Here is a 50,969-nt window from a genome sequence, read left to right as displayed (position 1 = left end):
TCCTTTGTACTCACCCGAGATTCCCTCTCGCGGCTTTCCTCCGGGCGCTTCCCTTCGGTCTTGCGTTTCCGACTCTATCAGATCTTTTCTCGACCTGATCCCCAGTCAGCGGGGTTTGCCTTCCCGGCCGTTGGGCCGTTCCGACGAGTGAGACTTTAGCGGATTCCGTGCTCCCGAGCTAATCGGGGGCTGCGTCCTTTCGAACGCGGATTCCTCATTCCGAAAATATGCATACCAGTGACACGACAGCAGGTCGACGGATCGACTGCTCGTCGGGAGTGGTTGATACTCGCGGAATCGCTGTCCGGGGACCGACCGAGGTCGGCGCTCACGTCGGACAACTCGGAGAACACTACGTACTGGCCCGGGACGTGTCAACTCGCGTGCCCGGCCGCACCCCGCAGGCGTACTCTGAGGACATGACTACGCGTACGTGCACCAAGTTCTGGTGGGCCGCCTGACGGCGGCCCTGCGCACGTATGCATTCAACGGCCGCCGCCTCGGCGGCCGTTGGTGTTTCTCCCTCCGAGAGGGTCGGCCGGCCGGGTGCGGCGGTCTCGACCAGGAGGTGGAGAGATGACGCGGGTCTTCAGCGGGGTCAAGCCGACCGGGCATCTGACGCTGGGCAACTACCTCGGGGCCATGCGGCGGTGGGCAGAGGTGGACCAGCACCGGTCGGACGCCCTGTTCTGCATCGTCGATCTGCATGCGCTGACCGTGGAGCACGATCCGGCGAGGGTGCGCAGGCTGACTCGGCAGGCGGCGACGTTGTTGCTTGCGTCGGGGCTGGATCCGGAGCGGTGCACCGTCTTCGTCCAGAGCCATGTCGACGAGCACGCGCGGCTGTCGTACCTGCTGGAGTGCGTCGCGACCGACGGTGAGATGCGGCGGATGATCCAGTACAAGGAGAAGATGGCAAGGGAGCGGACTCGGGGTGGGGGCGTGCGGCTTTCGCTGCTGACGTATCCCGTGCTCATGGCGGCGGACATCCTGGCATACGGGACGGATGAGGTGCCTGTAGGGGATGACCAGACGCAGCACGTGGAGCTGACGCGGGATCTGGCGGTGCGGTTCAACCAGCGATACGGGCATACGTTCGTGGTGCCGCGTGCCACGCATCCGACGGTGGCCGCGCGGGTGATGAATCTGCAGCAGCCGGCGTCGAAGATGGGGAAGAGCGACGACACCGGGCCGGGCATCGTCTGTCTGCTCGATGAGCCGGACGTGGTGCGCAGCAAGATCATGCGGGCGGTCACCGACAGCGGGCGGGACGTCGTGTACGACCGGCAGGGGCGGCCCGGGGTCGCGAACCTGCTGGAGATTCTGGCGGCGTGCACGGGTGGGAACCCGTCGGGCCTGAGCGGTGGGTACGAGTCGTACGGCGCGTTGAAGCAGGACACCGCACAGGCCGTGGTCGAGCTCCTCGGGCCCGTACAGCAGAGACACAAGGCGTTGTGTGCGGACCCCGGCTATGTGGAGGGGGTGCTGCGGGATGGTGCGGAGAGGGCGCGGGCGATGGCCCGGCCGACCGTGGATGCCGCTTATCGCGCGATCGGGTTGCTGCCGGCTTCTTCCGGTACGGGGGTCGCGGGTTCCGGTGGCGGGAGCGGCGCGGACACCGGGGTGGGGGCTGTGCTGAACGTGGCCCGGTAGGCAGTGGGAGGAGGTGCGGCTTCGCGCGGGTGGCGTAGACGGAAGGAGGTCGTGGCCGCGGCGAAGTGACCGCTCCCGGCGGGCGGTGTCAGTTGTTGCCGGAGGCGAGCTCGCGGCTGCGGTCGCGGGCGGCTTCCAGGGCGGCGATGAGGGCGGCTCGCACGCCGTGGTTCTCCAGTTCGCGAATGGCGTTGATGGTGGTGCCGGCGGGGGACGTCACGTTCTCTCGGAGCTTGACGGGGTGTTCGCCGCTGTCGCGGAGCATGGTGGCCGCGCCGATCGCCGACTGGACGATGAGGTCGTGGGCCTTGTCGCGGGGCAGGCCGAGCAGGATGCCGGCATCGGTCATGGCTTCGACCAGGTAGAAGAAGTACGCCGGGCCGGAGCCGGAGAGGGCGGTGCAGGCGTCCTGCTGGGTCTCGGGGACACGGAGCGTCTTGCCGACGGCGCCGAAGATGCCTTCGGCGTGCGCGAGGTGAGCTTCGCCGGCGTGGCTGCCGGCGGAGATGACGGACATGGCCTCGTCGACGAGGGCCGGGGTGTTCGTCATGACACGGACCACCGGGGTGCCGGCGGCGAGGCGCGCTTCGAGGGATGCCGTCGTGATGCCCGCCATGCCGCTGATGACAAGGCGGTCGGCGGGGACGTGGGGGGCCAGTTCGTCGAGGAGGGTGCCCATGTCCTGGGGTTTGACCGTGAGGATCAGGGTGTCGGCGGTCTTCGCGGCTTCCGCGTTGGTGACCGGGGTGACTCCGTGGCGGGTACGGAGTTCCTCGGCCCGCTCCGGGCGGCGGGCGGTGACCAGGAGATCGGCGGGGGTCCAGCCTGCGCGGATCATTCCGCTGAGCAGGGCTTCGCCGATCTTGCCGGTGCCGAGGACTGCGACTTTCTGGGTCATGGTGCGGGGCCCTCCGGGGGTTGCGTCGTCCGGGTTCATCCTCGCACCGGGTGTGGGGAGCGGGCTCGCTTGTCCGGTGGGCGGGACGTGGCTCGCCCTGTGGGTCAGGTGGTCCGGCGCCGGAGGGTCGCCGCGCCGAGGGTGAGGACCAGGAGGGCGCAGCCCGCGACGATCAGGGCGTCGCGGACGAAGTCGGCCGTCATGTCGGTGTGCCTGAGGACTTCGTTCATGCCGTCGACGGCGTACGACATGGGGAGGACGTTGGAGATCGCTTCGAGGACGGGGTGCATCTTGTCGCGGGGGGTGAACAGTCCGCAGAGGAGGAGCTGAGGGAAGATCACCGCCGGCATGAACTGGACCGCCTGGAATTCCGAGGCCGCGAAGGCCGAGACGAACAGGCCGAGGGCTGTGCCGAGGAGCGCGTCGAGCAGGGCCACCAGCAGGAGCAGCCAGGGGGAGCCGGTGACGTCCAGGCCGAGGACCCACAGAGCGAGGCCCGTGGCGAGGGCGGACTGGATGATCGCGAGGGTGCCGAAGGCGAGGGCGTAGCCGGCGATGACGTCGCCCTTGCCGAGGGGCATGGCGAGGAGGCGTTCGAGGGTGCCCGAGGTGCGTTCGCGCAGGGTGGCGATGGACGTCACCAGGAACATCGTGATCAGCGGGAAGATGCCCAGCAGGGACGCGCCGATGTTGTCGAAGGTGCGCGGGCTGCCGTCGAACACGTACCGCAGCAGGATCAGCATCAGGCACGGGACGAGGATCATCAGCGCGATGGTGCGCGGGTCGTGGCGGAGCTGGCGCAGGACCCGGGCGGCGGTCGCGGCGGTGCGGGAGGCGTTCAGGGCGCCGGTGGGCGCGGAGGTGGTCGCCGTGGTGGTCATCGGGTCGTCTCCTTGTCACGGGCGTCGGCGCTCGCCGCGTCCACGAGGTGCAGGAACGCGGCTTCGACCGTCTCGGTGCCGGTGCGGGCGCGCAGGGCGTCCGGTGTGTCGTCGGCGAGGATCTCGCCCTCGCGCATGAGCAGGAGGCGGTGGCAGCGCTCGGCCTCGTCCATGACGTGGGAGGAGATGAGGAGGGTGGCGTCGCGGTCGGCGGCGATGGCGTGGAAGAGGTTCCACAGGTCGCGGCGCAGGACGGGGTCGAGGCCGACGGTGGGTTCGTCGAGAACCAGGACCTCTGGGGTGCCGAGGAGGGCGACGGCGAGGGAGACGCGACTGCGCTGGCCGCCGGAGAGGTTGCCGGCGAGGGCGTCGGCGTGGCTGGTGAGGTCGACGTCGGTGAGGGCTCGGTCGACGTCCTGGCGGCGGTCGGCACTCGCGCGGCCGGGGTCGAGTATCGCGGCGAAGTAGTCGAGGTTCTGGCGGACGGTGAGGTCGTCGTAGACGGAGGGGGCCTGGGTGACGTAGCCGATGCGGGTGCGCAGGGTGCGGTGGCCGGCGGGGCGGCCCAGGACGTCGAGAGTGCCGGTGACCTTGGCCTGGGTGCCGACGATGGCGCGCATCAGGGTCGACTTGCCGCAGCCCGAGGGGCCGAGGAGGCCGGTGATCTGGCCGCGCGGCACGGTGAAGTCCAGGGCGCGCAGGACGGTGCGCGGGCCACGGGAGACGGTGAGTCCCTCCGCGCGGATGGCGGGGGGCCGGGTGGCCCCGGGTGCGGGTTGACCATCCGTGCCGGGTGGGCCGTCGACATAATTCATCATGCGATGAATAATGCTCACGGGGGTGGATGGCGTCAAGTGCAGATACTGGGGGGCGCGGGGAAAGCGGCCGGCTCGCGGTGCGGCGGGTCAGGAGGTACGGGCGACGAGGAGCTCCGCCTGGGCGGCGGCCCAGGTGACGCCGGGCGCGTCGCGGTTCCACCACAGGGCCGGCGCGCCGCCCGGCCGAAGGACGCGGAAGGCCTCGGGCAGCGCGAGGCGGGGTCGGTCCAGTGCCAGGCCCGGGCGTAGGTGACGAAGTCCGCGCAGGCGTCGGCGAGGAGGAGGGCGTCGCCGTCGGCGCGGACGATCGGGATGCCGGGGCGGGTGCTGCGGAAGTGCGCGGACATGCCGTCCCCCGGCTCCACGGCCACCACGTCGGCGCCCCGGTCGTGCAGCAGGGCGGTCGCTGTGCCCGTGCCGGCACCGACGTCCACCACACGCGAGCCGGCGCCCCGCGAGTTCCTCGAGCGCGTCGAAGAGGGCGGGTGGGTAGGAGGGGCGGTTCGCCGCGTACTGGGCCGCGGCAGCGTTGAAGGAGTGGGCGCGGGAGGGATGGGAGGGGCGGGGGCGTCGTGGACGTGGCCATGGGGCCATGGGGCCGCCCGGCGGGGTGGGAGCGACAGGGGTCAGCCCGGGGGAGCGAGCGGCGGTTCGGGGCCTGCGTCACCCGGTCCGGCGCTCCCTGTCACCCGTGCCCTCAGGCGCGGCGGCGTCTCTTCGCGGGGTTGCCGGTGCGGCGGGACGTGCGCTTCGCGTGGTGCTGGAGGGCTGCCTCGTACTCCTCGCGGTGCAGCTTCTCGCCGGGGGCCTCGGTGAGGGAGCGGACGAAGTAGGCGAGGAGGGAGCCGATGAAACCGATGGTCAGAAGGCCGCGGAGGGTGGACTGGCGGTCGGGGTCGTGGCGCTTGGTGAAGCCTTCCCAGGTGTGCCGGAAGGCGAGCGAGCTGCAGACCGCGAACATGACGACGACCAGCAGCGGAACGAAGCTGCCCGTGTCGGCGAGCTGGATGCCCTCGTAGGCGAAGCGGAGCACCAGGCAGGCGGCCACGGCCGTGGCGAGGGAGCCGACGGACACGGCGATCCGACGGGCGGTATAGCCGTCGTCGTGGCCGACCCAGGTCGTGCCGAAGAAGCGCAGGGGCTCGGGGCGGGGCCCACCGTCCGTGGGCCGGTCCGGTGTTCCGTTCTGGTCGTCGTTCACGCGTCGATTATGGGCCCGGCGGGTGACGGGCCCCAGGGTGGCTCTGCCCACGGGCCACTCACGACGAGGGCGCGGGCCGTGGCGGGGTGGCGGCGGCGCCGGCGGGGCGCGGTGGGCCGGGCACGTCAGGTCAGGCGCAGCGTGGTGCGACGTAGCCGTCGCTGCCGGTCCTGACGTAGGCGTCGGAGACGTACTGCGAGTTGGCGATGCAGTCCCAGATGCTGGAGGTGCCGTAGGGGCCGGTGACGCTGTCGCCGGGGCGCTGGCAGTAGATGGGGACGGTGGTGCCCTCGGGGAGCACGCGGACGATGCGGTAGTCGGTGCCGGGGCCGCTGCGGACGTTGAGCCGGACGCCTGGGGCGACCGGATAGGCGCGCACCCGTGCCGTCGCCGTCTCGGCCGAGGACTCCGGCTCCGTGAGTGCCGTCGGTGCCGTCTCCTGCTCGCCCGCACCCGATATCTCGATGTTCTCCGTGGCCATGTCGGCCTCCCCCGTTTGGACGCTTGTGAACGGTTCACGCCAAAATCGCGTGGCGCACCGAGGCTAGCAACCCACGGAGGCTTCGCACGCACCATCGACTAGGCTCAGCGCGTCGCGCATGCGGACGGACATCCGGGGGTGAGAGATGACGCCGGGCCGCAGCACCGGTACGGATGCGGAAGCGGAATCTCCGCAGTACGCCGGGCAGTATCTGCTGGAGGCGCAGCTGGGGTCCGGCGGCATGGGCGTGGTCCATCTCGCACGGTCGGCCTCGGGGTTGCGGCTGGCCGTGAAGGTCGTGCACGCGGAGTTCGCGCAGGATCCTGAGTTCAGGGGCCGGTTCCGGCAGGAGGTCGGGGCGGCCCGGCGGGTCAGCGGTGCGTTCACCGCGCCCGTCGTCGACGCCGACCCGGATGCCGTGCGGCCGTGGATGGCGACGCTGTTCATCCCGGGGCCGACCCTCTCCGAGTATGTGAAACGGAACGGCGCGCTGCCCGTCGCCCGGCTGCGGCGGTTGATGGCGGGACTGGCGGAGGCGTTGCGGGACATCCATCGGGCAGGAGTCGTCCACCGCGACCTCAAGCCCAGCAATGTGCTGCTCGCCGAGGACGGGCCGAAAGTCATCGACTTCGGCATCTCGCGGCCCGCGGACAGCGAACTGCGCACCGAGACCGGCAAGCTGATCGGGACGCCGCCGTTCATGGCGCCGGAGCAGTTCCGCAGGCCGCGGGATGTCGGGCCGGCCGCCGATGTGTTCGCGCTCGGGTCGGTCATCGTGCACGCGGCGACGGGCAGCGGGCCCTTCGACTCCGACAGCCCTTACCTGGTGGCGTATCAGGTCGTCCACGAAGAGGCGGACTTGACGGGTGTGCCGCGGGAACTCGCGCCTCTCGTCGCCCGTTGTCTGGCCAAGGAACCGGAGGACCGCCCCACCCCGGACGAGCTGATGGCGGAGCTGCGCTCGCTGTCGGCGTCGTACGACACCCAGGCCTTCATACCTGAACAGCGCACGCCCGAGCAGCCGTCCGAACCCGCCAGGGACGAGCTGCCCACCCACCGGCGCCCCGGGCCCGCCACCCCGGACTCCGCGGGCCTGGACTCCCCGGCCTCGGACACCCGCCCGAAGAAGCCACGGAAGCAGGGAAAGCCGAAGTCCCGGACCGCGTGGCGGCGATGGGCGACGGCCGTCGGTGCCGGAGCCGTCGTGCTCGCGCTCGGGGCCGGGGCCGTCCTGCTGGCGGGGACGGGTGAGACCGAGGCGTCCGCCGGACAGGAGCGGGCCCAGCGGTTCCGCGCCTGGGACGTCGAGCTGAGCGCGCGGGGCGCCGAGGCGAGCGGGATGCCCCAGTGCGCGTACGCGGGCGGGACGTTGTACTGCACGCGTCCCGGAGTCCTGGCCGCCGCCGTCGATCCCCTCGACGGTGCCGTGAGGTGGGCACGTCCGGGTACGGGCGGGCGGGCCGGCGGGGACGTGCAGCCGCCCGTGCTCGCGGGCGGCTTGCTGCACGTCGTCTCCGAGGGCAGCCGGCGTCTCACCGCGCTGGACCCGAAGACCGGCAGGACGGTGTGGAGCCAGGACGTCGCACGCTACGACGGCCGCGTCGCGCACGTCGGCGGGGTCGTCCTGCTCACCGGCCCCGACCCGACGGTCACCGCGCTGGACGCGGCGACCGGTGAGCGCAGGTGGCGGCACCGGGTGGCCGGGCTCGGCCGGCCGGTCTTCCAGTCCTACGGGGAGCGCGTGGCATACGCCGTGGACGCGGACGGGGCCGGGACGCGGGTGACCGCCGTCGACCCGGAGAGCGGCGACGTGCGATGGCAGCGACGGCTGGCGGGGGCGCTGAGCCTGGTGGGCGCCCGGGAGGGCGTGCTGTGGTTCACGTCGACCTCGGCGTCGTACGCGGACACGGACGCCGTGGTGCGCTACGACGCCACGCGTGACGCCCAGAGCCGGATCGCCCTGCGCTTTCCCGTGGCGGGGGCGCAGGCGGCCGTGGCGCGGGACACCGTGTATCTGCTGGGAGCGGACGGCGCGCTCACGGCAGTGGACACCGGTACGGCGGAGCAGCGCTGGCGGCTGGAGACGTCCGTCAGTTTCCCGTCGGCGCCGGTCGTGGCCGGCAAGCGCCTGTACTTCAGCGCCGGGGACGGGCGGCTGGTCGCCGTCGACGCGGTCGAGGGGGCGTTGGTGGGGCACACCGAGGCCCGGCCCGGGGCGGCGCGGGATGCCGTGGTGTCGGCGTTGCCGCTCCCGGTGGCGGCGGACGGGAAGGTGTTCGCGGGGGCGCCGGACGGAACGCTGTTCGCGGAGGACGGGGGCGCGGCGGCGCGGTGGTGAGGCAGGCGCCCGCGACGGCGTGGACACGCCGCGCGCAGCCGACGCGTACCGGAACGCCGTAGGGGCCGCACCGTCAGGCGCTGTTGGTCCAACAGCGCCCCGTCAGGGGCGGCCCCGGTCACCACGTCTCCCGGTCACTCGGCTCGGTCGGCTCGGTCGCACGGGGCGCTGAGCGCCGTCCCGGGCCTCAGCCCAGCTTGCTGACATCCCGGACCGCGCCCTTGTCCGCGCTCGTCGCCATCGCGGCGTAGGCACGCAGCGCGGCGGAGACCTTGCGCTCGCGGTTCCTGGGGGCGTACGCGCCGTTCAGCGCCTCGGTGCGACGCGTCAGTTCCGCCTCGTCGACGAGCAGCTCGATCGAGCGGTTGGGGATGTCGATGCGGATGCGGTCGCCGTCCTCGACGAGGGCGATGGTGCCGCCGGAGGCCGCCTCGGGGGACGCGTGGCCGATGGAGAGGCCCGAGGTGCCGCCGGAGAAGCGGCCGTCCGTGATCAGTGCGCAGGTCTTGCCGAGGCCGCGGCCCTTGAGGAACGACGTCGGGTAGAGCATCTCCTGCATGCCGGGGCCGCCCTTGGGACCCTCGTAACGGATGACGACGACGTCGCCGTCCGTCACCTGCTTGTTGAGGATCTTCTCGACGGCCTCCTCCTGCGACTCGCAGACGACCGCCGGGCCCTCGAAGGTCCAGATCGACTCGTCGACACCGGCCGTCTTCACCACGCAGCCGTCGACGGCGAGGTTGCCCCTGAGGACCGCCAGGCCGCCGTCCTTGCTGTACGCGTGCTCGGCGGAGCGGATGCAGCCGCCCTCGGCGTCCTCGTCGAGTGCCGCCCAGCGCTCGGACTGCGAGAAGGCCTCGGCGGAGCGGACGCAGCCGGGGGCCGCGTGCCACAGCTCCACCGCCTCGGCGGAGGGGGAGCCGCCACGGACGTCCCAGGTCTTCAGCCAGTCGGCGAGCGACGGGCTGTGCACGGCGTGCACGTCCTCGTTGAGCAGGCCCGCGCGGTGCAGCTCGCCGAGCAGGGCGGGGATGCCGCCGGCCCGGTGCACGTCCTCCATGTAGTACGTGCGGTCCTTGGCGACGTTGGGCGCGACCTTCGCCAGGCACGGCACCCGGCGCGAGACGGCGTCGATCTGCTCCAGGCCGAAGGGCACCCCGGCCTCCTGGGCGGCGGCCAGCAGGTGCAGGATCGTGTTGGTGGAGCCGCCCATCGCGATGTCCAGGGCCATCGCGTTCTCGAAGGCGGCGAAGGTGGCGACGGAGCGGGGCAGGACCGTGTCGTCGTCCTGGTCGTAGTAGCGCCGGGTCAGGTCCATGACGGTGCGGGCGGCGTTCACGTAGAGCTGCTTGCGCGCGGTGTGGGTGGCGAGGACCGAGCCGTTGCCGGGGAGGGAGAGGCCGATGGCCTCGGTCAGGCAGTTCATCGAGTTGGCGGTGAACATGCCGGAGCAGGAGCCACACGTCGGACAGGCGTTCTCCTCGATACGGAGGATGTCCTCGTCCGAGATCTTGTCGTTCACGGCGTCGGAGATCGCGTCGACCAGGTCGAGGGTGCGGACCGTGCCGTCGACCAGCGTGGCACGGCCCGACTCCATGGGGCCGCCGGAGACGAAGACCGTGGGGATGTTGAGGCGGAGCGCCGCGTTCAGCATGCCCGGGGTGATCTTGTCGCAGTTGGAGATGCAGACCAGGGCGTCGGCGCAGTGCGCCTCGACCATGTACTCCACGCTGTCCGCGATCAGGTCGCGGGAAGGCAGGGAGTAGAGCATGCCGCCGTGACCCATCGCGATGCCGTCGTCGACGGCGATCGTGTTGAACTCACGCGGGATACCGCCGGCCTCCGTGATCGCCTCGCTGACGATCCGGCCGACCGGCGCCAGGTGGGTGTGGCCCGGCACGAACTCCGTGAAGCTGTTGGCGACCGCGATGATCGGCTTTCGGCCGATGTCCGCACCGGGTACACCGGAGGCGCGCATAAGGGCGCGGGCGCCCGCCATGTTGCGGCCGTGGGTGACTGTGCGGGACCTCAGCTCGGGCATCGTCGCTCGCTCCTTCGGAGAAATCTGACTTCTACGAGCGTACGCCGGTGCTCCAAGGGATGGACACTGTGTCCGGAATGCGGGATGCGTGTCTCAGGGTGGTCCGGTTCCCGCTCGTCAGAGGCGGTCTCCTCGCTCGTCGGGGGGAACCCGCTCGTCAGGGGCCGGTCAGATGCCCCTGCACGACCGGAGCGACGCGCTTGATGATCACCTCGAGGTCGGCCGAGGCCAGCGGCTCCAGCTTGATCACGTACCGCATGATGGCGACCCCGACCATCTGCGCGGCCGCGAGCTCCGCCCTCAGCTCCGCGTCGGGCAGGCCGAGCTGGGAGGCCACCTTGCGCAGCAGCTGCGCGGCGACCAGGCGGCGGAAGACGGCCGCCGCCACCTCGTTGGTCACGGCGGACCGCACGACCGCCAGCAGCGGGGTCCGGGTGACGGGGTTCTCCCAGATCCCGAACAGGAACCGGGCGAACCGCTCGCCGACGCCGTCGGCCGGTCCCTCGAAGATCACGTCGGGCGCCTTCAGGGCGGGCGCGAAGACCGCCTCCAGCGCCTCCTGGAAGACCTGCTCCTTCGTACCGAAGTAGTGATGCACCAGCGCCGAGTCCACGCCCGCCGCCTTGGCGATACCGCGCACGGACGTCTTCTCGTAACCCCGTTCGGAGAACTCCTCGCGGGCCACGGCGAGGATGCGGTCGCGGGTGTCGCCGGACTCCGCGCGAGGGGGCCTGCCGCGTCCGCGGGCGGGCGCGCCGGTCATCGCCGGGGCACCTTCACGGCGGAGGCCAGATGGAGCCGGGTGAAGGCCAGCGCCTCGGCGAGGTCGGCCTCACGCTCGGCGCCGGACATGGCACGGCGGGTGTTGACCTCGATCACGACATGGCCGTCGAAACCACTCAGGGCGAGGCGTTCCAGCAGTTCCGCGCAGGGCTGGTTGCCACGGCCGGGGACCAGGTGCTCGTCCTTGTTGGAGCCGCCGCCGTCGGCCAGGTGCACGTGCCCGAGACGGTCGCCCATGCGGTCGATCATGTGCAGGGCGTCGGTGCGGGCGGTCGCGGTGTGGCTGAGATCGATCGTGAAATGCCGGTAGTCGTCCTTGGTGACGTCCCAGTCGGGGGCGTACGCGAGCATCTCCCGGTCGCGGTAGCGCCAGGGATACATGTTCTCTACGGCGAAGCGCACATCCGTCTCGTCCGCCATCCGCCAGATGCCGACGACGAAGTCGCGCGCGTACTGGCGCTGCCAGCGGAACGGCGGATGGACGACCACGGTGCTCGCGCCGAGCTTCTCCGCGGCCGCCCGGGCTCTCTGGAGCTTGACCCAGGGGTCCGTGGACCACACGCGCTGTGTGATGAGCAGGCAGGGGGCGTGGACGGCGAGGATCGGGATCTGGTGGAAGTCGCTGAGCCTGCGGAGGGCTTCGATGTCCTGGCTGACCGGTTCGTTCCACACCATGACTTCGACGCCGTCGTACCCGAGGCGTGCGGCGATCTCGAAGGCCGTCGCCGTCGACTCCGGATAGACGGAGGCCGTCGAGAGGGCGACCTTCGCATCCGGGACGCGTACGACTGGTTCTGCCACGGAGACAGGGTAACGGCGCGCCGGGAGGTGCGGCGTTCGAGCCGGGGTCGGGGCCGGGGCGGCCGTCGGGATTCGGCCGGGGGCGGCGACGGGCGGGCCTGAGCGAGCCGAGCCGAGCCGGGGCGGGCCGGGCCGGGGCGGGCCGGGCCGGGGCGAGGCGGGGCGGGCCCGGGCCGGGGCGAGGCGGGCCGGGGCGAGGCGGGCCGGGGCGAGGCGGGGCGAGGCGAGGCGGGCCGGGGCGAGGCTGAGCGGGGCGCAGGGGCAGGAGCAGGGGTGGGGGCCGCGGTGGGGGCCGCGGTGGGGCATTCCGCGCAGGCGGGGCGGCCGGCGCTGACGGGGGTTCGCCGTCGGGCCTCGGCCAAGGGCGGGGGCCGCGGCAGACAGCACGCCACAGCCTCGCGGGGCGGATCGCCCCGCCCCGTACGGCACCTCCGGCCGGCGTCCGTCTCAGCCCGGTCCCATGTGATCCAGTCGGCGCAGGATGACGCCTTCCCGCAGCGCCCAGGGGCAGATCTCCAGCGTCTCGACGTGGAAGAGGTCCATCGCCGCCTCCGCCACCAGCGCGCCCGCGAGGAGCTGGCCGGCGCGGGCCTCCGAGACGCCGGGGAGTTCGGCGCGTTCGTCGGTGGTCATGGCGGACAGGCGGGGCACCCAGGACTCCAGGGTCTGCCGCTTGAGTTCACGCTGGACGTAGAGGCCCTCGGCGGAGCGGGCGGCGCCGCCGATGCGGGCGAGCTGCTTGAAGGTCTTGGACGTCGCGACCACGTGGTCGGGAGTGCCGAAGCGTGTGAACTCGCCCACCGTGCGGGCGATCTCGGCACGGACGTGGCGGCGCAGTGCCCTTATGTCGTCCGTGGAGGGCGGGTCGCCGGGCAGCCAGCCGGAGGTCAGCCGGCCGGCGCCGAGCGGCAGCGACACCGCCGTGTCGGGCTCCTCGTCGATGCCGTACGCGATCTCCAGGGAGCCGCCGCCGATGTCGACGACCAGCAGCCTGCCCGCGGACCAGCCGAACCAGCGGCGGGCGGCGAGAAAGGTGAGGCGGGCCTCCTCGGCGCCGGTGAGGACCTGGAGGGCGACGCCGGTCTCGTCCTGCACGCGCGCGAGTACGTCGTCGGCGTTGGTGGCCTCGCGCACGGCGGACGTGGCGAACGGCAGGAGTTCCTCGACGCCCTTGTCCTCGGCGGCCTGCAGCGCGTCGTGCAGGACGGCGATCAGCTTGTCGACGCCCTCCGGGTCGATGGCGCCGCCCCCGTCGAGGAGCTGGGCCAGGCGCAGTTCGGCCTTGTGCGAGTGCGCGGGCAGCGGGCGCGCGCCGGGGTGCGCATCCACCACCAGCAGATGCACCGTGTTGCTTCCCACGTCGAGGACACCGAGTCTCATGTACGGAACGCTACTGCCCGCCGCGCCGCGCACCGTCCCCGAGGCGGTCCCGGGCCGGGCCGCGGGCGACTTACCCTGGACAGGTGCCAAAGACGAAAAAGGCGAAGACCGACAAGGCAGACAAGAAGGCCAAATCGGCCAAGGGTTCTTCCCAGGATTCTTCGCGGGCGAAAGCACCGAAGACGTCACAGCAGACCCTGGCCGTCCCGGCAGGCGACGAGAAGGGCCTCGACTTCCCGCGCGCGTGGGTGGAATTCCCGGATCCGGCGGACGACGAGCAGGTGTTCCGCTGCGATCTGACATGGCTCACCTCACGCTGGAACTGCATCTTCGGCAGCGGCTGCCAGGGCATCCAGGCGGGCCGCGCGGACGACGGCTGCTGTTCGCTGGGCGCCCACTTCTCCGACGAGGAGGACGAGCAGCGGGTCGCCGAGCATGTGGCGAGGCTCACGCCGGATGTCTGGCAGAACCACGCCGAGGGCACCCGGAACGGCTGGGTCTCCGAGGACGACGAAGGTTCCCGGCAGACCCGCCCGTACCACGGCTCCTGCATCTTCCAGAACCGCCCCGGCTTCGCGGGCGGCGCGGGCTGCTCGCTGCACATCCTCGCCGTGCGGGAGGGCCGCGAGCCGCTGGAGACCAAGCCCGACGTGTGCTGGCAGCTGCCGATCCGGCGGACGTACGACTGGATCGACCGGCCCGACGACACCCGCGTGCTCCAGATCTCCATCGGCGAGTACGACCGCCGGGGCTGGGGACCGGGCGGCCACGACCTGCACTGGTGGTGCACGTCGGCGACCTCGGCGCACGGCGCGGGCGAGCCGGTGTACGTCTCCTACCGGCCGGAGCTGACCGAGCTGATGGGCAAGGCGGGGTACGACCGCCTGGTCGAGCTCTGTGAGCAGCGCCTGGCGTCGCAGCTGCCCCTGCTGGCGCCGCATCCGGCGGACCCCCGGGTCTGACACGCGGCGGACCACGGGCCCTAGGGGGTGCCGGGGCTGGGCGTCCCGCTGTCGCTGGGCGGCGGCGTCGGGCTTCCCGGCGTCGAAGGGCCGGACGCGCCGGGGGTCGGCTCGGGGTCGGGCGGCGGGGTGGTCGGCGTCGGGTCGGGCGGGGCGGGGGTCGTGGGCGTCGGGTCCGGGCCGGGCGGGGTCGGCTCGCCGGGGCCACCGGGCGTGCTGGGCCCCGGGTCCGGGTCCGGGCCGGGGTCGGACGGGGTCGGCGCGCTGCCGTACCCCTGGATGGAGACGATCGCGCCGGCCGGTGAGACGGCGACCCGTGCGCTCCAGAACCCCGAGGGCTCGCGCAGATGGTCGACGTACACCTTGATCGTCAACGTCTCGCCGGGGCGCAGCGTTCCCGAGGATCGGCTCAGGTAGAGCCAGGAGGCAGCCGTGGTCGCGGACCAGCGGACCGGTGCGGACCCGGCCGCCGTGAGGGTGACGAGGGTGGTGTCGCCGGCGTGGTCCGCGGCCACCGTGAGCCGGCCCGCGCCCTTGTGCCCGCCACCGGCGACGCTGATGACCTCCACCGACACATCGGGCTCGTTGCCCTGGGAGAAGCGGCGGCCCGGGCTGGTGCCGGCGTTGCCCGCGTTCTCGTAGCCGCCGCCCACGGTCTCGCCGTCGAGGGTGCCGGGGCCGTCGTCCCGGCTGGCGGTGGCCTCGCGGCCGCCCTCGCCCTCACCGGCGATCGGCCCGCCGCGGTAGGCCGACCACAGCGCGATCACCGGAGCGGCCACCACGGTGGCGACGACCGTCGTGGTGACGGCACGCGCGCGGAGGCGGTCTCTTCGGGCGGCGCGGTCCTTGGGGTCCATCGGAAAGCCCCGCCGGTCGAAGCGGGGCGCGGCAGCACGCCCGCGGGGGTGGTGCGCCATGGCGATGTGCAGGGCCGCACGGGGCGCCTCCAGGACGGGCAGCTGGGCCGGGCCAGGAGCGGCACCCGGCCAGTTGCCGGGGAGCGCGCGCTCGGCGGTGCGCCGGCAGCGGGGGCAGTCGTCGACGTGCCGGACCAGTTCCCGGCGCAGGGCGCTGCTGAGCACCAGTTGGTTGTCGCCGGTGAGGCGGGCGACCCCGGGGCAGGACCCGGTCCCGACGACGGCGAGGGCCGCGCGGGTGCGCTCCACCTCGCAGGCGGCGGAGGAGAGCAGGTCACGGGCGGCGGCGAGATCCATGCCGAGGACGGCGGCGACCTCGTGGGCGGACAGGTGGTGGCGCACGGCCAGTTCGAGCGCCTCGCGCTGCTCGGGGGTGGTGCCGGCGGCCTCCGGCCAGGCGAGCAGGGCGAGTTCGCGCCGCCGCCGCTCCTGTGCCTGCTCGGAGACCGTGGGTGTCGGAGGCTGCGTGGCGCGCTTGCGGTCGGTGCCGTGCCGGCCCGCCGCGTGAGTGGCCTGACGTTTCTGCTTGGCCTCGGCCAGCTTGCGCAGGCAGGCCCAGCGGGCCAGCGCGTAGAGCCAGGCCCTGCGGTCGCCCGCGGACTCCGGGGCACGCTGGCCCCGGCGCTCGGCGAGCGCGAGGACCTCGCCCAGGGCGGCGGTGGCCGCTTCGTGGTCGCACAGCACGGACAGGCAGTACGTGAACAGGCCGTCCACATAAGGCTCGTAGCGCGCGGGCGGACGCTGCACCAAGGTGCGCGCCGCAGCGCGGTCACGCGCCTCACGGCGCGCACGATGTGCGCCAGTGGTGCGGGTCGTGGTGTCCGGGCTGCTGCTCATCACCCGGCGACCGTAGGCGGCGGCAAGTGGCGGCTTCCGCCCCGTTGAGCACATTTAATCCATACGGGTGAAACGATCCCTCATAAGGGGACAGGAACCCTCAGTTCCGTGGCTCGTCGTGACGGGGCCGCCAGTCGGGGGTGCGCAGGGGCGCGCGGCCGGGCGCGGGCGAAGCTGCCCGCGACGCGCTGTTCCGCGAGGCCCGCCCCCCGGCTGTCAGTGCCGGCGGCTACGGTTTCGTCCATGGCTGCCCGTACGAAGACCACCAAGGACCGTCCGTCCTACCGCTGCGCCGAATGCGGCTGGCAGACGGCCAAATGGCTCGGTCGCTGCCCCGAGTGCCAGGCCTGGGGGACGATCGAGGAGTACGGCGCGCCCGCGGTGCGGACCACGACGCCCGGGCGCGTCACGACGTCCGCGCTGCCCATCGGGCAGGTCGACGGCCGGCAGGCGACCGCCCGTTCCACGGGTGTGCCCGAGCTGGACCGGGTGCTCGGCGGCGGTCTGGTGCCCGGCGCGGTGGTGCTGCTCGCGGGCGAGCCCGGCGTCGGCAAGTCGACGCTGCTGCTGGACGTGGCGGCCAAGGCGGCGAGCGACGAGCACCCCACTCTGTATGTGACCGGTGAGGAGTCCGCGAGCCAGGTCCGGCTGCGCGCCGACCGGATCGGCGCCCTCGACGACCACCTCTATCTCGCCGCCGAGACCGATCTGGCCGCCGTGCTTGGCCACTTGGACGCGGTGAAGCCGTCGCTGCTGATCCTGGACTCGGTGCAGACGGTCGCCTCCCCGGAGATCGACGGCGCGCCCGGCGGCATGGCACAGGTCCGTGAGGTGGCCGGAGCGCTGATCCGCGCCTCGAAGGAGCGCGGCATGTCCACCCTGCTGGTCGGCCATGTCACCAAGGACGGCGCGATCGCGGGCCCCCGACTCCTGGAGCATCTCGTCGACGTCGTGCTGCACTTCGAGGGCGACCGGCACGCGCGTCTGCGGCTCGTACGAGGCGTCAAGAACCGCTACGGCGCCACGGACGAGGTCGGCTGCTTCGAGTTGCACGACGAGGGCATCACGGGCCTCGCGGACCCAAGCGGACTTTTCCTGACTCGTCGGGCCGAACCGGTCCCCGGCACCTGCCTCACCGTGACCCTGGAGGGCCGCCGCCCCCTGGTGGCCGAGGTGCAGGCGCTCACCGTCGACTCCCAGATCCCCTCCCCGCGCCGTACGACGTCCGGCCTGGAGACCTCCCGCGTCTCGATGATGCTCGCGGTGCTGGAGCAGCGCGGCCGGATCAGCGCCCTGGGCAAGCGGGACATCTACTCCGCGACGGTCGGCGGGGTGAGGCTCTCCGAACCCGCCGCCGACCTCGCCGTCGCCCTCGCCCTGGCCTCCGCCGCCAGCGACACCCCGCTGCCGAAGAACCTCGTCGCGATCGGCGAGGTCGGCCTCGCGGGCGAGGTCAGACGGGTCACGGGCGTGCAGCGCAGGCTCACGGAGGCACACCGGCTGGGCTTCACGCACGCCCTCGTCCCGGGTGATCCGGGCAAGGTTCCGGCCGGTATGAAGGTGCTGGAAGTCGCGGACATAGGGGACGCCCTGAGGGTGCTGCCCCGCTCCCGTCGCCGAGAGGCCCCTCAGGACGCGGAGGACCGCCGGTAGACTTTGCCCTGGTCTCGCCCGTCCGTACGAACCGAGTGCGGATCCGGGAGCGCCCAAGAACCTGCGACCGGAGGAGTGCAGTGGCAGCCAACGACCGGGCAGCAGCTCCCGGAAAGTCCGGTGGGAGTGCCGGTACCGATGGCCTGATGCGCGCCTCGCTGAGCGCCGTCGCCCCCGGCACGTCCTTGCGTGACGGCCTTGAGCGCGTCCTGCGCGGCAACACCGGCGGCCTCATCGTGCTCGGCTCCGACAAGACCGTCGAGTCCATGTGTACGGGTGGATTCGTCCTGGATGTCGAGTTCACGGCGACCCGGCTGCGCGAGCTGTGCAAGCTGGACGGCGGCATCGTGCTCTCCTCCGACCTGTCGAAGATCCTCCGGGCGGGCGTGCAGCTGCTCCCCGACCCGACGATCCCGACCGAGGAGACCGGCACCCGGCACCGCACCGCCGACCGCGTCAGCAAGCAGGTCGGCTTCCCGGTGGTCTCGGTCTCCCAGTCCATGCGGCTGATCGCCCTCTACGTCGACGGCCAGCGCCGCGTCCTGGAGGACTCCGCGGCGATCCTGTCCCGCGCCAACCAGGCACTCGCGACCCTGGAGCGCTACAAGCTCCGCCTCGACGAGGTCGCGGGCACGCTGTCCGCGCTGGAGATCGAGGACCTGGTGACGGTCCGCGACGTCTCGGCGGTGGCGCAGCGGTTGGAGATGGTGCGCCGGATCGCGACCGAGATCGCCGAGTACGTGGTGGAGCTGGGCACCGACGGGCGGCTGCTCGCGCTCCAGCTGGACGAGTTGATCGCGGGCGTGGAACCCGAGCGGGAGCTGGTCGTCCGGGACTACGTCCCCGAGCCCACCGCCAAGCGCTCCCGCACGGTGGACGAGGCGCTGGCCGAGCTGGACGCGCTCAGCCACGCCGAGCTGCTCGAACTGCCCACGGTGGCGCGCGCGCTGGGTTACACCGGCTCCCCCGAGGCCCTGGACTCCGCGGTCTCGCCGCGAGGCTTCCGGCTGCTGGCCAAGGTGCCGCGGCTGCCGGGCGCCATCATCGACCGGCTGGTGGAGCACTTCGGCGGCCTGCAGAAGCTGCTCGCCGCGAGCGTCGACGACCTCCAGACGGTGGACGGCGTGGGCGAGGCCCGCGCCCGCAGCGTCCGGGAGGGCCTGTCACGCCTGGCGGAGTCGTCGATCCTGGAACGGTACGTCTAGCGCCCAAAGGGGCGCGAGGAACGGCACGCCCAACGCCGCAAAGGGGCGGGGGGGAACTGCGCGACCAGCCACGACGAACCCGCACCCGCCACACCACGCAACCGCACCCGCGACCGCAAGCGCCCCGGCGACGACCCGCACCTGACCACACCGACCACCGACCATCGCGCCACGAGCACCCGCCCAGCACAGCGCAGCACAGCGGTCAGTCCGCGTCCAGCACGAACGACGCCCGCAACGTCCCGAAGCCCGCCGCCTTCCCCTCCAGCAGATACGTCCCCGGCCCGGCAACCCCCGCCGGAGGCGTCCCGCACTCCGGGGCGCTCGGCTTGCGGTTCCAATCCACGGTGTACGTGATGCTCTCCCCCGCCGGCACCCGGTACAGCAGGCTCCCGGCGCCCTTCGGGCAGTGCGCCGACGACCAGTACGTGTCGTCGTCTCCGCCGGCCTGAGTGATCGTCAGCACCGCTTTCCTCGGCCCGAGATCGACCTTGCAGTCGCCGCCGGATGTGTTCTTCGCGGTCAGCCGGAACGCAGGTGTCTCGTCGGGCGAGTACGCGTTGCGCACGCTGCGCAAAGTCAACGTCACGGCGTTCGGGCCGCAGTTGGGCAGCGAGGACCCGGCCGGCAGCGTGCCGCCCGTACCGGCGCCACCGCCGGAGACTCCCGCGACCGTACCGCCGGAACCGGATCCGCCCGGGTCTGCGGAACCGCCGCCCGCGCCCGGACCCGTACCGGCGCTGTCGCCCGTGCCGTTCCCTGCGTCGCCCCCGCCGGATTCCCCGTCGCCCGGCTCGTCACCCGGCTCGTCGCGCCCGCCCGGCGCTTCGGTGATGGCCGGCCCGGAACCGGAGGGCCCCGGCGTGATCGAGGGCGCGGGATTCTTGCCGTCCGGGCCCCCCGCGCCGTTGCGGCTCCCCCCGCCCCCCGACGTCACGATCCAGGTGACGAGCAGGGCCATCAGGGCGACGACGGACAGCATGATCACCCTCCGTCGCCAGTAGATGGAGGAGGGAAGCGGCCCGACCGGATTGCGCAGAGATCCCACGGCGCAAACTGTACGAGAGATCGGTGCCTTCACCGGCCCCACCCGCCGCCTGGAGCCACAACTTTTCCGGATCATCATCCCGGAAACGCCGCGCGCGCGTACGTCAGTTGGGTGCGCGGGGCGGGGCGGCGGCCCCGGGCGCCCTCCGGCCCGTGTCCCCGGGCTCGATCTGCCGGGGCGCGAAACGCATCGCATCAGCACGGTCGATCCGCACCGGCATGGCAGGATCGGAAGTGCCATGACTGCTCCCACGAAGCCCCCGCACACCAGCCCCGCCGAGGCCCGCAACGGCTCCCCGAGCGGAGACGACCTCCATTCCCCCGTCATCGACTGGTTCGACGAGCACGCGCGCGACCTGCCCTGGCGGCGCCCGGAGGCCGGCGCGTGGGGCGTGATGGTCAGCGAGTTCATGCTCCAGCAGACCCCGGTCAACCGCGTACTGCCCGTCTACGAGCAGTGGCTGGCCCGCTGGCCGCGCCCCGCCGACCTCGCGAAGGAGGCCCCCGGCGAGGCCGTGCGCGCCTGGGGCCGGCTCGGCTACCCGCGCCGCGCCCTGCGCCTGCACGGCGCGGCCGTCGCCATAACGGAACGGCACGGCGGCGACGTACCCACCGACCACGCGCAGCTGCTCGCGCTGCCCGGCATCGGCGAGTACACCGCGGCCGCGGTGGCGTCGTTCGCCTACGGGCAGCGGCACGCGGTGCTCGACACCAACGTCCGCCGGGTGTTCGCCCGCGCGGTCAGCGGCGTGCAGTACCCGCCGAACGCGACGACGGCCGCCGAGCGCAGGCTGGCCAGGACCCTGCTCCCGGACGAGGAGGGACTCGCCGCCCGCTGGGCGGCCGCCTCGATGGAGCTGGGCGCGCTGATCTGCACGGCCAAGAACGAGGGCTGCCACCGCTGCCCGATCGCCGCGCAGTGCGCGTGGCGGCTGGCGGGCAAGCCGGAGCACGAGGGTCCGCCGCGGCGCGCCCAGACGTATGCCGGTACGGACCGCCAGGTGCGGGGCAAGCTGCTGGCCGTGCTGCGCGAGGCGCACGCACCCGTGCCGCAGGCGCGCCTCGATCGCGTGTGGCACGAGCCGGTGCAGCGCGCCCGGGCCCTGGACGGCCTGGTCTCGGACGGTCTGGTGGAACCGCTTCCGGGCGGCCTGTACCGGCTGCCGCACAGCTGACGCACGGTGGGGCCGACGGACGGGCGGCGGGCGCAGCGATGAGCTGACGCGCAGAAGGATCACAGCCCGCCGCTCCCTCATGTCACAGCGCAGGCCCCTCCCCCAGCACCCAAATCCCCCCATACCGCCCTCAACTCCCCTGTGCCTTTAGCTGTTTCCTACTTCCGTTACACAACCGACGGACAGCCGAGCGTCCACCGCAGGCTGCTTCGCACAGCCCCGTGACAACGCCTCCGTAGCTTCATCCCTGTGCCCGGCAGGGGGGCACGGTCAAGCAGAACGGGGATGGAGGCGGTTGATCATGGCGCAGGGTGACGTGGGCGAGGTGCTCGGGTTCGAGGAGTACGTCCGCACCCGGCAGGAGGCGCTGCTGCGCAGTGCCCGCCGGCTCGTCCCGGACCCGGTCGACGCCCAGGACCTGCTCCAGACTGCACTGGCGCGGACGTACGGCCGCTGGGACGGCATAGCCGACAAGCGGCTGGCGGACGCCTATCTGCGCCGGGTCATGATCAACACGCGGACTGAGTGGTGGCGGGCCCGCAAGCTGGAGGAGGTGCCCACCGAGCAGCTTCCGGAGTCGTGCGTGGACGACTCCTCGGAGCAGCACGCGGACCGCGCCCTGCTGATGGACGTACTGAAGGTGCTGGCCCCCAAGCAGCGCAGCGTGGTCGTGCTGCGACACTGGGAGCAGATGTCCACGGAGGAGACGGCCGCCGCCCTCGGCATGTCGGCCGGAACGGTCAAGAGCACGCTGCACCGGGCGCTCGCCCGGCTCCGCGAGGAGCTGGAGGCCCGCGATCTGGACGCACGCGCGCTGGAGCGTGAGGAGCGGGAGCGTTGCGCTGCCTGACCGGCAGGTCCGGTGCCGACACCGGCGCCGGACCCGGGTCCACACCGGCCCGAGGTGCTTTTCCGGCGGTGAGCACGGCCGTGGCCGTGCTCACCGCCCTCAGCCTTTCACTGTCCGCCTGCGCGACGGGCGGCACCGGCGCCCGGGACGAGGGCCCCGCTCACGAGGAGCCGGTGGCGGGCAACGCGGTGAGCCCGGCCGCCCCGGTCTCCGCGGTACCTCCGTCCAGAAGCCTGACCCGGGCCACGGCGGTCAAGCTGCTGCTGGCGGATCCGCAGGTCTCGGCGGCGGTCAAGCGTGTCCTGAAGCCGTGCGTGGGGGACGAGTACCCGGTCGACCTGTCGTACGGCGATCTGACCGGCGCCACCGCGGATGACGTCGTCGTCAACGTCGTGACCTGCACTGATGTCGTCGGTATCGGCTCGTACGTGTACCGCGAGGAAGCCGGCAGCTACCGGAACGTCTTCCAGGCGGAGGAGCCGCCGGTCTACGCCGAGATGGACCGCGGAGACCTGGTGGTCACCAAGCAGGTGTACGAGAAGGGCGACCCGGTGTCGAGCCCGTCCGGTGAGAACGTGATCACGTACCGCTGGGCCGCGGGCCGGTTCACCGAGGAGTTCCGCACGCGCAACGACTACAGCGCGGTCGTCGGCGCCGAACCGACCGTGGCGCCCGAGAGCAACTGACCGGGGTACCGAGGGGTACCGACCCAACGGATACGGACTGAGAGCACGGATGGCAGACCAGACCCACGTCCTGTTCGTCGAGGACGACGACGTCATCCGCGAGGCCACCCAGCTCGCCCTGGAGCGGGACGGCTTCGCGGTCACGGCCATGCCCGACGGGCTGTCGGGGCTGGAGGCGTTCCGTGCGAACCGGCCCGACATCGCGCTGCTGGACGTCATGGTGCCCGGCCTCGACGGGGTCAGTCTGTGCCGCCGGATCCGGGACGAGTCGACCGTCCCGGTGATCATGCTGTCGGCGCGGGCCGACTCGATCGACGTGGTGCTCGGCCTGGAGGCCGGCGCCGACGACTACGTGACCAAGCCGTTCGACGGTGCCGTGCTGGTGGCGCGGATCCGGGCGGTGCTGCGCCGGTTCGGGCACGCGAGCGGCGGCACGGCGGGCCGGCCGGAGGAGGCGGACTCCTCGGCCGGCGCCGGTGTGCTGACCTTCGGGGACCTGGAGGTCGACACCGAGGGCATGGAGGTGCGCAAGGCCGGGCACCCGGTGGCGCTCACCCCGACCGAGATGCGGCTGCTGCTGGAGTTCTCGTCCGCGCCGGGCACCGTGCTGTCCCGGGACAAGCTGCTGGAGCGCGTCTGGGACTACGGGTGGGGCGGCGACACCCGCGTCGTCGACGTCCATGTGCAGCGGCTGCGTACGAAGATCGGTCAGGACCGGATCGAGACGGTCCGCGGCTTCGGCTACAAGCTGAAGGCCTGAGGGCGGGACGGGGCACGTCGATGCGGGGGATCAGCCGGCGCCTGGTAGGGGCGCGTGTGCGGCGTAGGGGCATCCGTACGGGACTGAGATGGAAACTCAGCGCGGCGATCGCACTGGTCGGCGCGCTGATCGCGATCGTGCTCAGCCTCGTCGTGCACAACGCGGCCCGGGTCTCGATGCTGGACAACGCGCGGGACCTGGCCGACGAGCGGGTGCAGATCGCCCAGCGCAACTACGAGCTGTCGGGGCGGCCCAACTTCCCCGACATCAAGATCGACGACCCGGGCCTGCCGTCCGCCCTGCGTGCGAAGGTCGAGGCGGGCCGCCGGGCCACGTACGTGACCGACCGGCCGGATGGCGGGCCGGACATCTGGGCGGCGGTGCCGCTCAAGGACGGGCATGTGCTGTCCCTGCACACCGGCTTCACCGACCGCAGCACGGACATCCTCAAGGACCTCGACCAGGCGCTGGTCATCGGCTCCATCGCGGTGGTGCTCGGCGGCAGCGCGCTCGGCGTGCTCGTCGGCGGGCAGCTGTCGCGCCGGCTGCGCAAGGCGGCCTCCGCCGCGAACCAGGTCGCCAAGGGCGAGCCGGACGTGCGGGTGCGCGAGGCCATCGGCGGGGTCGTCCGGGACGAGACCGACGACCTGGCGCGGGCCGTCGACGCGATGGCGGACGCGCTGCAACAGCGGCTGGAGGCGGAGCGGCGGGTCACCGCCGACATCGCGCACGAGCTGCGCACCCCGGTGACCGGGCTGCTGACCGCGGCCGAGCTGCTGCCGCCCGGCCGCCCGACCGAACTGGTGCTGGACCGGGCGAAGGCCATGCGCACACTGGTCGAGGACGTACTGGAGGTGGCCCGCCTCGACGGGGCCTCCGAGCGGGCCGAGCTGCAGGACATCATGCTGGGCGAGTTCGTCGCCCGGCGGGTGGCGGCGAGGGACGCGGGGATCGGCGTGCAGGTGGTGCACGAGTCGGAGGTGACGACCGACCCGCGCCGCCTGGAGCGCGTGCTGTTCAATCTGCTCGCCAACGCCGCCCGGCACGGCAAGCCGCCCATAGAGGTCACCGTCGAGGGCCGGGTCATCCGTGTCCGCGACCATGGCCCGGGCTTCCCCGAGGACCTGCTGGCCGACGGCCCCAGCCGGTTCCGCACCGGCAGCATGGACCGCGCCGGTGTCGGCCACGGCCTGGGCCTGACCATCGCGGCCGGCCAGGCCAGGGTGCTGGGCGCCCGCCTGACCTTCCGCAACGTCCGCCCACCGGGCGCCGCCGACCACATACCGGCCGAGGGCGCGGTCGCCGTCCTGTGGCTGCCGGAACACGCGCCGACGAACACGGGCAGCTATCCGGTCCTGGCCGAGTAGGCACCCCGCACGAAGGGACGGACGTACGTGCGGGGCCCGGCTCAGCAGCCGAAGTCCTTCGAGAAGTCCAGCTCCTCGCTGCGCTGCGTCAGCGAGTACCAGTTCCCGTTGTCGTCGCGGAAGACCGCCTCGATGCCGTACGGCCGCTCCTGCGGCTCCTGGAGGAACTCCACCCCGCGCTGCCGGAAGGTCTCGTGGTCGCCCCGGCAGTCGTCGGTCCGGAACGCGCCCGCGCCGATGACGCCCTTGCTGACCAGCTTCTTCAGGGCTTCGGAGGACTCGGCGTCGAGGCCGGGTCCGTCCAGGCTCATCAGGGCCAGCTCCACCCCCGGCTGCTCCTTGGCGCCCACGGTGACCCACCGCATGTCGCCCATCGGCACCTCGCTGCGCACCTCGAAGCCCAGCTTCTCGGTGAAGAAGGCCTTGGTGCGCTGCTGGTCGAAGGTCCACACGGTGGTGATGCCCAGGCCGGTGATCATCGCTCTGCTCCCCTGCGTCGGTAACGGCTTGTGCTCGTCACGGTAGGCGGGGCAGCAGCCGGGGCGCTTCTCCGGAATTGCTCAGCGCCGCGGCCGCCGCTCCGCCTCCCGGGGAACGCGCGCCACACGGCCGCCGGCCGCCTCGCGCCGGCCTTCCGGGCCGCGGCGGGCAAGCGGTGGTCACGGGCGGTCCACCGGCGCGCGGCGCGGGAAGCCGCCGGCCCAGAGCATGGCGTAGCACCCGGGTATCAGGGCCGCCCCGCTGCCGACGTGCTGGGTCCGGTACTCGCTGGGCGTCAGGCCGGTCCGCGCCTTGAAGCGGGTCGAGAAGGTGCCGAGGCTGCTGAAGCCGACCAGGTGGCAGATCTCCGTGACGGTGAGGTCGGCGGCGCGCAGCAGCTCCTCGGCCCGCTCGATCCGGCGGTGGGTGAGGTACTGGCCGGGTGTCTCGCCGTACGCCTCCTTGAAGGCGCGGACGAAGTGGTACCGCGAGTAGCCGGCGTGCGCGGCGACCGTGGCCAGGTCGAGTGCGGGGTCGGCCCAGTCACGGTCCATCGCGTCCTTCGCCAGCCGCAGAAGGCGCATCTTGTCCATGGGCCGATGGTGACACGGGGCACCGACATCCCCGCCGGCTCCGCGACGGGGCACCGGCCACGGGCCGTCGAGGCCGTGCCCGGTACCCCACCCCGCCCGACCGCATCCCCGGGGGGCTCAGACCGCCTCACCCAGCGGCACAGGCGCCGGCTTTTCCTCGTCCTTCGGTCCCGCACCCTTCAGCGGCACCTCCTTCACGAACACCGCCGCGATCAGCGCGGGCACGGCCACCGCCGCGCCCAGCAGGAACGCCCCGTGCGTCCCGGACGTCACCGCGAACCGGTACGCCTCCCGGGCCGCCTCCGGCAGCTCGGCCAGGCTCGCGGCGTCCAGTTGGGCGGACCCTTCGGTCATCTCGGAGCCCAGCGCGCCGGCCCGCCGGGCCATCTCGTCCTGGACCCGGTGGTTGAAGAGCGCGCCCATGATCGCGACGCCGAAGGAGGAGCCGAGGGTACGGAACAGGGTGGTGGAGGAGGACGCGACGCCCATGTCCTTCATGTCGACGCTGTTCTGCGCTATCAGCATGGTGATCTGCATCAGGCAGCCCATGCCGAGCCCGACCACCGCCATGTACAGCCCGGAGGTCAGCCGTGAGGTTTCGGTGTCCATCAGGGACAGCAGATACAGGCCGGCGACCATCAGCGCACCGCCCACCACCGGGAACAGCTTGTACCGCCCGGTCTGCGTGGTCACCCGCCCCGCCACCATCGACGTGACGAGCATCGCGCCCAGCATCGGCAGCAGCAGCAGTCCGGAGTTGGTCGCGGACGCTCCCTGCACGGACTGCTGGTAGAGCGGCAGGAACAGGGTCGCGCCGAACATCACGAAGCCGACGACGAATCCGATGAAGGACATCAGCGTGAAGTTCCGGCTGCGGAAGATGTGCAGCGGCAGGATCGGCTCGGTCGCCCGGGTCTGCCAGAACACGAAGCCGGTGAGCGCGGCGACTCCGATCCCGGTCAACTCCATGATCACCGCAGACGTCCAGGCGTACTCCGTGCCGCCCCAGGTGGTGACGAGCACGATCGCGGTGATGCCGACGGTCAGCAGCGCGGCGCCCAGGTAGTCGATCCGGGCCTCGGAGCGCTTCTTCGGCAGGTGCAGTACGGCAGTGATGGCGATCAGCGCGACCGCGCCGAGCGGCAGGTTGATGTAGAAGGTCCAGCGCCAGCCCCAGTGGTCGGTGATGGTGCCGCCCACCAGCGGTCCGCCGATCATCGCCAGCGCCATGACGCCGGCCATCATGCCCTGGTACCTGCCGCGCTCCCGGGGCGGAATCAGGTCACCGATGATCGCCATGACGCCGACCATCAGACCGCCGGCGCCCAGACCCTGCACGGCCCGGAACGCGATCAGCTGTCCCATGTCCTGGGCCATGCCGCTGAGCACGGACCCCAGCAGGAAGATCACGATCGAACTCAGGAAGACGCCCTTGCGCCCGTGCATGTCGCCGAGCTTGCCCCAGATCGGGGTGGAGGCCGCGGTCGCCAGGGTGTACGACGTCACCACCCAGGACAGGTGTTCCAGACCGCCGAGCTCACCCACGATCGTCGGCATCGCGGTGCCGATGATCATGTTGTCGAGCATCGCGAGCATCATCGCGATCATCAGGGCGAGCAGGACCACCCGCACGCTCCTCGGTTGCTTCCCCTCTTGCACCGCTTTCCCCCAACTTACTTGCCGCCCGGCTAGTTCCCGCGCGAACCTAGCCCGGAAACTAGCCGGGCGTCAAGCAAGTTATTCTCCTGCCAGGAAGTGCGGGGAAACGCGAGGACGGGCGGCAGGATGGACGGCACCAAGCAGCGCCGGCGGGGCGACACCCGCCAGCGCATCCAGGACGTGGCCCTCGACCTCTTCGCCGAGCAGGGCTACGAGAAGACGTCGCTGCGCGAGATCGCCGAACGGCTGGACGTCACCAAGGCGGCGCTCTACTACCACTTCAAGACCAAGGAAGAGATCCTGGTCGGCATCTTCGACGACGTGATGCAGCCGATCGACGAACTGATCGAGTGGGGCAGCCGTCAGCCGCACACCCTGGAGACCAAGCAGCAGATCGTACGGCGCTACAGCGAACACCTCTCCGCCGCCGCGCCCTTGTTCCGCTTCATGCACGAGAACCAGGCGACGGTGCGGGAGTTGCGCATCGGCGACCTGTTCAAGGACCGCATGAAGGGCCTGCGCCACATCATCATCGACCGGGACGCCACGCTGGCCGACCAGGTCCGGTGCGTGAGCGCCATCTTCACGCTGCACGCCGGGATGGTGTTCGTGATGCAGGAACTCGAAGGCGACCCCGAGGAGAAGCGCGAAGCCATCCTCGAAGTCGCCGTCGACATGGTGACCCAGGCGCACCGGGGTGCGTCCTAGTGCCTGTTGCGGCACTAGTTCACGTCGCTCAGAGCTTGATGCCCTTGGTCCGCAGGAAGGCGACCGGGTCGATCGCCGTGCCGTAGTTGGCGGAGGTGCGGATCTCGAAGTGCAGGTGCGGACCGCTGGAGTTGCCGGTGTTGCCGGACAGGGCGATCTTCTGGCCGGTCGCGACGACCTGGCCGACCCGCACGTCGACGCGGGACAGGTGGGCGTACTGCGAGTAGGTGCCGTTGCCGTGCTTGATGACGACGGCGTTGCCGTACGCGGGGCCGTCACCGGCGCCGTTGCCGCCGGCCTTGACGACCGTACCGCCGTGCGCGGCCATGACCCTGGTGCCGGTGGGGACGGCGAAGTCCTGCCCGCTGTGGGTGGACTGCCACATGCCGCCGGCCTGGGCGTAGCTGGCGCTGAGGCTGTAGCCCTTGACCGGGGCGGTCCAGCCGACGGCCTTCTTCGCGGCGACCGACTTGGCGTTCGCCTTCTTGGCGGCGGCGACCGTGGCCGCCTTGGCCTGAGCCGCGGCCTGCGCCTCGACGGCGTGCGCGACACCGGTGGAGGCGGTCGTGGCGGCGGCCGTGGAGGTGTTGGCGGCGGCCGCGACCCCGGCCCCCAGCACGACCGAGGCGCCGACACCGGCGGCCAGCACGGCCGCGCGAGTGCGGAGCTGGGGCGTACGGGACGAACGGGACGTGACACGCGTGAACATGCGAAACCTCACGGGACGGAGACAGGGAACCATCCGGCGCAAAAGGCGTCTGCCGGGCTGGCCATCCCTTGGTACCGGTCGCACCCCTTGAGGCCAAAACGTGTGATCTACTATTCAAACTAGGGGTTTCCGGCGTATTGCCGAAACTCTTGACAGAGCACCCATCTTGCGTGAATCAGCTTAAATAGGCGTATCCGACACCTGAGTTATTGATGGAAAAGTCCGTTTTGCCCGACCAGTGCTCGCTACTACTCCCCCTAGGACCGGACAAATGACCTGTGCGGCATGTCACCGGCGGGCAGGCTCCGGGAACCCTTGAATGTGACCGGCGCTACTCTGCTGTCTCCTGCCAACAGGGCTCAGGGGGAGGCCGGGTGGAGCCGCCGGTCATCGGCGTACGGCTGGCGTCGGCCGTGGCCGCGCCGCTCGTGCGGAAGCTGTTGGTGAACGAGGGCGCGGGCGCCGGACTGGTGCGGCGGCCGGTGCGGATCTCTTCGTACGTCTCGTTGCGCGGCGAGAAGCGACACCTGGACCGCGGGGACCTCGCCCGGCTGGCCACCGAGCTGGTCCGGCACGCACTGAACGGCTCAGGCGAGCGCCCCTTGCCCCGGACGAGGTGCCGGCCGTGCACACGCCCCGGCCGACACGCTGTACGCACTCGGCGAGCTGGACATGACCGACGTACAGGCCGTCGAGTTCGGCCACGAGGCGCTGGCCGGACGGCTGCACGCGGCGAGCGGCATGCCGGATCGCGCCCTCTTCCTCGACGCGGCCCACTTCTACCTCGGCACCCTCACCACCGCCTGCCTGCACATCCTGCACTTCTTCACGCGGCGTTCGACGTTCGTGCCCGCACCCTGGTCGAGCAGTCCCGCCGTCAGCGCGAGCCGGTGGACAAGGTCGACGCGCTGCTCGCCCGCACCGCACCCGCGTCCGACCACGCCTTCGAACAGCGCTGTATGACGTACGTCACCACCAAGTACGGCCATCTCACCGTCTACGGCGTCGACCTGGTCAACGCACCCGACCGCTGGCCGCTCGACGTCGCCTACCTCAGCCTCCAGGCACTGCACCCGGCCGCCGACGGCGAACCCGCCGGTCCAGAAGGTCCCGGCCCCGCCCAACCGCGTTCCCCGGCCTGACGGAGCTGCGCGTCAACCGGCGGGCCGTGGGCCGGCCCGGTCCGCCCTTGCGCGCGTGACCAGGCTGCGGCTGAACAACTTCCACGGCACCGAGGACCTTTCCTCGGTGCGCACCCTTTCCCCGACCTGCGCGAGGTCGCCATCGATCTCGCGCCGACAGCATCGGCGTACCGGACCAGATCCGCGAACTCCCTCCGGCGGCACCGCACTTGACCAGAATTCGCGGTGCCGTGTGATGCACACCTCTGTACACCTACCGTTCAGTAACCCTACGGTTCCCCTCGCGCCACCCTCACGCACGACCATGCACACGACATGCCGGCCCCGTACGCACCGAGTACGGACGTGAAGGGACCCCCCAGATGACAAGACGCCACCCGTGGGCGAGCCGCGCCGCCGCCACCGCCGCCACCGCGGCCGCCCTCGTGGCCATCGCCGCCCCCGCCGAGGCCGCGGCCAGCACCGCCTCGACCACCACGGCCACCACCGCCGCCGCGGATGTCGACTACGCCACCTGGCAGAAGGACTGCCAGGCCGTGATGGACCAGGCGCTGCCGTACCTGAAGCAGCGGATCGCCCAGGCCAGGCCGGGCGAGAAGCAGGCGATCGTCTTCGACATCGACAACACCACGCTGGAGACCGACTTCGGCTTCAGCTTCCCGCAGCCGGCCAACAAGCCCGCCCTGAACGTGGCCAAGTACGCCCAGGAGCGCGGCGTCGACATCTTCTTCGTCACCGCCCGCCCGGGCATCATCCACCTGCCCACCGAGTGGAACCTCGAGCACGTCGGCTACGAGGTCGACGGCCTCTACGTCCGCGGCTTCTTCGACCTCTTCAAGAACGTCGCCGCCTACAAGACGGCCCAGCGGGTGGACATCGAGTCCAAGGGCTACACGATCATCGCCAACATCGGCAACAACACCACCGACCTGTCGGGCGGCCACGCCGAGAAGACGTACAAGCTGCCGGACTACGACGGCCAGCTCTCGTAACACCCGGGCCATGCGTGAGGGGCCGGCGCCTTCACAGGCACCGGCCCCTCACGCTTGCGGCCTTACGCGTCCTTGCTCAGGTTCGGACCCGCTCCGCCGGCCGCCTGCTCGATCGGCGGGACGTCCGGCAGGGCCGACTTCTCCTCACCGCGGAAGGTGAAGGTCTTGGTCTCGCCCTCGCCCTCCGTGTCCACGACCACGATGTGGCCGGGGCGCAGCTCACCGAAGAGGATCTTCTCCGACAGGGAGTCCTCGATCTCGCGCTGGATGGTCCGGCGCAGCGGCCGGGCGCCCAGCACGGGGTCGTAACCCTTCTGCGCCAGCAGCTCCTTGGCGGACTGGGAGAGCTCGATGCCCATGTCCCGGTCCTTCAGGCGCTCGTCCACCTTGCTGATCATCAGGTCGACGATCCGCAGGATGTCGGCCTGGGTCAGCTGCGGGAAGACCACCACGTCGTCGACTCGGTTGAGGAACTCGGGCCGGAAGTGCTGCTTGAGCTCGTCCGAGACCTTGTTCTTCATGCGCTCGTAGTTGGTCTTCGTGTCACCCGCGGCGGCGAAGCCCAGGTTGAAGCCCTTGGAGATGTCCCGGGTGCCGAGGTTGGTCGTCATGATGATGACCGTGTTCTTGAAGTCGACGACCCGGCCCTGGGAGTCGGTCAGGCGACCGTCCTCCAGGATCTGCAGCAGCGAGTTGAAGATGTCCGGGTGGGCCTTCTCGACCTCGTCGAAGAGGACCACCGAGAACGGCTTGCGGCGCACCTTCTCCGTCAGCTGGCCGCCCTCCTCGTAGCCCACGTAACCGGGGGGCGAACCGAAGAGACGCGACACCGTGTGCTTCTCGCTGAACTCCGACATGTCGAGGGAGATCAGCGCGTCCTCGTCACCGAACAGGAACTCGGCGAGCGCCTTGGACAGCTCGGTCTTACCGACACCGGACGGACCGGCGAAGATGAACGAGCCACCCGGACGCTTCGGGTCCTTCAGACCGGCGCGCGTACGGCGGATCGCCTTCGACAGCGCCTTGACGGCGTCGACCTGGCCGATGACCCGCTTGTGGAGCTCGTCCTCCATGCGCAGCAGACGCGAGGACTCCTCCTCGGTCAGCTTGAAGACCGGGATACCGGTGGCCGTGGCGAGGACCTCGGCGATCAGCTCGCCGTCGACCTCGGCGACGACGTCCATGTCGCCGGCCTTCCACTCCTTCTCCCGCTTGGCCTTGGCGGCCAGGAGCTGCTTCTCCTTGTCGCGCAGCGAGGCGGCCTTCTCGAAGTCCTGCGAGTCGATCGCGGACTCCTTGTCCCGGCGGACGGCGGCGATCTTCTCGTCGAACTCGCGCAGGTCCGGCGGAGCGGTCATCCGGCGGATGCGCATCCGGGAGCCGGCCTCGTCGATCAGGTCGATCGCCTTGTCCGGCAGGAAGCGGTCCGAGATGTACCGGTCGGCCAGGGTGGCGGCCTGGACCAGTGCCTCGTCCGTGATCGAGACGCGGTGGTGCGCCTCGTACCGGTCGCGCAGCCCCTTGAGGATCTCGATCGTGTGCGGCAGGGACGGCTCGGCGACCTGGATCGGCTGGAAGCGGCGCTCCAGGGCCGCGTCCTTCTCCAGGTGCTTGCGGTACTCGTCCAGAGTCGTCGCACCGATGGTCTGCAGCTCACCGCGGGCCAGCATCGGCTTCAGGATGGAGGCCGCGTCGATGGCGCCCTCGGCGGCACCCGCACCGACAAGCGTGTGCAGCTCGTCGATGAACAGGATGATGTCGCCGCGGGTGCGGATCTCCTTGAGCACCTTCTTCAGGCGCTCCTCGAAGTCACCGCGGTAGCGGGAGCCGGCGACCAGCGCGCCGAGGTCCAGGGTGTAGAGGTGCTTGTCCTTGAGGGTCTCGGGCACCTCGCCCTTGACGATGGCCTGGGCGAGGCCCTCGACGACGGCGGTCTTGCCGACGCCGGGCTCACCGATCAGGACCGGGTTGTTCTTGGTACGGCGGGACAGCACCTGCATGACCCGCTCGATCTCCTTCTCGCGCCCGATGACCGGGTCGAGCTTGGACTCACGAGCGGCCTGGGTGAGGTTCCGGCCGAACTGGTCGAGGACCAGGGACGTGGAGGGGGTGCCCTCCGCAGGACCGCCGGCGGTGGCGGTCTCCTTGCCCTGGTAGCCGGAGAGCAGCTGGATCACCTGCTGCCGCACCCGGTTCAGATCAGCGCCCAGCTTGACCAGGACCTGGGCGGCGACGCCCTCGCCCTCACGGATCAGGCCGAGCAGGATGTGCTCCGTGCCGATGTAGTTGTGGCCCAGCTGAAGGGCCTCGCGGAGCGACAGCTCCAGGACCTTCTTGGCACGGGGGGTGAAGGGGATGTGACCCGAGGGGGCCTGCTGGCCCTGCCCGATGATCTCCTCCACCTGCTGGCGGACCGCCTCGAGCGAAATCCCGAGGCTCTCAAGGGCCTTGGCGGCGACACCCTCACCCTCATGGATCAGGCCCAGGAGGATGTGCTCGGTGCCGATGTAGTTGTGGTTGAGCATCCGGGCTTCTTCCTGAGCCAGGACGACAACCCGCCGCGCGCGGTCGGTGAACCTCTCGAACATCGTTAATCGCTCCTCAGAGCGGTCAGGCAGTGGGGGGAACTTCCCCTCCCTGTCCTTCCGCAGCTTAGTCCCGCAAGCGGGGACCGCTCATTCCAACTGCCGACACCGTCGATGGCCTCCTGACCCCGAACGCCGACATCTGCTCCAACCCGATGGTGCGAGACGATGTTCCCGCAGGCCAGGCAGTTACCCCCACCATCAGTACGCCGATGGCGAACGTGAGACGGCCTCACCTGCGTGTCGCCCCCTCCCACTAGGGATGTCTTACCCGCTCGCACCGACAGTCCATGCCGTGCGCCCCCGTTCCCTCCGCTACGGGCGAACAACCTTGCGCCACCCCGCGCCCCCACACGCCCCCTTTTTCCGACACTCTGCGCATCAGCGGGGCCACCCAGCGTAACTCGAACGCTGTGATGGCGGTTGCGCCTGGCATGGTTGGCGCAATGCCCTGGGTTCCGCCCCCACGGCGCCCTCTCGATCAGGGCGATCGGGTGAGGCGTTGGTACGAGGACGAGCTGGGCTGGGCGACCGTGCCGGGTCCCCCGCTCCACCTGTCGGTGGGCTCACGCTTCGACGTCCTGGACGTACCGGCCGAGGCGGGCCTCGCGGGCCTGCGCCACCTCGCCCCCGGCTCGCCGGTGGCCGTCCAGGACGGCCGGATGCGGCTGCTGGTGGCGCCGGGGAGCGCGGACGAGCTGCCGGGCGTACTGGACTGGCTGGAGTGGGGTGCCCTGCAGCTGGATCTACGGGCCGTCGGCGGCGAGGGCGCGAGCGCCACGATGGAGGCTCCGCCACCGCCGGGGTGCGGTGAGGCCGGCCGGGGCGGCGAGGAGGATTCCGCCGGGCCCGTGCAGCCCGTGGAGCAGGAGTGGGCCGGGGGGTGCCGTGGCTACGGAGGGCCCGGAGGCTGCGGGAGAGCCGAAGGCTACGCCTGGCGCCCTTTGCAGGGGGCCGCCGTGTGGCTGCGGCCCCCCGAGCCGGGGTGCGAGGTCGAGGCCTCGCTGCCGACGCTGTCGGCCATGGGGGGCGGTGGGGGCACCCCCGATCTCGTGCGGCTTGTGGACACGGTGGCCACGCACTGCCACCGAATCCGGCTGCGACGCGCGTGTGCTCAGCCGTTGGCCTTCTCGTAGGCCTCGCGAATGGACGCTGGGACACGGCCACGGTCGTTGACCTCGTAACCGTTCTCCTTCGCCCATGCGCGGATGGCAGCGGTGTCCTGGCTGCCGCCGGTCGCGGCACGCGCCTTTCCACGCCCACCGGAAGCACGGCCGCCCGTACGCCGGCCACCCTTCACATAGGGGTCAAGAAGGCTGCGCAACTTGTCCGCATTGCCGGTCGTGAGATCGATCTCGTACGTCTTACCGTCCAGCGCGAACGTCACCGTCTCGTCCGCCTCGCCGCCGTCGAGGTCGTCGACAAGAAGGACCTGAACCTTCTGTGCCACCGCATTTCCTTTCATCGATAACGTTGAGGGCCGAGGGTCTGCGGCGTCCGCCGTTTCGCCGCCCCCTGTTATATGCAGTACTGCAGTACGTCGGAAAGCAAACCGCTTTTGCTGGAAAAACACAAACCCCCCGGGAGAGACCTGTCCACGGCCCCCGCCCGGAAACATGCGCGTTTCGGACATAGGGAACCTGGGCAGCGAGGTCGGGCGGAATACTCCCGGCATAGCTTCCTGATCACAGATGCAGAAGCATCCGGCTGTTGCCCAAGGTGTTCGGTTTCACTCGTTCGAGACCCAGGAACTCCGCCACGCCCTCGTCATAGGAACGCAGCAGCTCCGTGTAGACGTCGGTGTCGACGGGGGTCTCACCGATCTGCACGAAGCCGTGCCTGCCGAAGAAGTCGACTTCGAAGGTCAGGCAGAAAACCCGGCGAACACCGAGCCAGCGTGCGGTCAGCAGCAACTTCTCCAGCAACTGATGGCCGACGCCGGCGCCCTTGAGACCGGGCTTCACGGCGAGAGTGCGGACTTCCGCGAGGTCTTCCCACATCACGTGCAGTGCGCCGCAGCCCACGACCTCGGCGTTGTCGTCCCGTTCCGCGACCCAGAACTCCTGGATGTCCTCGTAAAGCGTCACCGTAGCTTTGTCGAGCAGGATGCCGTCGCGGACGAAGGCGTCAAGGAGTCGGCGGACGGCGGGAACATCGCTGGTCCGGGCCCGGCGGACGGTGATGGCTTTAGCGGTGACTTCGGGGTTCTCGGCGGAGGGGCTCTCTGCGGACATGAGCGGACGCTATCGCCCGGGACCCTCCGGGACGGAGCCGGGGTTCTCGGCGCGGTTGGCCGACCGGATGTCCGCGGGCTTGTCCGCGGGCTTGTCCGCGGGCTTGTCCGCGGGCTTGTCCGCGGGCTTGTCCGCGGGCTTGTCCGCGGGCTTGTCCGCGGGCTTGTCCGTTCGCATGTCCGCGGGCTTGTCCGGCGGGATGTCGGGGCGGTTGTCCGTGCCGTTCTCGCCGCGGGTATCGGGGGGGGTATTCGCGGCTTCGGGCGGTTCGGCGCGTTCGGCGCTCTTGACGGGCTCGGGGGGCCGGCTGCGCGGGGCCGCTTCCGCGGCGGGTCCGGGGGGGTCCGGGAGGCTCACGATGTGCACCGCGTCGCGCAGCGCCTGACGCTGCTCCTCGCTCATCATGCCGAAGAAGGCGACGAGGGCGGCCGCGGCGTTGTCGCTCTGCGACCAGGCGTCGTTCATCAGGGCCGCGGCGTAGGCGGCGCGGGTGGAGACCGCCTCATACCGATAGGCCCGGCCTTCCGCCTCGCGGCGCACCCAGCCCTTCTGATGGAGATTGTCCAGAACGGTCATCACCGTGGTGTAGGCGATGGACCGTTGCTGCTGGAGATCTTCCAGGACTTCCCGAACGGTCACCGGGCGGTTCCACTTCCACACCCGCGTCATGACCGCGTCTTCGAGTTCTCCCAAGGGGCGAGGCACAGCTCAGCACAATAGCGGTAAATCCGGGTTATGGCGTGTTGAACAGTAACTTTCCTGGTGGAAGACGCACAAAAAGGGCGTACGACTCGTGGAGCCGTACGCCGCGGGTGGCGGGCCTGTGAGGGCGGAGGGGGCCGAAGGGCCTGCCCGTCAGGCGTCGGGGGCTGTCGCGGAGGGCCGGCGGGTGCCCTCCGCGCGGGCGAGGACGGCGTCGACGGCCGCGTCCTCCTTGGCCTTGTTGGCGCCGCCCTGGGTCTTCACGATCACCCGGATCACGCCGATGAAGAACACGGCCATCACGACCGGGGGGAGCAGCGCGGAGACGTAGTCCATGGCCCCAGGGTAGTGGCGCGGGGCCGGGCGGTTCGCCCGGGGCGTGCGCCTCGTGTCCGTACCGCCTTCAGACCGCCGCGAGCCGCTGTGCGGGATTCGCCGGGGGCTGGGGTGGTTTGCGGCGCGGGAAGACCTCGCCCGGGGTGGGGACGGGGCGGCGGGCCGGCTTCGGGGCGGCGGGGGCGGGGGCCGGGGTGGCGGGGCCGGGGGAAGGCTGTGCGGGCTTCTCGGCCGGCCGCTTCTCCGGTTTGCGCTCCGGGGTGTCGGCGTCGGCGTAGGGGCCGTGGGCGAGGCCGCCCGGGAGGGCGTGCAGGTAGGTGCGGGAGGCCGGGACTCGTGGGGTGGGCGTCATGGGCGGGGGTGCGGGGGCGCTGCGGGCGGGACGCGCGCGGACGTCCTCTTCGGCGAGGGTCCGGCAACGGTCCGGGAGCGCGGCTGCCGCGGGGGTGCCGCGGAGGGCGCGGAGGGCGGCCAGGTCCTCCGGGTGGGGGCGGTGTCCGGCGCGCAGCGCCTCGTCCAGAAGCGTGAGGTAGCCGGCCGCGGTGCCCGGGAGAGCGGCGCGGTAGCGGGCCAGGTCGGCCACGAGGAAGGCTCGCAGGCGGGCGCCCTCGCGCATCGCCTCGTCGAGCGACTCGGCCAGGCGATGGCAGTCCTGGACGTCCTCGGCCGAGGTCTGGCCGGGATGGAGGGCAAGAGCGAGGGCGCGGCGGAGCACACGCAGCTCCTCCACACCGAACGCCATGCCGCCGCGGGATCCGTGAGGCGTGGGCATGGGGCGACGATACGCGCTAATCAGACAATTCCGGTGTCAGGGGGTGGGTGTGGCGTGCGGTGCCACCCGGGTGGGCGGGGGTGCCACCCCGGCGGACGGAGGTGCCACCCCGGCGGACGGGGTCGCGCGCCTCCACCTGCGGCGGTCCGTTCGTGCCCGGGGAGCTTGCCGCAGCGCGAACGGTGGCGGGGCCGGAGCACCGCCGTACGCGACTGCGGGTGCCGGCTACATGCGGGAGACGTTGCGTTGGTACACCAGACGGAGGCCGATCAAGGTCAGCCAGGGCTCGTGCTCGTCGATGACCGAGGATTCGCCCAGGACCATGGGGGCCAGTCCGCCCGTCGCGATCACCGTGACGTCGTCCGGGTCGGTGGCCAGTTCGCGGGCCATCCGGTTGACGACTCCGTCGACCTGGCCCGCGAAGCCGTAGATGATGCCCGACTGCATGGCCTCGACCGTGTTCTTGCCGATCACGCTGCGGGGCCGGGCCACCTCGATCTTGCGCAGCTGGGCGCCCTTGACACCGAGGGCCTCCACGGAGATCTCGATGCCGGGGGCGATGACGCCGCCGATGTACTCCCCGCGCGCGCTGACCGCGTCGAACGTCGTGGCCGTGCCGAAGTCGACGACGATGGCCGGGCCGCCGCAGAGCTCGACGGCCGCCACGGCGTTGATGATGCGGTCGGCGCCGACCTCCTTGGGGTTGTCGGTGAGGATCGGGACGCCCGTCTTCACGCCCGGCTCGACCAGGACGGCCGGGACGTCGCCGTAGTAGCGGCGGGTCACCTCACGGAGTTCGTGGAGGACGGAGGGGACGGTGGCGCAGATCGCGATGCCGTCGATGCCGTCGCCCAGGTCGTCGCCGAGGAGGGGGTGCATGCCCATCAGGCCCTGGAGGAGGACCGCGAGCTCGTCCGCCGTGCGGCGGGCGTCCGTGGAGATGCGCCAGTGTTCGACGATGTCGTCGCCGTCGAACAGGCCGAGGACGGTGTGCGTGTTGCCTACGTCGATCGTCAGCAGCATGGCCCGTCGCCCTCCTACTCCGCCGCTCGCAGATCCAGGCCGATGTCCAGGATCGGGGAGGAGTGCGTCAGGGCGCCCACGGCCAGGTAGTCGACGCCGGTGCCGGCGTACGCCCGCGCGTTGGCGAGGGTCAGGCGGCCGGAAGCCTCCAGGGCGGCGCGGCCCTGGACCAGGGCCACCGCCTCCTCGCACTCGCCCGGCGTGAAGTTGTCCAGCAGGATCAGGTCGGCGCCGGCGTCCACGGCCTCGCGGAGCTGGTGCAGGGTGTCGACCTCGACCTCGATCGGCACGTCCGGGAAGGTCTCCCGTACGGCCTTGAAGGCCTGGACGACGCCGCCCGCGGCCACCACGTGGTTGTCCTTGACCAGGGCCGCGTCGGAGAGGGACATGCGGTGGTTGACGCCGCCGCCGCAGCGGACCGCGAACTTCTCGAGCGAGCGCAGGCCGGGGGTGGTCTTGCGGGTGTCGCGGACCCTCGCCGTCGTACCGTCGAGGACGTCCGCCCACGCGCGGGTGGCCGTGGCGATGCCCGAGAGGCGGCACAGGAGGTTGAGCGCGCTGCGTTCGGCGGTGAGGAGGTCCCGGGTGCGGGTGGTGACGGAGAGCAGCTTCTGGCCCTGCGCCACGCGGTCGCCGTCCGCCACGTGCCGTTCGACCTCGAACTCGTCGTCGCAGACGATCGACATCACGGCTTCGGCGACCCTGAGGCCCGCGACGACGCCGGCCTCGCGTGCCACGAAGTCGGCCGTCGCCACCGCGTCGTCCGGGATGGTCGCGACAGTCGTGACGTCCACGCCGCCCGCGAGGTCCTCCTGGATGGCCACGTTGGCGATGTCCTCGACCTCCACGGGGTCGAGTCCGGCGTCGGCCAGGAGCTGGGCGAGTGCGGGGTCGAGGCCGCACTCCAGGTATTCCTCGTCGGCGCCGCAGGCGCAGCCGTCACCGCAGCCGTCGGAGGGGACGAGGGGAAGGTCGGGGGTGCTCACTGCTGTCACTGCTCCTGGGGACGGTGCGCCGGGTGGTGCGGCCGGACTGGGGGGAAGTCTGCGGTATCGGTGGTGCGTACGGCGAGTGTGCGGTCCGGATTCAGCCGTACGACGATGTGGCGGCGCCATGCGGTGTCGTCGCGGTCGGCGTGGTCCTCGCGCCAGTGGCAGCCGCGGGTCTCCTCGCGGAGCTGCGCGGCGGCCACCAGGACGCGGGCCACGCACAGGAGGTTGGTGGTCTCCCAGGTGTCGACGCCGGGCTCGGCCGTCTTGCCGTTCTCGTGCAGGGCGTCCCGGGCGTCGGCGTGCAGGCGGTGGAGTTGTTCCGCGGCCTTGGCGAGGGAGCCGGCGGAGCGCAGGACGCCGGCGCCCTCGGTCATGGTGCGCTGGATCGTGAAGCGGTCCTCGGGGGCGAGGAGCGGGTGCGCGGGCTGCTCCGGGTGCGGGACCGGGACGGGCACGCGCGCGTGGAGGCCGTTCCGGCGATGGGTCAGCGCGATGTCGTGGGCGATGCGCTCGGCGTAGACCAGGCCTTCGAGGAGGCTGTTGGAGGCGAGCCGGTTGGCTCCGTGCACGCCGGTGCAGGCGACCTCGCCGCACGCGTACAGGCCAGGGACCGTGGTGCGGCCGTGGGAGTCGGTGCGCACGCCCCCGGAGGCGTAGTGGGCCGCCGGGGCGATCGGGATCGGTTCGTGGACCGGGTCGATGCCGTGGGCGCGGCAGGCGGCGAGGATCGTGGGGAAGCGGTGCTCCCACATGCCGGCGCCGAAGTGCCGGGCGTCGAGGAACATGTGCTCGGCGTCCTGCTCCCGCATGCGCCGCATGATGCCCTTGGCGACGATGTCCCGGGGGGCGAGTTCGGCCAGTTCGTGCTGCCCGGTCATGAAGCGCACGCCGTCGGCGTCCACCAGGTGCGCGCCCTCGCCCCGTACCGCCTCGGAGACCAGCGGCTGCTGGCCCTCCGCGTCCGTGCCGAGGAACAGCACCGTGGGGTGGAACTGGACGAATTCGAGGTCGCTGACCTCCGCGCCCGCGCGCAGGGCGAGGGCCACGCCGTCGCCGGTGGAGACGGAGGGGTTGGTGGTCGCCGAGAAGACCTGGCCCATGCCACCGGTCGCGAGCACCACCGCGGGCGCGTGCACCGCGCCCACGCCGTCGTGCTGGCCCTCGCCCATGACGTGCAGGGTGACGCCCGCGGTGCGGCCGCCGGCGTCCGTGAGGAGGTCGAGTACCAGGGCGTTCTCGATGGTGCGCAGGCCGCGCGCGCGTACCGCCTCCACGAGGGCGCGGGAGATCTCCGCGCCGGTCGCGTCGCCACCGGCGTGCGCGATACGGCGGCGGTGGTGGCCGCCCTCGCGGGTGAGCGCCAGTCCCCCCTCGGTGGACTCGTCGAAGTGCGCGCCCGTCTCGATCAGGCGGCGCACGGCGTCGGGCCCCTCCGTGACGAGGATCCGCACCGCCTCCACGTCGCACAGACCGGCACCGGCCACCAGGGTGTCCTCCAGGTGCTGCTCGGGGCTGTCGCCCTCGCCCAGCGCCGCGGCGATGCCGCCCTGCGCCCAGCGGGTGGAGCCGTCGTCCAGGCGCGCCTTGGTGACGACGACCGTCCGCATACCGGCGGCCTCGCAGCGCAGCGCGGCCGTCAGACCGGCGACGCCGGAGCCGACGACCACCACGTCGGCGGAGATGGACCAGCCCGGAGCGGGGGCGTGCAGTCGTATGCCTGTGCCGGTCACGAGGCGGCTCCGAAGGTGAGGGGGATGTTGTCGATCAGCCGGGTCGTGCCGACCTTGGCGGCGACCGCGAGGACGGCCTCCCCCGTGAAGTCGTCCTCGATCTCGGTGAAGTCGTCGGGGTCCACCAGCGCGAGGTAGTCCAGCACCAGGGGCGGGTCGAGGCGGGCGGCCTCGTCCAGGACCAGGCGGGCGGCGGCGCGTACGGCGGACGGGCTGCCGGGAGCGGCCTTGGCGACGGCGTGCGCGTCGGCGGCGGCACGGGACTCGCCGATCGCGCTCAGGGCCTCGGCACGCGCGCGCGTGGCGGGCACCTCACGCGCCCGCGCGCGCAGCGCCTCCTGCGCAGCGTGCCGGTCGCGGCCCGCGAACAGGGCACGGGACAGTGCGAGCGCCGTGCGCCGCTCCTGGGGCGAGAGATAGCGGTTGCGGCTGGACAGGGCCAGGCCGTCGTCCTCACGCACGGTGGGTACGCCGACGATCTCGACGCCGAAGCTCAGGTCCCGCGCCATACGGCGGATCACGGCCAGCTGCTGGGCGTCCTTCTGCCCGAAGAACGCCACGTCGGGGCGGGTGAGGTGGAGCAGCTTGCCGACCACCGTGAGCACACCGTCGAAGTGGCCGGGCCGGGACGCGCCCTCCAGGCGGTCCCCCATGGGACCGGCGCTGATGCGCACCTGGGGTTCGCCGCCGGGGTAGACCTCGTGCGCGGCGGGGGCGAACACGACGTCCGCCCCGGCCTGCTCGGCGATCTTGAGGTCGGCCTCCAGGGTGCGCGGGTACCGGTCGAGGTCCTCGCCCTTGCCGAACTGCAGCGGGTTGACGAAGACGGTGACCACGACGAAGCCGTCCGGCCCGACGTGCCCGCGCGCGGTGCGGATCAGGGTGGCGTGGCCGTCGTGCAGGGCGCCCATCGTCATCACCACGGCGGTGCGGCCCGGTACGGCGTGGTGTTCGCGCACGTACGTCAGGTCGTCGAGGGTGGGGACGAGTTCGAAGCTCCTGCGGCTCATCGGTCTTCCCCGTTCTCGGGCAGGGTCGGGTCTGCGGCGAGTACCCCGAGCAGGTCCTCCGCGAGTTCCGGCTTCAGCAGGCCGTGCGCGAGGGCGCGGTCGGCGGTGGCGCGCGCCATCGCCAGATAGCCGGCGACGGCCTGCGGGGCGTGCCGGCGCAGCTCCGTGACGTGCGCGGCGACCGTGCCGGCGTCCCCGCGCGCGACGGGGCCGGTCAGGGCCGCGTCGCCGGAGCGCAGGGCGTTGTCGAGGGCGGCGCCGAGCAGCGGTCCGAGCATCCGGTCCGGGGCCTCGACGCCGGCCGCGCGCAGCAGCTCCATGGACTGGGCGACCAGCGTCACCAGGTGGTTGGCGCCCAGGGCGAGCGCCGCGTGGTAGAGCGGGCGGTTCTCCTCGGCGATCCACTCGGGCTCGCCGCCCATCTCGATCACGAGCGCCTCGGCGGCCAGCCGCAGCTCGTCCGGGGCGGTGACCCCGAAGGAGCACCCTGCGAGGCGCTGGACGTCCACCGGCGTCCCGGTGAACGTCATGGCGGGGTGCAGGGCCAGCGGCAGCCCGCCGGCCCGCAGAGCGGGCTCCAGGACGTTCGCGCCGTACCGCCCGGAGGTGTGCGCGAGCAGCTGCCCCGGCCGTACCGCCCCGGTCGCGGCGAGGCCGTCCACGAGGCCGGGCAGGGTGTCGTCCGGGACCGTCAGCAGCACCAGGTCGGCGCGCCGGAGCACCTCGGCGGGCGGGACCACCGGCACGTCGGGCAGCAGCAGCGCGGCCCGCCGCCTGGAGGGGTCGGACACCGCGGAGACGGCCACCGGGCGGTGCCCGGCGAGTTGGAGGGACGCGGCGAGTGCGGGGCCCACCCGGCCGGCGCCGACGACGCCGACGGTGAGCCGCGCGGGGCGGTCCTTGGGGTCTGGCTGTTGGCTTGTACTCACGCGACGGTGGCCTTCCCGTTCCAGTCCGCTCCGGGTACCGGACGATTTCTCGTCATGTTAACGCGATTGGTTCGAAGGGCGTTCGGTCGTCCACAGGCTGTGGGTGGTGAAATCCGGTACTCACCGTGCCCGCGGCCCGGGATGATCGCGGTATGGCTGAGCAGGCGGAGCAGGACGCGCGGGATTCGAGGAGCACGGTCGAGGAGCAGCGCAAACAGCGCTTCGAGCGGCGCAGGAAGGCGCACAGAGGCGCGCGGCGCATGCTCGCGCGCCCCGGTGCACTCGGGACGCTCCGGGAGCGCTTGGCGCTGCTGGAGACCGCCGGGGAGCTGTACGACCTGGACGAGGCGGCGGACCTGTACGGCAGCGGCGTCGTGGAGGCCCTGGAGACGGAGGTCGCCGGGCTGCTCGGCGCGGAGGCCGCCGCGTTCTTCCCGACCGGCACGATGGCCCAGCAGGTGGCCTTGCGCTGCTGGGCCGGCCGCACCGGGAACCCGATCGTCGCGCTGCACCCGCTCGCCCACCCCGAGATACACGAGCGCGACGCGTTCGCGCAGGTCAGTGGCCTGCGCACGGTGCATGTGAACAAGGAGCCACGGCTGCCGACCGCCGCCGAGATCCGGGAGTTCGAGGAGCCGTTCGGTGCGCTGATGCTGGAGCTGCCGCTGCGGGACGCCGGTTTCGTGCTGCCCTCCTGGGAGGCGCTCGGCGAGGTGGTGGAGGCGGCGCGGGAGCGCGACGCGGTGGTGCACTTCGACGGCGCGCGCCTGTGGGAGACCACCGTCCACTTCGGCCGTCCGCTGCACGAGATCGCCGCACTCGCGGACAGCGTGTACGTGTCGTTCTACAAGTCCCTCGACGGCTTCGGCGGCGCGGCGCTCGCGGGCCCGGAGACGCTCGTGGAGGAGGCGAAGACCTGGCGGCACCGGTACGGCGGTCAGGTCTTCCAGCAGTTCCCGACCGTGCTGTCGGCGCTCGCCGGGCTGGAGCGGGAGCTTCCCCGGCTCCCCGGCTACGTGCGGCACGCGCGTGTGGTGGCCGCCGCCCTGCGCGAGGGATTCGCGGCGGCCGGTGTGCCCTGGGCTCGCGTCCACCCAGAGGAGCCGCACACCAACGAGTTCCAGGTCTGGCTGCCCTACGGCCCCGACGTCCTCGCCGAGGCGGCGGTCCGGCAGGCGGAGGAGACGGGGACCCTGCTCTTCGGCCGCCCGTGGGACGGCCCCGGCCCGGGCCTCGCCGTCACGGAGATCGACGTACGGGCCGCGGGCCTGGAATGGACGGCGGACGAAGTGCGCGCGGCGGTCGCGGAGTTCGTCTCCCGGCTGCCGTAGGGGTCAGCAGGCGGCGGGTGCCCGGCGACCGGCATGGGACCGGTCACCCACCGGCCGCCTGGGAGCCGTCCCCCGGCCGTCAGCTCGGGAGCCGTCCCCCGGCCGTCAGCTCGGGGGCCGTGCCCCCTGGCCGGCACGGGTGCGACGACCTACCGGCCGGCACGGACCCGGCACCCGGCCCGCGCGGCAGGCGGCCGCACGCCCCCGGGAGCGCCCCCTCAGTCGAACCGGATGTGCCTGACACCCACCCGCGCCCGCCTCAGCCGGCCGCGTAGCGGCCCTTCGTCGTTGGGGCGGAGGGTCAGCCCCGCGAGGACGGCGATCCGGTCCGCCGTCTTCGGCACGGTCGTGTGGTCGGTCCACAGATGCTCGGCGAACTCCGGCTCACGCAGCCGCTCCAGACAGTGGTCGAGCTGCCCGGCGGCCCAGCTCTCGCCTCGCTCCGCGGGGTTCCTGCCCGCGACATACTGAAGGAGGTGCCCGGCTCCGCGCTCCCGCAGCCGGTTCAGCACGGTCTCGCGTTCGGCGAGCAGGGTGAAGTGCCGTACGTCGTGGCCCAGTTCGCGCAGCCGCCCGACGGTTTCCGCGAAGTGGCCGGAGTCGGTGACCGTCATCGGGGCGATGATCACACCGTCGTGCCGGGTCAGGGCGAGGTCGAGGACCTCGACGACGCCCTGCCGCCAGGAGACCAGTTCCTGGAAGTCGCCCCGCAGGGCGGGCGGGAGCATGCGGCGCAGGCCGAAGCCCGCGTGCTCCGGGTCGCAGATGACGCTGCCGGGCAGCCGGCGCTGTATCTCGTGTGCGGTCTGTGTCTTGCCGCCCCCGAAGGGGCCGTTGATCCACAGGAGCATGCGCAGACCCTACCGACGGCGCGGGGCCGGTTCCGCCGCGCCCAGGTCAGCCGTGGCCGCCGGCCCGCACCAGCCCCGTCTCGTACGCCAGGACGACCACCTGCACCCGGTCCCGCAGCCCGAGCTTGGTCAGGATGCGGCCCACATGCGTCTTCACGGTCGCCTCGGACAGCACCAGCCGGGCCGCGATCTCCCCGTTGGACAGCCCCTGCGCGACCAGCACCATCACCTCGCGCTCCCGGTCGGTGAGCCGCTCCAGTTCCTTGTGCTGGGGCTCCTTGCCGGCGCTGGGCAGCATCGGCGCGAACCGGTCGAGCAGGCGCCGGGTCGTCGACGGCGCCACCACGGCGTCGCCGCTGTGCACGGAACGGATGGCAGCGAGCAGCTCGCCGGGCGGCACGTCCTTGAGCATGAAGCCGGAGGCGCCGGCCTTCAGCCCGGAGAAGGCGTACTCGTCCAGGTCGAAGGTGGTCAGGATCAGCACCTTCGGCGGGTTCGGGTCCGAGCAGATCCGGCGGGTGGTCTCCACGCCGTCCAGCTTGGGCATACGGACGTCCATCAGCACCACGTCGACCTCGGTCGAGCGCAGCTCCTTGAGGGCCTCGACGCCGTCGCCCGCCTCCGCCACGACCTCCATGTCCGGTTGCGCGGCGAGCACCATCCGGAACCCGGTGCGCAGCAGCACCTGGTCGTCGACGAGCATCACGCGAATCGTCATGGGTCCTCTTCCGTATCCGTCTCGAAGGTCGTTGTGCGAAGTCGTCTGGGGGCGTGACAGGTGTCAACGGGGCGCGTGCGGATGCGTCAGTGCGCTGGTTTGAGGGGCAGCAGCGCACTGATGCGGAATCCTCCGCCGGGGCGGGGACCCGCGTCCAGGGTGCCGCCTACCATGCCGACCCGCTCGCGCATTCCGATCAGGCCGTGGCCCTGGCCGTCGAGGCCGCCCTCCTCGTACAGCTCGTGCGGAGCACCCTTGCCGTCGTCCTCGACGAGCAGGCCGAGCCCGTCGTCGAAGTACACCAGGCGGACGCTGGCGCCCGCGTTGGGCCCCCCGTGCTTGCGGGTGTTGGTGAGCGCCTCCTGCACGATGCGGTACGCGGTGAGCTCGACGCCGCTGGGCAGCGGGCGGGGCGTGCCCTCGATCCTGAAGTCGACGGGCAGCCCGGAGGACCGGCACTGCTCGACCAGGTCCTCGATCTGCTGGACGTCGGGCTGCGGGACGTACTCCCCGCCCTCCTGGTGCTCACCTGTGCGCAGGACGCCAAGCAGGCGGCGCATCTCGGCGAGGGCCTGGCGGCCGGTGGAGGAGATGGTCTCCAGGGCCTTCCTGGCCTGGTCGGGCGCGGCGTCGAGGACGTACGCGGCGCCGTCGGCCTGCACCACCATGACGGACACGTTGTGGGCGACGACGTCGTGCAGTTCGCGCGCGATCCGGGCGCGTTCGGCGGCGACGGCGACCTTGGACTGCGCCTCGCGTTCCTTCTCCAGCCGGGCGGCGCGCTCCTCCAGCTGCGCGAAGTAGGCGCGCCGGGTCCGGATGGAGTCGCCGAGCACCCAGGCCAGGGCGAACGGCACCGTCAGGAAGATCGCCAGCGCGATGTTGCCCGCGACGCTCGTCTGGGGCTCCGGCCAGCGCAGCTGCGCCGCCGGCGCCGCGCACAGCCCGCCGGCCAGCGCGAACCGGGAGGCCCAGCGCTCCCCGATCGCGGCCACGGTGTAGACGATCACCAGCATCGCGAAGTTGGCGGGCAACTGCCCCACGTCCAGCACCAGCTGCGCCACACCCACGGCGGCGGCCAGCACGAGCATCTTCTCCGGCATGCGCCGTCGCAGCGCCAGCACCAGGCAGAGCGCCAGCGTGATCGGCAGGAAGAAGGCCGGGAGCTCGCTCCGGCTGCTCTCCTCCGTGGCCGCCCCGCCAACGACCGAGATCCCGAACAGGACGAGGGCCCAGAGGCCGTCGACCCATGTCGGGTGTCGGCGGAGGAAGTCGTAGAGGCGCTGCACGTAACCCAGCGTAGGGAAGCGTGGTGCGTGCGGGAGTCAACCGGAGGACCGATCCAGGTGCGATACGTGTACTCCGCAAGGTGGAGGTTCCGCTCTCCTGTGCGCCTAGCCTTGCCCTGTGACCAAGGGTGCGACGGACGACTCGAGGGACGGCGGACGGTCCGCGGGGCCGGGCTGGCGAGGGTGGCGCGCGGCCATGGATGCGGCGCTGTACGGCCCTGGCGGCTTCTACCGCGGGCCCGAGGGGCCGGCCGGGCACTTCCGCACGTCGGTGCACGCCTCGCCGCTGTTCGCCGAGGCGGTGGCGGGGCTGCTGCGCCGGGTCGACGAGGCGCTCGGCCGGCCGGCGTCCCTCGACTTCGTCGACATGGCTGCGGGGCGGGGCGAGCTGGTCACCGGTGTGCTCGCCGCGCTGCCCCCCGCACTGGCCGCCCGCACGCGCGCGTACGCCGTCGAGATCGCGGAGCGCCCGGCCGGTCTCGATCACCGCATCGAGTGGCGGGCCGAGTGCCCCGAGGGTGTCACCGGGCTGCTGTTCGCCAACGAGTGGCTCGACAACGTGCCCCTGGAGGTCTCCGAGGTGGACCCCGCGGGCGCCTGGCGGCTGGTGCTCGTCCGGGAGGACGGGACAGAACGGCTCGGGGAGCCGGTGTCCGGTCCGGCGGCCGAGTGGCTGGCGCGGTGGTGGCCGGGAGCGGCCGAGGAAGGTATGCGGGCGGAGATCGGGCTGCCGAGGGACGAGGCGTGGGCGTCGGCCGTGGGGCGCGTCGGGCAAGGGCTGGCGGTCGCCGTGGACTACGCGCACACGGCGGACGCGCGCCCGCCCTTCGGCACGCTCACCGGCTTCCGGGAGGGGCGTGAGACGCCGCCCGTGCCGGACGGCACCTGCGACATCACGGCGCACGTGGCCCTGGACGCGTGCACGCTCCCCGGGGGGCGCACGCTGCCCCAGCGCGACGCCCTGCGCGCCCTGGGTGTCGTGGGCGCGCGCCCCCCACTCGCCCTCGCCACCACCGACCCCGCGGCCTACGTGCGGGCCCTCACGAGCGCCGGTGAGGCGGCCGAGCTGACGGCGCCGGGCGGGCTGGGCGACTTCGGGTGGCTCGTGCAGCCGGTCGGCGTCCCCGACCCGCTCTCCGGCTGACCCTGCCCGCGCGCGGGCTACTTGTCGATGTCCCCCACCACGAAGAACATCGACCCCAGGATCGCCACCATGTCCGCCACCAGGGTCCCCGGCAGCAGCTCGGTCAGCACCTGGATGTTGTTGTACGAGGCCGAGCGCAGCTTGAGCCGGTACGGCGTCTTGTCGCCCTTGCTGACGAGGTAGTAGCCGTTGATGCCGAGCGGGTTCTCGGTCCACGCGTACGTGTGCCCCTCGGGCGCCTTCAGCACCTTGGGAAGCCTCTGGTTGATCGGCCCCGGCGGCAGCTCGGCGATCCGGTCGAGGCAGGCGTCCGCCAGGTCGAGCGCGTTGTGCGTCTGTTCCAGCAGGCACTCGAAACGGGCCAGACAGTCGCCCTCGGAGCGGGTCACGACCTCGAGGGTGTCCTGAAGGTCCCCGTAGGCCAGGTACGGCTCGTCGCGGCGCAGGTCGAAGTCGACGCCCGAGGCACGCGCGATCGGGCCGCTCACGCCGTACGCGTGCACGGCCTCCGGGGCGAGGTTCCCCACGTCCCGGGTGCGGCCCCGGAAGATCTCGTTGCCGAGCACCAGGTCGTCGAACCGGTCCATGCGCGAGCGCACTCCCGCGACCGCGGCACGCGCGCGTGCGGTCCAGCCGGCCGGCACGTCCTCCTTGAGGCCGCCGACGCGGTTGAACATGTAGTGCATCCGCCCGCCGGAGACCTCCTCCATGACGTTCTGCAGGACCTCGCGCTCCCGGAACGCGTAGAAGACCGGCGTGATCCCGCCCAGCTCCAGCGGGTACGAGCCCAGGAACATCAGGTGGTTCAGCACCCGGTTGAGCTCCGCGAGCAGCGTGCGCGTCCACACCGCGCGCGCGGGCACCTCCATGCCGAGCATGCGCTCCACGGCGAGGACGACGCCCAGCTCGTTGGAGAAGGCCGACAGCCAGTCGTGGCGGTTGGCGAGCATGATGATCTGGCGGTAGTCGCGCGCCTCGAACAGTTTCTCCGCACCCCGGTGCATATAGCCCACCACCGGCTCCGCGCTCGTGATGCGCTCACCGTCGAGGAGCAGCCGCAGGCGCAGCACGCCGTGCGTGGACGGATGCTGGGGGCCGATGTTGAGCACCATGTCGGTGCTCTCCGCGGCGCCGCCGATTCCGACCGTGGTCTCCGTAGGGGGAGTCATGGACACAGTCTGTCGTACGTAGGCTGGCCATATGGAGACGGGGAGCCCTCAGGGCGGCGGAACGGCAGGTCAGGCGGACGGCGGGGCGACAGGCCCGGCGGACGGCGGGGCGACAGGCCCGGCGGACGGCGGGGCGACAGGCCCGGCGGACGGCGGGGCGACAGGCCCGGCGGACGGCGGGGCGACAGGCGCCGGGCAGGTGGTGACGGGCGCCGGGCAGGTGGTGACGGCGGAGGCCGAACCGGCCTGGACCGCGCTGCCGCCCGGCCTGCTGCGTATGCGCCGGTTGTTGCTGGTGGTGTGGCTGGGGCTGCTGACACTGGCCACGGGTCTGCTGCCGGGGCTGCTGGCCGGTCCCGCGTGGGCCGCGTTCGCGCTGCTGCCGCTGGCGCTGACTGTGTGGGGCTGGGATCTGATCGCCCGCAACTGGCGCTCCTGGCGGTACGCCGAGCGCGCCGACGACCTGCTGATCAGCCGGGGCGTGCTGTGGCACACCGTGACGGTGGTGCCGTACGGCCGGATGCAGCTGGTCGAGGTGACCTCCGGGCCTGTCGAGCGGCACTTCGGGCTGGCCAGCGTCCAGCTCCACACGGCCGCTGCGGCGACCGACGCGACCATCCCCGGCCTCGACCCGGCCGAGGCGGAACGGCTGCGCGACCGGCTCACCGAGCTGGGCGAGGCACGATCGGCGGGGCTGTGACGACGCCGGGCACCGACGACGAGGTACGCGGCGAGGTGACGGTGACCGAGCGCCGGCTGCACCCGGTCACGCCGTTCCGGCGGGCATGGGCACCGGTCGCCGTGCTCATCGGGTGGGCGCTGCACGACCCGGACGGCGCGCACCGCCAGCTGAGCCGGCTGACGACGACCACGATCCTGATCGCCCTCGCCGTGCTCGTACCGGCCGCCGCGCTCTACGGCTTCCTCAGCTGGTGGTTCACGCACTTCGCGGTGACCGGGACGGAACTGCGCATCCGCACCGGACTGCTGTTCCGGCGCACCGCGCACATCCGCCTGGAGCGCATCCAGGCCGTCGACGTCACGAGGCCGCTCCTCGCGCGCGTGGCGGGCGTCGCGAAACTCAGACTCGACGTCATAGGCACCGACAAGAAGGACGAACTCGCCTACCTCGGTGAG

General features: G+C 71.9%; 49 protein-coding genes and 2 pseudogenes (1 of these 51 only partly in view). 20 read left to right on the top strand and 31 right to left on the bottom strand.

The features are described 5' to 3' along the window. Positions 1-576 precede the first annotated feature (576 nt). Positions 577-1,653: a tryptophan--tRNA ligase gene (trpS, locus tag ACGF8A_RS27930; protein WP_393112842.1), complete on the top strand. Its 1,077-nt coding sequence runs from the start codon at positions 577-579 to the stop codon at positions 1,651-1,653. A gap of 88 nt (positions 1,654-1,741) precedes the next feature. On the opposite strand, the gene proC is transcribed toward trpS, so the two are convergent. From proC to ACGF8A_RS27900, 6 genes and pseudogenes are all read right to left on the bottom strand, one after another. Next, positions 1,742-2,551: a pyrroline-5-carboxylate reductase gene (proC, locus tag ACGF8A_RS27925; protein WP_393112840.1), complete on the bottom strand. Its 810-nt coding sequence runs from the start codon at positions 2,549-2,551 to the stop codon at positions 1,742-1,744. 104 nt (positions 2,552-2,655) lie between these two features. Further along, positions 2,656-3,432, bottom strand: a complete 777-nt coding sequence (locus ACGF8A_RS27920; RefSeq protein WP_393112838.1) for an ABC transporter permease — start codon at positions 3,430-3,432, stop codon at positions 2,656-2,658. Beyond that, complete coding sequence (locus ACGF8A_RS27915; protein ID WP_393112836.1) at positions 3,429-4,250, bottom strand: ABC transporter ATP-binding protein; 822 nt, start codon at positions 4,248-4,250, stop codon at positions 3,429-3,431. Before ACGF8A_RS27915 ends, ACGF8A_RS27920 begins: the two co-directional genes overlap by 4 nt. Positions 4,251-4,364: 114 nt before the next feature. Further along, positions 4,365-4,844 (bottom strand): annotated as a pseudogene (locus tag ACGF8A_RS27910) (class I SAM-dependent methyltransferase); the annotation flags it as partial. Positions 4,845-4,947: 103 nt separating this feature from the next. After that, entirely contained in the window at positions 4,948-5,451 is a 504-nt protein-coding gene (locus ACGF8A_RS27905) for an EamA/RhaT family transporter (protein ID WP_393112834.1), read from the bottom strand. 130 nt (positions 5,452-5,581) lie between these two features. Next, complete coding sequence (locus ACGF8A_RS27900; protein ID WP_393112832.1) at positions 5,582-5,932, bottom strand: SH3 domain-containing protein; 351 nt, start codon at positions 5,930-5,932, stop codon at positions 5,582-5,584. A 145-nt stretch (positions 5,933-6,077) separates the two neighbouring features. Between ACGF8A_RS27900 and ACGF8A_RS27895 the strand changes: the two genes are divergently transcribed. Further along, entirely contained in the window at positions 6,078-8,270 is a 2,193-nt protein-coding gene (locus tag ACGF8A_RS27895) for a PQQ-binding-like beta-propeller repeat protein (RefSeq protein ID WP_393112830.1), read from the top strand. A gap of 187 nt (positions 8,271-8,457) precedes the next feature. Here ACGF8A_RS27895 and ilvD read toward each other — a convergent pair whose 3' ends face one another. From ilvD to ACGF8A_RS27875, 4 genes are all read right to left on the bottom strand, one after another. Then, positions 8,458-10,311, bottom strand: a complete 1,854-nt coding sequence (gene ilvD / locus ACGF8A_RS27890; RefSeq protein WP_393112828.1) for a dihydroxy-acid dehydratase — start codon at positions 10,309-10,311, stop codon at positions 8,458-8,460. Between the two features lie 157 nt (positions 10,312-10,468). Further along, positions 10,469-11,074 (bottom strand): TetR family transcriptional regulator, encoded by a 606-nt coding sequence (locus ACGF8A_RS27885; protein WP_393112824.1) that lies wholly within the window; start codon positions 11,072-11,074, stop codon positions 10,469-10,471. After that, positions 11,071-11,895: a sugar phosphate isomerase/epimerase family protein gene (locus ACGF8A_RS27880; protein ID WP_393112822.1), complete on the bottom strand. Its 825-nt coding sequence runs from the start codon at positions 11,893-11,895 to the stop codon at positions 11,071-11,073. Before ACGF8A_RS27880 ends, ACGF8A_RS27885 begins: the two co-directional genes overlap by 4 nt. Positions 11,896-12,342: 447 nt before the next feature. Continuing rightward, on the bottom strand, positions 12,343-13,275 hold the full coding sequence (locus ACGF8A_RS27875; RefSeq protein WP_393112820.1) for a Ppx/GppA family phosphatase: 933 nt from the start codon (positions 13,273-13,275) through the stop codon (positions 12,343-12,345). 197 nt (positions 13,276-13,472) lie between these two features. Here ACGF8A_RS27875 and ACGF8A_RS27870 point away from each other — a divergent pair, with 197 nt between their 5' ends. After that, positions 13,473-14,237, top strand: a complete 765-nt coding sequence (locus ACGF8A_RS27870) for a hypothetical protein (protein ID WP_393112854.1) — start codon at positions 13,473-13,475, stop codon at positions 14,235-14,237. Positions 14,238-14,257: 20 nt separating this feature from the next. Here ACGF8A_RS27870 and ACGF8A_RS27865 read toward each other — a convergent pair whose 3' ends face one another. Continuing rightward, entirely contained in the window at positions 14,258-15,991 is a 1,734-nt protein-coding gene (locus ACGF8A_RS27865) for a hypothetical protein (protein ID WP_393112818.1), read from the bottom strand. A gap of 243 nt (positions 15,992-16,234) precedes the next feature. Between ACGF8A_RS27865 and radA the strand changes: the two genes are divergently transcribed. Both radA and disA read left to right on the top strand, forming a co-directional pair. Further along, positions 16,235-17,644, top strand: coding sequence for a DNA repair protein RadA (gene radA / locus ACGF8A_RS27860; protein ID WP_393112816.1), 1,410 nt, complete (start codon positions 16,235-16,237; stop codon positions 17,642-17,644). Between the two features lie 80 nt (positions 17,645-17,724). Next, positions 17,725-18,849 carry a DNA integrity scanning diadenylate cyclase DisA gene (gene disA / locus ACGF8A_RS27855; protein ID WP_393112814.1) on the top strand — a complete coding sequence of 375 codons (1,125 nt, stop codon included), beginning with the start codon at positions 17,725-17,727 and terminating at the stop codon, positions 18,847-18,849. Positions 18,850-19,054: 205 nt separating this feature from the next. Here the strand turns inward: disA and ACGF8A_RS27850 are convergent, their stop codons facing one another. Next, entirely contained in the window at positions 19,055-19,897 is an 843-nt protein-coding gene (locus ACGF8A_RS27850) for a hypothetical protein (RefSeq protein ID WP_393112812.1), read from the bottom strand. A 238-nt stretch (positions 19,898-20,135) separates the two neighbouring features. Here ACGF8A_RS27850 and ACGF8A_RS27845 point away from each other — a divergent pair, with 238 nt between their 5' ends. The 5 genes from ACGF8A_RS27845 (at position 20,136) to cseC (ending at position 24,734) form a co-directional block, all read left to right on the top strand. After that, positions 20,136-21,071 carry an A/G-specific adenine glycosylase gene (locus tag ACGF8A_RS27845; RefSeq protein ID WP_393112810.1) on the top strand — a complete coding sequence of 312 codons (936 nt, stop codon included), beginning with the start codon at positions 20,136-20,138 and terminating at the stop codon, positions 21,069-21,071. Positions 21,072-21,372: 301 nt separating this feature from the next. Beyond that, complete coding sequence (locus ACGF8A_RS27840; RefSeq protein ID WP_393112808.1) at positions 21,373-21,921, top strand: SigE family RNA polymerase sigma factor; 549 nt, start codon at positions 21,373-21,375, stop codon at positions 21,919-21,921. 68 nt (positions 21,922-21,989) lie between these two features. After that, positions 21,990-22,607 (top strand): hypothetical protein, encoded by a 618-nt coding sequence (locus ACGF8A_RS27835; protein ID WP_393112806.1) that lies wholly within the window; start codon positions 21,990-21,992, stop codon positions 22,605-22,607. Between the two features lie 49 nt (positions 22,608-22,656). Further along, positions 22,657-23,367 (top strand): two-component system response regulator CseB, encoded by a 711-nt coding sequence (cseB, locus tag ACGF8A_RS27830; RefSeq protein ID WP_393112804.1) that lies wholly within the window; start codon positions 22,657-22,659, stop codon positions 23,365-23,367. 20 nt (positions 23,368-23,387) lie between these two features. After that, positions 23,388-24,734: a two-component system sensor histidine kinase CseC gene (gene cseC / locus ACGF8A_RS27825; protein ID WP_393112802.1), complete on the top strand. Its 1,347-nt coding sequence runs from the start codon at positions 23,388-23,390 to the stop codon at positions 24,732-24,734. A 41-nt stretch (positions 24,735-24,775) separates the two neighbouring features. Here the strand turns inward: cseC and ACGF8A_RS27820 are convergent, their stop codons facing one another. The 3 genes from ACGF8A_RS27820 to ACGF8A_RS27810 form a co-directional block, all read right to left on the bottom strand. Beyond that, on the bottom strand, positions 24,776-25,213 hold the full coding sequence (locus tag ACGF8A_RS27820; RefSeq protein ID WP_393112800.1) for a VOC family protein: 438 nt from the start codon (positions 25,211-25,213) through the stop codon (positions 24,776-24,778). Between the two features lie 180 nt (positions 25,214-25,393). Beyond that, positions 25,394-25,798 (bottom strand): helix-turn-helix transcriptional regulator, encoded by a 405-nt coding sequence (locus tag ACGF8A_RS27815; protein ID WP_393112852.1) that lies wholly within the window; start codon positions 25,796-25,798, stop codon positions 25,394-25,396. Between the two features lie 126 nt (positions 25,799-25,924). After that, positions 25,925-27,433 (bottom strand): MDR family MFS transporter, encoded by a 1,509-nt coding sequence (locus ACGF8A_RS27810; RefSeq protein WP_393112798.1) that lies wholly within the window; start codon positions 27,431-27,433, stop codon positions 25,925-25,927. A 159-nt stretch (positions 27,434-27,592) separates the two neighbouring features. On the opposite strand from ACGF8A_RS27810, the gene ACGF8A_RS27805 reads away from it, so the two are divergent. Further along, a complete protein-coding gene (locus ACGF8A_RS27805) occupies positions 27,593-28,174 on the top strand; it encodes a TetR/AcrR family transcriptional regulator (protein ID WP_393112796.1) in 582 nt (193 codons plus the stop codon). Between the two features lie 28 nt (positions 28,175-28,202). On the opposite strand, the gene ACGF8A_RS27800 is transcribed toward ACGF8A_RS27805, so the two are convergent. Continuing rightward, positions 28,203-28,883, bottom strand: coding sequence for a M23 family metallopeptidase (locus ACGF8A_RS27800; RefSeq protein ID WP_393112794.1), 681 nt, complete (start codon positions 28,881-28,883; stop codon positions 28,203-28,205). A 278-nt stretch (positions 28,884-29,161) separates the two neighbouring features. Here ACGF8A_RS27800 and ACGF8A_RS27795 point away from each other — a divergent pair. The 4 genes and pseudogenes from ACGF8A_RS27795 to ACGF8A_RS27780 form a co-directional block, all read left to right on the top strand. After that, positions 29,162-29,479, top strand: a pseudogene (locus ACGF8A_RS27795) (hypothetical protein); the annotation flags it as partial. A gap of 76 nt (positions 29,480-29,555) precedes the next feature. Next, positions 29,556-29,846 carry a hypothetical protein gene (locus tag ACGF8A_RS27790; protein ID WP_393112792.1) on the top strand — a complete coding sequence of 97 codons (291 nt, stop codon included), beginning with the start codon at positions 29,556-29,558 and terminating at the stop codon, positions 29,844-29,846. Beyond that, positions 29,843-30,025: a hypothetical protein gene (locus ACGF8A_RS27785; RefSeq protein ID WP_393112856.1), complete on the top strand. Its 183-nt coding sequence runs from the start codon at positions 29,843-29,845 to the stop codon at positions 30,023-30,025. Before ACGF8A_RS27790 ends, ACGF8A_RS27785 begins: the two co-directional genes overlap by 4 nt. A 362-nt stretch (positions 30,026-30,387) precedes the next feature. Continuing rightward, positions 30,388-31,017 (top strand): HAD family acid phosphatase, encoded by a 630-nt coding sequence (locus tag ACGF8A_RS27780; RefSeq protein ID WP_393112790.1) that lies wholly within the window; start codon positions 30,388-30,390, stop codon positions 31,015-31,017. Between the two features lie 62 nt (positions 31,018-31,079). Here ACGF8A_RS27780 and ACGF8A_RS27775 read toward each other — a convergent pair whose 3' ends face one another. Continuing rightward, complete coding sequence (locus ACGF8A_RS27775; RefSeq protein WP_393112788.1) at positions 31,080-33,605, bottom strand: ATP-dependent Clp protease ATP-binding subunit; 2,526 nt, start codon at positions 33,603-33,605, stop codon at positions 31,080-31,082. Between the two features lie 431 nt (positions 33,606-34,036). Between ACGF8A_RS27775 and ACGF8A_RS27770 the strand changes: the two genes are divergently transcribed. Beyond that, positions 34,037-34,738, top strand: a complete 702-nt coding sequence (locus ACGF8A_RS27770) for an SCO3374 family protein (protein WP_393112786.1) — start codon at positions 34,037-34,039, stop codon at positions 34,736-34,738. Here the strand turns inward: ACGF8A_RS27770 and ACGF8A_RS27765 are convergent. From ACGF8A_RS27765 to ACGF8A_RS27720, 10 genes are all read right to left on the bottom strand, one after another. Next, positions 34,717-35,052, bottom strand: a complete 336-nt coding sequence (locus ACGF8A_RS27765) for an Lsr2 family protein (protein ID WP_393112784.1) — start codon at positions 35,050-35,052, stop codon at positions 34,717-34,719. The two genes, ACGF8A_RS27770 and ACGF8A_RS27765, sit on opposite strands and share 22 nt — an antisense overlap. Positions 35,053-35,287: 235 nt before the next feature. Beyond that, entirely contained in the window at positions 35,288-35,836 is a 549-nt protein-coding gene (locus tag ACGF8A_RS27760; RefSeq protein WP_393112782.1) for an amino-acid N-acetyltransferase, read from the bottom strand. A gap of 9 nt (positions 35,837-35,845) precedes the next feature. After that, on the bottom strand, positions 35,846-36,505 hold the full coding sequence (locus ACGF8A_RS27755) for a BlaI/MecI/CopY family transcriptional regulator (RefSeq protein WP_393112850.1): 660 nt from the start codon (positions 36,503-36,505) through the stop codon (positions 35,846-35,848). Between the two features lie 186 nt (positions 36,506-36,691). After that, positions 36,692-36,874, bottom strand: a complete 183-nt coding sequence (locus tag ACGF8A_RS27750) for a hypothetical protein (RefSeq protein WP_393112780.1) — start codon at positions 36,872-36,874, stop codon at positions 36,692-36,694. 67 nt (positions 36,875-36,941) lie between these two features. After that, complete coding sequence (locus ACGF8A_RS27745; protein ID WP_393112848.1) at positions 36,942-37,616, bottom strand: hypothetical protein; 675 nt, start codon at positions 37,614-37,616, stop codon at positions 36,942-36,944. Between the two features lie 255 nt (positions 37,617-37,871). After that, positions 37,872-38,669: a type III pantothenate kinase gene (locus ACGF8A_RS27740; RefSeq protein WP_393112778.1), complete on the bottom strand. Its 798-nt coding sequence runs from the start codon at positions 38,667-38,669 to the stop codon at positions 37,872-37,874. Positions 38,670-38,683: 14 nt separating this feature from the next. Continuing rightward, positions 38,684-39,655: a carboxylating nicotinate-nucleotide diphosphorylase gene (nadC, locus tag ACGF8A_RS27735; protein WP_393112776.1), complete on the bottom strand. Its 972-nt coding sequence runs from the start codon at positions 39,653-39,655 to the stop codon at positions 38,684-38,686. A 5-nt stretch (positions 39,656-39,660) separates the two neighbouring features. Beyond that, a complete protein-coding gene (locus tag ACGF8A_RS27730; protein WP_393112774.1) occupies positions 39,661-41,391 on the bottom strand; it encodes an L-aspartate oxidase in 1,731 nt (576 codons plus the stop codon). Continuing rightward, complete coding sequence (gene panC, locus ACGF8A_RS27725; RefSeq protein WP_393112772.1) at positions 41,388-42,401, bottom strand: pantoate--beta-alanine ligase; 1,014 nt, start codon at positions 42,399-42,401, stop codon at positions 41,388-41,390. The genes ACGF8A_RS27730 and panC overlap by 4 nt, the downstream gene beginning before the upstream one ends. Next, positions 42,398-43,330 carry a Rossmann-like and DUF2520 domain-containing protein gene (locus ACGF8A_RS27720; protein WP_393112770.1) on the bottom strand — a complete coding sequence of 311 codons (933 nt, stop codon included), beginning with the start codon at positions 43,328-43,330 and terminating at the stop codon, positions 42,398-42,400. Before ACGF8A_RS27720 ends, panC begins: the two co-directional genes overlap by 4 nt. A 152-nt stretch (positions 43,331-43,482) precedes the next feature. Here ACGF8A_RS27720 and ACGF8A_RS27715 point away from each other — a divergent pair, with 152 nt between their 5' ends. After that, positions 43,483-44,661, top strand: coding sequence for a threonine aldolase family protein (locus ACGF8A_RS27715; protein ID WP_393112768.1), 1,179 nt, complete (start codon positions 43,483-43,485; stop codon positions 44,659-44,661). A 218-nt stretch (positions 44,662-44,879) separates the two neighbouring features. Here the strand turns inward: ACGF8A_RS27715 and ACGF8A_RS27710 are convergent, their stop codons facing one another. The 3 genes from ACGF8A_RS27710 to ACGF8A_RS27700 form a co-directional block, all read right to left on the bottom strand. Then, on the bottom strand, positions 44,880-45,512 hold the full coding sequence (locus ACGF8A_RS27710) for an AAA family ATPase (RefSeq protein ID WP_393112766.1): 633 nt from the start codon (positions 45,510-45,512) through the stop codon (positions 44,880-44,882). Between the two features lie 46 nt (positions 45,513-45,558). Beyond that, positions 45,559-46,230 carry a response regulator gene (locus tag ACGF8A_RS27705; RefSeq protein ID WP_393112764.1) on the bottom strand — a complete coding sequence of 224 codons (672 nt, stop codon included), beginning with the start codon at positions 46,228-46,230 and terminating at the stop codon, positions 45,559-45,561. A gap of 86 nt (positions 46,231-46,316) precedes the next feature. Further along, positions 46,317-47,519, bottom strand: a complete 1,203-nt coding sequence (locus ACGF8A_RS27700) for a sensor histidine kinase (protein ID WP_393112762.1) — start codon at positions 47,517-47,519, stop codon at positions 46,317-46,319. Positions 47,520-47,715: 196 nt separating this feature from the next. Here ACGF8A_RS27700 and ACGF8A_RS27695 point away from each other — a divergent pair, with 196 nt between their 5' ends. Further along, a complete protein-coding gene (locus tag ACGF8A_RS27695) occupies positions 47,716-48,663 on the top strand; it encodes an SAM-dependent methyltransferase (protein WP_393112760.1) in 948 nt (315 codons plus the stop codon). 17 nt (positions 48,664-48,680) lie between these two features. On the opposite strand, the gene ACGF8A_RS27690 is transcribed toward ACGF8A_RS27695, so the two are convergent. Beyond that, positions 48,681-49,832, bottom strand: coding sequence for an NADH-quinone oxidoreductase subunit D (locus ACGF8A_RS27690; protein ID WP_393112758.1), 1,152 nt, complete (start codon positions 49,830-49,832; stop codon positions 48,681-48,683). A gap of 199 nt (positions 49,833-50,031) precedes the next feature. Here ACGF8A_RS27690 and ACGF8A_RS27685 point away from each other — a divergent pair, with 199 nt between their 5' ends. Together ACGF8A_RS27685 and ACGF8A_RS27680 are read left to right on the top strand one after the other, a co-directional pair. Then, positions 50,032-50,532, top strand: coding sequence for a PH domain-containing protein (locus ACGF8A_RS27685; RefSeq protein WP_393112846.1), 501 nt, complete (start codon positions 50,032-50,034; stop codon positions 50,530-50,532). Continuing rightward, positions 50,529-50,969 carry the 5' portion of a PH domain-containing protein gene (locus ACGF8A_RS27680; protein ID WP_393112756.1) on the top strand. Its footprint extends 894 nt past the window's final position, so only the first 441 of its 1,335 coding nucleotides appear in the window; it begins with the start codon at positions 50,529-50,531; its stop codon lies off the right edge, out of view. The genes ACGF8A_RS27685 and ACGF8A_RS27680 overlap by 4 nt, the downstream gene beginning before the upstream one ends.

Source organism: Streptomyces sp. NPDC047706 (assembly GCF_043204795.1).
GTDB lineage: Bacteria > Actinomycetota > Actinomycetes > Streptomycetales > Streptomycetaceae > Streptomyces.
Note: the sequence above shows the minus strand (reverse complement) of the source record. Positions and strands in the feature narration are given on the sequence as shown.

Coding starts and splice junctions, on each gene's coding strand:
- trpS (WP_393112842.1), top strand. CDS start 577: ATGACGCGGGTCTTCAGCGGGGTCAAGCCGACCGGGCATCTGACGCTG.
- proC (WP_393112840.1), bottom strand. CDS start 2,551: ATGACCCAGAAAGTCGCAGTCCTCGGCACCGGCAAGATCGGCGAAGCC.
- ACGF8A_RS27920 (WP_393112838.1), bottom strand. CDS start 3,432: ATGACCACCACGGCGACCACCTCCGCGCCCACCGGCGCCCTGAACGCC.
- ACGF8A_RS27915 (WP_393112836.1), bottom strand. CDS start 4,250: ATGATGAATTATGTCGACGGCCCACCCGGCACGGATGGTCAACCCGCA.
- ACGF8A_RS27900 (WP_393112832.1), bottom strand. CDS start 5,932: ATGGCCACGGAGAACATCGAGATATCGGGTGCGGGCGAGCAGGAGACG.
- ACGF8A_RS27895 (WP_393112830.1), top strand. CDS start 6,078: ATGACGCCGGGCCGCAGCACCGGTACGGATGCGGAAGCGGAATCTCCG.
- ilvD (WP_393112828.1), bottom strand. CDS start 10,311: ATGCCCGAGCTGAGGTCCCGCACAGTCACCCACGGCCGCAACATGGCG.
- ACGF8A_RS27885 (WP_393112824.1), bottom strand. CDS start 11,074: ATGACCGGCGCGCCCGCCCGCGGACGCGGCAGGCCCCCTCGCGCGGAG.
- ACGF8A_RS27875 (WP_393112820.1), bottom strand. CDS start 13,275: ATGAGACTCGGTGTCCTCGACGTGGGAAGCAACACGGTGCATCTGCTG.
- ACGF8A_RS27865 (WP_393112818.1), bottom strand. CDS start 15,991: ATGAGCAGCAGCCCGGACACCACGACCCGCACCACTGGCGCACATCGT.
- radA (WP_393112816.1), top strand. CDS start 16,235: ATGGCTGCCCGTACGAAGACCACCAAGGACCGTCCGTCCTACCGCTGC.
- ACGF8A_RS27845 (WP_393112810.1), top strand. CDS start 20,136: ATGACTGCTCCCACGAAGCCCCCGCACACCAGCCCCGCCGAGGCCCGC.
- ACGF8A_RS27840 (WP_393112808.1), top strand. CDS start 21,373: ATGGCGCAGGGTGACGTGGGCGAGGTGCTCGGGTTCGAGGAGTACGTC.
- cseB (WP_393112804.1), top strand. CDS start 22,657: ATGGCAGACCAGACCCACGTCCTGTTCGTCGAGGACGACGACGTCATC.
- cseC (WP_393112802.1), top strand. CDS start 23,388: ATGCGGGGGATCAGCCGGCGCCTGGTAGGGGCGCGTGTGCGGCGTAGG.
- ACGF8A_RS27820 (WP_393112800.1), bottom strand. CDS start 25,213: ATGATCACCGGCCTGGGCATCACCACCGTGTGGACCTTCGACCAGCAG.
- ACGF8A_RS27815 (WP_393112852.1), bottom strand. CDS start 25,798: ATGCGCCTTCTGCGGCTGGCGAAGGACGCGATGGACCGTGACTGGGCC.
- ACGF8A_RS27805 (WP_393112796.1), top strand. CDS start 27,593: ATGGACGGCACCAAGCAGCGCCGGCGGGGCGACACCCGCCAGCGCATC.
- ACGF8A_RS27800 (WP_393112794.1), bottom strand. CDS start 28,883: ATGTTCACGCGTGTCACGTCCCGTTCGTCCCGTACGCCCCAGCTCCGC.
- ACGF8A_RS27790 (WP_393112792.1), top strand. CDS start 29,556: ATGACCGACGTACAGGCCGTCGAGTTCGGCCACGAGGCGCTGGCCGGA.
- ACGF8A_RS27785 (WP_393112856.1), top strand. CDS start 29,843: ATGACGTACGTCACCACCAAGTACGGCCATCTCACCGTCTACGGCGTC.
- ACGF8A_RS27780 (WP_393112790.1), top strand. CDS start 30,388: ATGACAAGACGCCACCCGTGGGCGAGCCGCGCCGCCGCCACCGCCGCC.
- ACGF8A_RS27775 (WP_393112788.1), bottom strand. CDS start 33,605: ATGTTCGAGAGGTTCACCGACCGCGCGCGGCGGGTTGTCGTCCTGGCT.
- ACGF8A_RS27770 (WP_393112786.1), top strand. CDS start 34,037: ATGGTTGGCGCAATGCCCTGGGTTCCGCCCCCACGGCGCCCTCTCGAT.
- ACGF8A_RS27760 (WP_393112782.1), bottom strand. CDS start 35,836: ATGTCCGCAGAGAGCCCCTCCGCCGAGAACCCCGAAGTCACCGCTAAA.
- ACGF8A_RS27755 (WP_393112850.1), bottom strand. CDS start 36,505: ATGACGCGGGTGTGGAAGTGGAACCGCCCGGTGACCGTTCGGGAAGTC.
- ACGF8A_RS27750 (WP_393112780.1), bottom strand. CDS start 36,874: ATGGACTACGTCTCCGCGCTGCTCCCCCCGGTCGTGATGGCCGTGTTC.
- ACGF8A_RS27745 (WP_393112848.1), bottom strand. CDS start 37,616: ATGGCGTTCGGTGTGGAGGAGCTGCGTGTGCTCCGCCGCGCCCTCGCT.
- ACGF8A_RS27740 (WP_393112778.1), bottom strand. CDS start 38,669: ATGCTGCTGACGATCGACGTAGGCAACACGCACACCGTCCTCGGCCTG.
- panC (WP_393112772.1), bottom strand. CDS start 42,401: ATGAGCCGCAGGAGCTTCGAACTCGTCCCCACCCTCGACGACCTGACG.
- ACGF8A_RS27715 (WP_393112768.1), top strand. CDS start 43,483: ATGGCTGAGCAGGCGGAGCAGGACGCGCGGGATTCGAGGAGCACGGTC.
- ACGF8A_RS27710 (WP_393112766.1), bottom strand. CDS start 45,512: ATGCTCCTGTGGATCAACGGCCCCTTCGGGGGCGGCAAGACACAGACC.
- ACGF8A_RS27705 (WP_393112764.1), bottom strand. CDS start 46,230: ATGACGATTCGCGTGATGCTCGTCGACGACCAGGTGCTGCTGCGCACC.
- ACGF8A_RS27695 (WP_393112760.1), top strand. CDS start 47,716: ATGGATGCGGCGCTGTACGGCCCTGGCGGCTTCTACCGCGGGCCCGAG.
- ACGF8A_RS27690 (WP_393112758.1), bottom strand. CDS start 49,832: ATGACTCCCCCTACGGAGACCACGGTCGGAATCGGCGGCGCCGCGGAG.